Source organism: candidate division KSB1 bacterium, assembly GCA_034505495.1.
GTDB lineage: Bacteria > Zhuqueibacterota > Zhuqueibacteria > Residuimicrobiales > Krinioviventaceae > Fontimicrobium_A.
In genome coordinates this window covers 3,434-59,523 of record JAPDQV010000019.1, presented here as the reverse complement: position 1 = coordinate 59,523, position 56,090 = coordinate 3,434, and the positions used below count along the sequence as shown (strand labels likewise).

The window sequence follows — 56,090 nt, the reverse complement described above, 5'->3', positions numbered from 1 at the left end:
CCGCGCACAAGATAGAGTCCCCCTTTGATGCCGCTGTCGAACTGCAATGCGCGACGAAAACCTCCCTCGGCGGCTTCATAAACCGACACCATACCCGCAGCATCCGCCGCGATCAGCCGATCGGCGAAAGCCAGCAGAGCCGTAATCTCCTGCTCGGAAACATAAAGTTCGACCGCAAGCTGCAGCCTGCCGTCGACCGAGCGCAGGCCGAGGGCTCGGCCGTCTCGGCTCCCTACCCAAAGCAATGGTACCGGTCCGTTATTGAAAACCAATGGACCGGCCGTCGGCAGGCAGTCTAGTCGGAAGCGGTCGCAGACATCGGCGGCTCCGTCGTGATCCGCATCGGCGGCCGACCAAATGATCACCTCGCCTTGCCGGTCTACGGTTATCAACTCCTCGCCCGGCGTCGCGGCAGTCCAGTCGAACGCTGCAGGCGGCCGGTCGACAGCTGCCGCCGTGCGGCCGATCAGCGCAAGCGGATAGGCGACTTGACGGCCCAGCGGGCTTTCATAAAAAGCCGTTGTCGAATTGGCTATCACCTTGGTGCCGTCGAGATTCCAGGCGAACAGACTGCCGCTTGTCGACACGGCAGCCAATGCTTTTTCATTCGTCGGTAAGCTAAACATTACGAGAGAGCCGTCGAAGAAGCGTTCGCCGGTATACCGGGGAAATCCCGGACGATGGTAATCAGAATAGATCGACAGCGTCATGACGCTGTCCTGATTGCTGAAATGGGTCATGCGGATGTGCGAATCCGCTCGGCCGTAGGCGGCGCTGGAGGGAATGCTTTGGGGCGAAAACTCTACCGGTCTGTCTTTGTTGACGTATCGGTGAGATAAATTATCCTGCCAATAAGGATCCCAATAGTCCCCGGACTCTGTTCCGGCGCCGGCGGAGAACATCGAATAAATCTGGCCGATATCCTGGGGTCCGTCGCATTCGATCAAATCGACGCCGCGCCGCGTCGGGTCGTTGTTGATCGTATTGGAGGCCAATCGTTCGGCAATGACGCGTTCATCGATGTGCCAGATGAGAATGCCCGATCCCGGCAGGCCAAAGTCATATTCATCGACACGGGTAACGACCCCTAAACCCTCCTCCGCCACCAGTCTGCCGGCCTCATCAATTTTCAGCCTTCGACCGTTTTCATCGCGACCGAAAGTGACGCCGTCGCGATTGGGATCCCGCTGACGGTTTTCCAGCAAAAAATATTCTTTTTCATGGATCGGCACTTTAATAAGGCGCGGTGCCGATTGGGTTCCAAAAGCACCGACGGCAGCGTTTTCGAGCGTATTGACGACGATCGGCTCTTCCCAGCCCATAAACATCTTTTCCCAAGCCGACGGATGCGCCGGCACCAGTCCGGACAGGTTATAGGAACCTTGATCCATCAACCCCCATCTGCCGATGCCCGGCCGGCCGGTTTCGGTCTGAAACAGCGCCGGCATGCCCAGCCTGCTGCCCATCAGCAGCGCGGCAGTGCCCAGGAGGCCGAGCGTGTAACCTTTCTGGCACTGCGTCTCGGGCAGAATGATGCCGTCGGTGATTACGACCGATCCGAGCTCTATGCCGCGGTAGGCAGCCGAACCTGACCCCAGCGTCTCACGCAGCGTTTCCAAGTCAATGTAAGCCGATTGAATGTCAAAGGGGGTTTCCGTAAAATCAAAGGCAAAGTCTCTGCCGACTCCGGCGTGAAAAAGAACCAAGGCATCGAAACGGCGGAAGGCATCGGCATCGGCGGCATAAGCGATCGTGACCGCATCGCGCAGCAGTTCCGCCCATCGCTGCTTCTGCAGCTGCTCGTCTTCTTCGCCGCTGTAATAGACCATGTCGTGAGGCAGGGCGTAGCTGTCGTTCAGCCCGTTCGGCAGCACCGTAGATTCTATGACCAACTTGCCGTTGCTGACGGTGTAAAAATAGTTGCGCAGCGCCAGCAGCTGATGCTCAAAATAGATGCGATCGTGCGGCGGACGGTCGATTAGGTATTCGTCGGAGTGGGAAAGATCGAAGGTGCCGTCGCCGGTGGTCGTTTTCAGGGAGTCCCGTATAAATTGCACTCGCAGCGCCAAGACTTTGAGAGTGTCGGGCAAATGAGGCCGTCTGCCTTCTGAAAGCAAACGCCCGACACGCTCGTTCGACCGGTTCAAGCTTTTGATCATCGCGGCACTGGGACGCAAAAGCTCAGCGCGCGAAGGAATTGAAAAAAAGAGAAATAAAAGTGCTGCGGCAGCAACCTCGAGAGGTTTTACTTTCGGCAAGCGCATCTCATGTCCTTTTGTGTCATAATGGCAGGTGAGATGGTGAGGATATTCCGCTGATCAAAAAAATGAGCAAAAGGAAGTATAAACTTTCCTTTTGCTCATCATCGTTTTGACGACTCGATTAAAAACCGATGGTCAGCGAAAATCTCATGGTGTTGGCAAGAGGGTGTCCTTCAGGCGCAGCGACGTAGCCGAAATCAAAACGGTAAAGATGGTACTGAATGCCGCCGCCGAAGGAGGTATATTTCACCTTGCCGGGCTCGTCCCAATAATAGCCGGCACGCAACGCAAAGATGTTGCTGTACCAGTACTCGACCCCGCCGCTGACGGTGCCGTTAAAGATCGTCTTTTTCGAGAGCACTTCTTTATTTTCGCCGTAAGTGACCTCTTCGGTCGTCCAGGGGGAGGTAAACAGCGCCTTGTAGAACGGGTCGGTGCTGCCGTCGCGATTGCGGGTGACCATCAGCTTGTTGACGTCCATGACCAGGCTAAGCTTGTTAAATTCGCTTTCGACCAGTTTGTAGGCAAAGCCGAAGCGCAGATTGGTCGGCAGAGGATCCGCCTGCGCCACGTCAATGTAGGAAATCTTGGGGCCCATGTTGGAAAGATTGACGCCGAAAGAAAGCTTGGGCGCAAAGGGGAACTTATAGAGGGTGGCTACGTCGAAGGCAAAGCCGTTGGCCACGCCTTCACCCTGTTCGGCGCCGACCTTGATGCCGCCGGCCAAATTCGAACGGATATAGCGCATGCCCAGACCGACAGACCAGTTTTCCGACATCTTGGTGCCGTAAGTAAGCGCGATCGAATACTCGTTGCTGCCGAACTTGCCCAATTCCGCGCCGGTCTCATCGGTGTGAATTTGTTCTCCCAAATTCAAATAGGTGACGTTCAGTCCGAAAGTACCGATTCCCTCCACATGATGAATATAGGTGGCGAAATCGTAAAACATATCGTTACCGAACTCCGGCAGCCAGTTAACATGCATGAAATGCAGTTCTTTGCCGTATTGAAAAGCCAGACCGGCAGGATTCCAATAGGTAGCCGTTGCATCGTCGGCCAAGGCAACGAACGCCTCCCCCATACCGGCAGCGCGGGCCCCCGGAGAGATCATCAGCGATAACACTGCCGCTTCACTTACGGCGTAGGCGGATGAAACCCATCCCGTTACACCCATCGCAGCGACGATCAGGAAAAGAAAAACCTTCCTCATTGTTTCCTCCAAATTATGTTGCTGAAATCAATTTCAAAAAAAATAGCCGAACACATGACGACCCGCTCTCCACCATAAGTAAGCCGTCATCCATTCGGCTGCAGAGAGGGATCCTTTGAACCTTTTCGCTTAACAATCAGAAAAAACCAGTACTAATATACAAAGATTTTCGAACTTGAAAAACTTTAATCTGTAGCGAAGGGTCTAAAAGGATCTCCTCTTTTTTGTTGTTAGAAACTCTGATAACCCGAAAAAGTTCCTTTCTTTTCCTGACAAATAGATCTAAACAATAATAATGCCGGCAATCGATAAAATTCACATTAAAATCGGGCGCATGTACCTCGCCCTGAAACATGCACTCAACATTTATAATAACAATGTGTTGGATAAATACTCACCATGAGAATGCCGAAACCCTATTCGTACGCGCTGCCCCTTACATGCCACACCCGCACGAAAAAAATGCACGCTAATGGTCTGTTGTTCGCAAAAAGATCAAAAATTTGCGCGCTTAGGCAGGGTCAAGAAATCATCGATTTGTACTTTTCCGCGTCCAAGAGACGGTCCAATTCGGACGGATCCGACATCTTGACCTTGATGATCCAGCCGGCGCCGTAAGGGTCTTTATTGACAAGATCGGGCCGATCCTGCAGATCGGTGTTCACCTCCACGACTGTGCCGCTGACCGGTGCATACAGATCACTCGCTGCTTTTACCGCTTCGACCGTACCGAACGATTCCATTTGCGTCACCGTGTCGCCTACCTGGGGCAGTTCGATGTGCACCAGGTCACCCAGTTCGCTCTGAGCGTAATCGGTGATGCCGATGACGGCAATGTCGCCCTCGACTTCCACCCATTCATGCTCTTCGGTGTACTTTAATTTTGCCGGTATCTGCATGTTGACCTCTTGTTGTAAGTTAGAAAAATCATTCGCAGTCAATTTTAATATTTCAAATCGACAGTTTCCAAGAACTTGGTATTGAAATTTCCGGAGCGGAATTCCGGCGTATTGATGATCGCTTTATGCAACGGGATCGTCGTGGCGATGCCTTCGATAACAAACTCTTCGAGCGCCCGCACCATACGTTCAATGGCCTCATCGCGATCGCGGCCGTGAGTGATCAGCTTGGCAATCAATGAATCGTAATACGGCGGAATAGCGTATTGAGCGTAAGCATGGGTGTCCACCCGAACGCCGACGCCGCCCGGCGTGTGCAGCGTGGTGATGACGCCCGGAGAAGGCCTAAAACCGGCGCGCGGATCCTCGGCATTGATTCGGCATTCGATGGCATGGCCGCGCATTCGGTAGCCCTTTAGCTTTTCAGGGATATGCTTTCCTGCAGCAACGGCGATCTGCTCCTTCACCAAGTCTATGTCAAACACCTCCTCGGTAACCGGATGTTCCACCTGAATGCGGGTGTTCATTTCCATAAAATAAAAATTCTTGTTTTCATCCATGAGAAACTCGATGGTGCCGGCGCTGTTATATCCGACCTGCATCGCTCCCCGCACCGCTGCGGCGTTCAGCTTTTCGCGTGTCTCCTGATCGACTGCCGGGGAGGGTGACTCTTCGATCAACTTTTGGTGCTTGCGCTGGATCGAACACTCTCTTTCGCCCAGAGAAACGACATTGCCGTGCAGATCGCCCAAAAGCTGAACCTCGATATGGCGAGGTTGTTCGAAAAACTTTTCGATGTAAATTCCAGGATTGCCGAAAGCAGCTTCGGCTTCGCTGCGGGCCGAGTTGTATGCGTTTTCGAGTTCGCTTATGCTTCTAACGACCCGCATGCCGCGACCGCCGCCGCCCGCCACCGCCTTGATGATGATCGGGAAACCGATCTCTTTGGCTACCTTTTCGGCTTCTTTGAGGGAGGAGACGACGCCGTCGGAACCTGGAATGGTCGGCACACCCGCCTTTTTCATGGCGGCTTTGGCAAAGGCTTTATCCCCCATCTGAGCGATTACTGTCGGCGAGGGGCCGATAAAACGCAGACCGCAGGATTCGCAGATTTCGGCAAAATGGGCATTTTCCGATAAAAATCCGTACCCCGGATGAACCGCATCGGCATTAGTTATTTCTGCGGCGCTGATGAGACTGGGGATAAACAGATAGCTTTTGGCGCTGGGACCCGGCCCGATGCAGACTGCCTCGTCGGCAAAACGGACGTGAAGACTGTCGCGATCCGCTTCGCTGTAAACGGCGACGGTGGCAATGCCCAACTCCTTGCAGGCGCGAATGACGCGCAGGGCTATCTCTCCCCGATTAGCGATAAGAATCTTGTTGAACACGGCAGCTCTACCCTTACGAAGGATCGATGAGGAAAAGCACCTGATTATATTCAATCGGCTGCGCGTTCGCCGCCAATATCTTGACGATTCTTCCGGCTACTTCGGATTCGATTTCGTTCATCAGCTTCATGGCCTCGATGATGCAGAGCGTCTGGCCTTTCGCCACGATGTCACCTTCTTTAACAAACGGTTCGGCATCCGGCGCCGGAGCGCGGTAAAATGTGCCGACCATCGGGGCACGGACTTGGAAGTAACGGGATTCATCTTCCTGTTTGGCCGCATGCGGTTCGGGGCCTTTCTGAGCAGGCGCTTCAGCGGGAGGCGTCGGCATGACGGGCGCCGCGGGCACAGCGGCAGGCGCAACGGAAACCGCTGAGCCGATATTCTTGCGGATGCGGATGCGTTGTCCGAACCACTCCCGAACCTCGATCTCATCGATGGAGCTCTGTTCGATCAGCTTGACGAGCTCATAAAGCTGCTTGACTTTCATGGGCTTCTCCTAATCCCTCCTCCTATCGGTTCACTCGTTCCAAGTAAGTAGATGAACGGGTGTCGATCTTGATCACATCTCCGACCTCGACGAAAAGCGGCACCATCACGCGACCGCCAGTCTCCACCACAGCCGGCTTGACGGCGCCCGAAACCGTATCGCCTTTAAAGCCGGGCTCGGTCTCAATAACCTCCAACTCGACAAAATTGGGCATTTCCGCAGCGATCGGCGTTTCGCCGTTCAGCAAAAGCGTCACCTGCTGCCCTTCCTTTAGAAATTCCGTGGAGGGTGTCATCATCGTTTCTGCAATGGTGATTTGTTCAAAGGTCACGTTGTCCATGCAGATGAGCAGATTGCCGTCGCGATAGAGAAACTGCATTTGCCGTCGCTCGACGTTCGGGGCTTCGAATTTATCACTGCCGCGAAAGGTGCGCTCGAGAACGCGGCCGCTTTGCAGGGATTTGATCTTTGTTCGTGTAAAAGCGCTGCCGCGCGCCATTTTAACGTGTTGAAACTCGACGATGGAATAAAGTTCGTCTTCGACTTTAATAATCAGACCGGTCTTAAAGTCAGCAGTCGTAACCATTAAAAGAAATTTCCCTATTTTCCACGTTTACATTCGACAATTTAAGAATATTTTGTAAATGTCAAAAAGTATTCTTTTCAATTTTCCGCTTTAAAAAAGCAGAAAACTTGACAGACTGGGAACAAGCAACTCTGCTGACGCAAGGGTTAGGCAGTTCCCGATTTGATCTCCTGCAGTCGTGTTCGCAGCGTCTGAGCAACAACCTGAGGAGCCGCCTTTCCGGCCGTAACGCGCATGACTTGTCCCATAAGGTAAGCAAAGACTTTTTCGTTACCTCGAATGTAAGAATCGACCTCGGCAGGGAAATCTGAAAGAACCTGAGCTATCGCTTGGTCGATGAAATTCGTATCTTCGACTTGCCGTAGGCCGAGCTCGTTCATGACAACAACGGGCATTTTGCCCGTCGCAACGCACACTTCAAAAATCTGCTTGGCCGCCGTTGAGCTGATCTGTCGTTCTTCAAGCAGGCGCAGCAGCTCGGCCAGATGTGCAGGCGTAAACGGCAATCGATCCGGCGGATTGCCGGTGTCCTTGATCGCCCTCATGACCATGCCCGTCACCCAGTTGGCCGCAGCTTTTTTGTCGCCGACGCTTTTGGCTGCTGCTTCAAAGTAATCGGCCAGCTCGGGCGATTCGGTGAGCACCATGGCATCATATTCCGAAAGGCGGTAGTGGGCGACGAAGCGTTTGCGCTTTTCATCCGGCAGTTCCGGCATGCAGCGACGGATCTCTTCGATCTGCTCGACCGAAAAGGTAAGCGGCACCAGATCGGGATCGGGGAAATAGCGGTAGTCGTGCGACTCTTCTTTGGTCCGCATAACCGAAGCGACGTTGCGGCCGGCATCCCAAAGCAGAGTCTGCTGTTCGATCTGACCGCCGCTGTCCAATACCAGCTCCTGGCGATGGATCTCGTATTCAAGTGCCTTTTCCACGGCGCGAAAGGAATTCATATTCTTTAGCTCGGTTTTGACGCCAAAGACCGCCTCTCCTTTCGGCCTGATGGATACGTTTGCGTCGCAGCGCAGGCTGCCCTCTTCCATGTTTCCGTCGCAGATCCCGAGAAAGACGACCAATTCGCGCAGGCGTACCAGGAATTCAACGGCTTCCTGAGGAGAACAAAAGTCCGGCTCGGTGACCACTTCGCACAACGGCATGCCGCTGCGGTTGAGGTCTATCAGCGTTTCGTTTCGATCGACAAATGATTCGGCGTGCAGCGATTTGCCCGCATCTTCTTCCAAATGGATGCGCGCAATGCCGATGCGCCGAGTCGTGCCGGCCACGTAAATGTCAAAATAGCCGTTTTGGCAAAAAGGCAGCTCGTATTGCGAAATCTGATACCCCTTCGGCATGTCGGGATAGAAAAAGTTTTTGCGCGCAAAGACGGAATAGGGATTGATCCGGCAGTTCAGCGCCAACGCCAGACGGGCGGCGTATTCAACTGCTCGGCGATTGAGCACCGGCAAAGATCCGGGCAGCCCCAGGCAGACCGGACAGACCTGCGTGTTGGGCAGAGAGCCGAAGCGGGTGGAGCATCCGCAAAAAATTTTCGAGGCGGTTTTGAGCTGGATATGAATTTCCAGGCCGATGACGGGCTCGTAGATCATAGGCTGATCCGAATAGATGAGTTGTTCGATTCGATGTAATTGCCGACAGCAATCAATTTGCCCTCGTCAAAGGGTTTGGCTAAAAGCTGCAGGCCGATGGGCATCCCGTTACGATCCCTGCCGCACGGCACGCTCAGCCCCGGCAAACCGGCAAGATTGCAGGAGACGGTAAAGACATCGGAGAGGTACATTTGCAGCGGGTCGCCGGTCTTTTCACCAATCTTGAAGGCGGTCGTCGGCGAGACAGGGGTCAACAAACAATCGACCTGCTGAAAGGCCTGCTCGAAATCGCGCTTGATCAGCGTGCGCACCTGCTGGGCTTTGCGATAATAGGCGTCGTAATAGCCCGCAGAGAGCACGTAGGTGCCGAGCATAATCCGGCGCTTGACTTCGGCGCCGAAGCCGTCGCTTCTGCTTTTGATGTACATCTCCTGCATTGTTTTTGCCTCGGGATGTCGGAATCCGTAGCGGGCGCCGTCATAGCGCGCTAAATTTGACGACGCCTCGGCAGAAGCGATCAGATAATAGGCGGCGACAGCATATTCGGTATGCGGCAGGGAAACCTCGACAATTTCTGCGCCGCCCGACTTGAGCAGATCGACTTGCCGTTCGATAGCGTTTATAATCTCTTGTTCGACTCCGGGGCCGAAATATTCTTTCGGCAGGCCGATCTTTAGCTTGTCCACGCCGCGGTCGAGGTACGAAAGATAATCATCGACAGGGACATCGACCGATGTCGAATCGCGGGGGTCATGCCCGGCAATAATGCTGAGCAGCAGCGCTGCATCATCGACGGAACGCGTGATGGGGCCGATTTGATCGAGCGATGAGGCATATGCCACAAGTCCAAAGCGCGAGACTCGACCGTATGTGGGTTTGAGGCCGACGACACCGCACATTGCCGCAGGTTGACGAATTGAACCGCCCGTATCCGTGCCCAGGGCTGCAGTACATAGATTTGCAGCCACGGCTGCCGCCGAGCCTCCCGAAGAACCTCCGGGGACTCTTTGCGGATCGTGAGGATTACGCACCGGTCCAAAAAAGGAAGTTTCATTGGATGAACCCATGCCGAATTCGTCGAGGTTCGTCTTGCCGATGAAAATAACATCCTCTGCCGCCAGTTTTTCGATGACGGCGGCATCGTAAGGCGAGTAATAGTTGGACAAAATCTTCGATCCGCAGGTGGTCGGGGCGCCGCGCATGGCGATCAGATCTTTTACCGCCAGCACCATGCCCGCCAGCTTGCCGGCGTTTCCGGCCTGGATCTTGGCGTCCACTTTTTCCGCCTGTGCTATTGCGGCATCCCCAAGGATGGTGATGAACGCATTCAGCTCCGCATTTTCAGCAATCCGAGTCAAATATGCCGAAACTGTTTCCCGACAAGAAATTTTTCCTGCCTGAAACTGCATGGACTGGGACGAATAATCGCTCGACAAATTGAACATGGAGGTCATCCCTGACTTCTTTCAACATCCGCACAAACTAAAAAAAGGAAAAGCAGCGAAAAGCTTTTCCTTAACTTTGATTAAATGCTGCAGTAAATAGAAAATCGAAGAATGAATGGCAGAAACAAACAGAGGCTGAACGGTTCATTCGTCCGAAGATTTCTTTTTCTCCTCCGGCTCGTCGAACTCGCCTTGCTGCGCTCTCTTGAACTCGCGAATGCCTTTCCCCAGACCTTTTGCCAATTCAGGCAGCTTCTTGCCGCCGAAAAGGAGAATAATGACAAAAAAGATAACTAAAAGTTCCGAAGGTCCCAATCCGCCGAACATCTTTAACTCCTATGATTAAAGGTTTATTTATCGTAAAGGTCTATCTCTCGTTTGACATCCTCGGCCGCTTTTCGTAATTCACGCATGGCCTTGCCGATGCCGCGTGCCACCTCAGGCAGGCGCTTGGAACCGAAAAGCAGCAAAGTCACCAGCATAATGACGGCTATTTCTGACATGCCGACTGCCGGAAACATAGACACCTCCAAACAACGACCATTAGCAAATCAGTTTAATTTATTCTAAAAACAATTCATTTGCAAGCAATAACTTGTGCTTCAGCGGCAAGCCGAGTGAACGACGCCTGAAAGCGCTTAATAATGGAAAACCCGCCGTCACTCTTTGGCGGCCCGCTCGCGGGGCGTTCGAAACACTTTCCAGATGGCCGCACAGGGACCGGAGAGCAGAAAAAGCATGGCGAAAATGAACATGGTCAGCTCCGTCTTGATCGCCACCCCGACGAGCGTAATCATGATGACAATTAACTTGAGGCGATTTTTGCCTTTTTCCCTGAGGTTAAAGCTGGGAAGTCCTTCATAGCGAATTTCACTGGCCATGGCAATGGAAACGATGGGAACCAGGATGACAAGGAGCCGCAGCAGAAACGGCCAACCGCTCTGGATGTACAGCAGAACCACGGCGCTTATCGTGGAGGCGGCCGTGGGGGCAGGCAGCCCCATGTAATCCGAAGAGTGACCCTCGCTCATCGACACGACATTATAACGTGCAAGCCGAAAAGAGGCGAACAGCAAAGGTAGAAACGAAACCATGATGCCGAGAGCAACATGGCTTCCCAATTGGCGAAAATGGAACTGGTAAACGAGGACCGAGGGCGCTACTCCGGCTGAAACGACATCCGAGAGCGAGTCCATCTGCAGGCCGAATTCGGAGCTTACCCCCGTCATGCGGGCGATGCGGCCGTCCATGGCGTCAAAAAAAGCGGCCATAATGATCAGCCAGGCGGCGGCAACGTAGTTGCCGCCTAACGTCATCAAAACCGAGAGAAAACCGCTGAATAGATTGACAGCGGTGAAAAGGTTAGGGACGTTCAGGTACTGTCTATTTTTCTTTTTCATCGATTCTTGCGATCACGCTCTCACCAGCCGTGACCTTGTCTCCTATTTTGACGTTCACTTTTGCACACGCAGGAAGATAGACCTCCATGCGCGACCCGAATTTGATGATGCCGAATTTTTGACCGGTCTGCACCTGGTCGCCGATCTTGAGATGATTGACCAATCTTCGGGCGATGGCTCCCGTGGATTGCTTAAAAACCATTTTGCCGTAGGGCGTCAGAACGCCGGTAAGGATATGAACGTTGTGCTTCGACGCCTGCGGCAGATCGGCGCGATAATACCGCCCATGAACATAGCGCATAAACTCCACCACACCGCGGTAAGGCACATAGTTGACGTGCACGTTAAAAACCGACATAAAGATCGATATGCGCTCCGCTTTGGCCTGCATGTACTCCGGTTCCTCGACTTTTTCGATCTCGATGACGGTTCCGTCGCAAGGCGATACTATAGCAAAAGGATCGTTCGGCGGCGTCCGTAATGGATCGCGGAAAAAGTAGATCGAAAAAAGTCCTGCGCCGGCAAACAGTCCGGCAATGACCAGCATCAGCACGTTTCCGTACTTCCAACCGAGAAAAGCCAGAAAAGCAGCAAATCCCAACAACCCCAAGACGGTCGGTATGCCTTCTCTGCTCATAATATCTCCCAATTTTACCTGGTTATCCAACAGGGTACGGACACGTTAACCCTCCAATCCCACGCGGCGAAAGATCGTATCCACATGCCGAACCGCCCGCCGTTCGTCGAAACAGGCTTCGATCTGCTCTCTCGTCAGGCGTGCCGTCACTTCCGCATCGTTAAGCAGCAGAGCTTTAAAGTCGCCGCCGCTTTCCCAGCATTCCATGGATCGATTCTGGACTATACGGTAGGCGTCTTCGCGGCTCATGCCGCTTTCCGTCAACGCCAACAGCACCGCCTGCGAAAAGATCAGTCCGTTGGTCAGAGACAGGTTTTTGCGCATGTTTTCGGGATAGATCACCAAATTGTCGAGCACCCGCGTCAGTCGAGCCAGCGCATAATCGGCGAGGATGGTGCTGTCCGGCAGGATAACCCGCTCAACCGAGGAATGGCTGATGTCCCGCTCATGCCAAAGGGCGACGTTTTCGAGGGCGGCACCGGCGTTGGCGCGCAGCAGTCGTGCAAGTCCGGTCAAATTCTCGCTGGCAATCGGATTGCGTTTGTGCGGCATCGCCGAGGAACCTTTTTGTCCCTTGCTAAACGGCTCTTCTGCCTCCCTGACCTCCGTCCGCTGCAGGTGGCGAATTTCGAGGGCAATCTTTTCGATCGTGCAGCCGATCAGCGCCAGCATCATCAGGTACTCTGCATGGACGTCGCGTTGGATGACCTGCGTGGAGATGGGCGTGGAATCGAGTCCCAATTTGGCGCAGGCGATCTCCTGCACTTGCGGATCGATGTAAGCAAAGGTGCCTACTGCGCCGGAAAACATGCCGCGGGCGGCGTTTTTGGCGGCGCGTTCAAAACGCTCCCGATTGCGGCGCATCTCATCGAACCAGAGCGCCGCCTTGAGTCCGAACGTCGTGGGTTCCGCATGAACGCCATGGCTCCGCCCGATGCAGACCGTATACTTGTGCTCCAAAGCCAGGCGTTTCAGCACCGTCAGCAGCGCGTCGATATCCTGGAGAATGATGCGGGCCGCCTCACGCATCTGCAGCGCCAAGGCGGTATCCAAAAGATCGGAGGAGGTCATGCCCAAATGTATATAGCGGGCCTCCGGTCCCACGAACTCGGCCACATTGGTCAAAAACGCTATGACGTCGTGCTTGACGGTCTCCTCAATCTCGAGAATACGATTAACATCGAACGAGGCCTTTTGTTTGATGACCTCGACCGCTTCAGCCGGTATATGGCCCAGCTCGGCCTGCGCCTCGCAGGCGGCGATCTCTACCGCCAACCAGGTACGGTACTTGTTTTCATCGCTCCAAACAGCAGCCATTTCAGGACGAGTATAGCGGGCGATCATGGGCTTTCCCTCTTAAAACTTTACTTCAGCCCGATAAATGCGTCGGTTGCGGTAGACCTTCAACGTAATGACTTCACCTCTTTTCGGCTTGAGGGAAGCCTTTAGTTTTTCGACATCCTTTTTGGAACGGATTGCCTTCCCTTCGATCTCGAGGATGACGTCCTCCGCCTCCAAACCCGCCTCCTGCCAGGGGCTGTTGCGTTCGACATTGGTGACGATGACGCCGTCGGTCGAGGGGAGGCGGAGATAATAGGCGACCATGGGAGTAATATCGTCGAACTGGATCTGCGTCCAGATGTCGCGCTGTACCGAGCCGTATTTGATCAGATCCGCTGCGATCAGCCTGACGCGATTGATGGGAATGGCAAAGCCGACGCCGACGCTGCCGGTGGAACCGCTGGTGTAGATAAAGGTGTTGATGCCGATGACCTCTCCGGCGGCGTTGATCAACGGCCCGCCGCTGTTGCCGGAGTTGATCGAGGCGTCGGTCTGAATCATATCCTCGTAAACGCGATCCTGCACGATGCCGCCAAAGTCCATGTCTACCGCACTGACTACACCGACCGTCACCGTCGGCCTGGCGGCAATATCGAACAGGCCGAACGGATTACCCATGGCGATGACCCATTCGCCGATGATGATGTCGTCCGAGTTGCCCAATTGCACGGCGGGAAAGTCGCGGCCTTTAATCTTCAAGACGGCAATATCAGTTTTATAATCCTCTCCGACCAAATCGGCATCGAATTTTTCACCGCCGGACAGGGTGACGACGATCGAATGGGCACGATTCACCACATGTTGGTTGGTCAGTACGTATCCTTCCTTGGTGAACAGGAAACCCGAACCCAATCCGTGCACTTCGCGCATGATGCGATCGTAGCGGAAGAACTGCCGCCAGAACGGGTCGTCCAAAAAGGGGTTGCCCGTGTAGTATTCCTGTAATTGAGTGACGTTGATGCTGACGACAGCCGGACTAACTTTGGCGACGGCTCTGGTAATGGCGTTTTGCCGCGAGGCCGTAATGTCGTTCTGCAGCACAGAGCCGTCGTTTTGAGGGTTCGCCGCAGCCGCACCGAATGAAGTTCGAGGCGCGGACTTGTTCGCTTCGCAAAGCGTAAAAAAGACGGCTGCGAACAATACTCCGAGGGCAAAGCCCTTGAAAACGGAGATTTTTTTCATGGCCTAATCCTCATGTTAGGCGCGGCGTTTGGTTTTCTGCCAATCTTTCAAAAAAGCGGCAACGCCTGCGTCGGTCAGGGGATGCTTGACGATTTTTTCCAGCACCGCAAAAGGAACCGTGACTACATGCGCACCCGCCAGGGCTGAATCGAGCACATGCATAACTCCGCGCACGCTCGCGACGATCACTTGGGTTAAAAATCCATAGTTTTCGAAAATGGCGAGGATTTGACGGATGAGCTCCATACCTTCATGGGCGGCGTCATCCAGACGGCCGACAAAGGGGCAAACATAGGTTGCGCCGGCTTTGGCGGCAAGCAGCGCCTGCAGAGGCGTAAAGATCAGCGTGACGTTTGTATGGATGTTTTCCTGCTCCAGCACGCGAACGGCAGCCAGGCCGTCGAGCGTACAGGGAATCTTGACCACGATATTTTCATGAATGGATTTGAGCTTTCTTCCTTCGGTAATGATCTCATCTTTCGTCTGGCCGATCGTTTCAGCGCACACCGGGCCGTTGACCATTTCACAAATAGTGCGATAAATCTCTTCAGGCGATTCCTTTTCTTTGGCTAATAGAGTCGGATTGGTAGTTACGCCGTCGCAAAGGCCCAATTCCACCGCCTTGCGAATTTCGTCAAGATTTGCAGAGTCGATGAACAGTTGCATGATGCATCCTCTTTAGTTGGGTTACAGATCGTTTGGATAAAAAACTCGAACTAAAAAAAGGCCGCAAGCCGGAGCGGTAGGCCCCGCTGCCCGCCGGTCGTGCGCCTCTAAAATGCGAAGCAATTCAGCCGGACCTTTTTCCTCTTTGACCAGATCTACCATGGTACCGACCAAAATTCTCACCATGGCATGAAGAAATCGGTTGGCGCAGATTTCAAATACAAGACCGGTTTCACTGCGTTTCCACCACGCCCATCGGACATCGCAGATAAAGTGATCGACATCGGCGCCGCTTTGGCAGAACGATTTAAACTCATGTTCGCCTAATATGATCGGACAGAATTCGCGTAGTTTTTCCAGCGACAAAGGCCGCCAATAATGCCAGGCGTATTGTCTGCCGACTGCCGACGCCCGATCCGAAATATAGTAGCGATACACTCGGGCAACAGCCGAATATCTGGCGCTGAATTCGAGCGGCACTTCTTCAGCCTTTAGGATCCTAACGTCCTTCGGCAGCCGCGAATTGCCGCCGCGTACAAAGGCTTCGAGGGGCAGTGGGCTATCGGTCTTGAAATTGATCACCTGTCCGATCGCATGCACGCCGGAATCGGTGCGGCCGGCTGCCGTCACTCTTATGGTCTCTTCGGTCAAGAGAGACAAAGAACGTTCGACCGCCTCCTGCACGGTGCGGTCGCCCGCCTGTCGTTGCCATCCGCAAAAATCGGTGCCGTCGTATTCCAAAGTCAGCTTGATGTTGCGCAAGCATCCTCCGGCAACTAGAAGAAAAATGCCGGCAGCAACAGAGCGGCGGAAAAGAGCAGAACCGCATAGTCGGCAAAGCGAAAAGCAAGCCGCGTATAGCTGGTACGGCCGTCTCCGCCGGTATAGCAGCGGGCATCCATGGCCATCGCCAATTCATCTGCCCTGCGGAAAGCCGAGAAAAAAAGCGGCAGAATTAACGGCAGCGTGTTGCGGATGCGCTGCACCAGGCTGCCTTCGAAAGAGACGCCGCGCGACATTTGGGCATTGCGGATCCTCTGAGCTTCTTCGAGCAGCGTTGGGATAAAACGCAGAGCGAGCGTCAACATCATGACGATCTCATGAACCGGTACGCGGAATCGTTTCAGCGGCTTGAACAGCCGCTCCAGTCCGTCGGTCAGCTCAACTGGAGAGGTCGTCAGCGTCAATAAGGCGGCCGCAACAATGAGAAGCGCCAGTCGAATCGTGTAAAACAGTCCGGTACGCAGCCCTTCCTCGCTGATTTTCGCCTGGATAATCGGCAGGCGCGCAATAACTCGCCCAGGCGTCCAGAACAAATGTACGGCAATGGTGAGCAAAAAAAGCCATAAAAACGGCCGCAAATTACGAAGCACCAAAGCCGCCGGTAGACGCGAGCCCCAAACAGCCGCCAGGATGACGGCGAAAAAAGCCATGAGAACCGGAAAACGAAAAGAAAAGAGCAGCGCCGTCATTAGAAACAAAACAGAGAGCAGCTTGGTGCGCGGATCAAGGCGATGAATAAAAGAGTCGCGAGGACAATATTGTCCGAGGCTGATGTCGCTCAACAAAGCCATAACAATAGTAAATATAAAAAGAGATTCCATAAAATCCAATAGTTACCGCACAAGCGCCTTTTCGCTTGACCTTTTGTACATTTTTCGCTAAAATGCCGGCACTCGGAAAAGAGCATAGAGGAGGAAGATCATGGAAACTCCCACGGCAAAAAGCGGGCATACCCCCTATGTCCCTGCGACATCCGACATGAAAGAGTTGACCTGGCGCGCGTTGCTGCTCGGCGTGCTGTTGGCGGCAATTTTAGGTGCGGCCAATGCCTATTTGGGCCTCAAGGCGGGGATGACCGTAGCGGCGACATTTCCTGCCGCCGTTATCGCTATGGCGGTTCTAAAGCCGTTGAAAGGCACGATCCTGGAGGAAAACCTTGCACGAACGACCGGCGCCGTCGGCGAAGCGCTGGCGGCAGGCGCCATTTTTACCATTCCGGCGTTTGTGCTTGCCGGGGTGTGGCAGGACTTTGATTATTTGAAAAGCACTCTCTTGATGTTGGTCGGCGGCATCCTCGGCGTGCTGTTTGTGATTATCCTGCGCCGCTCACTGATCGAGGATGTCACGCTTCCCTATCCCGAAAGTAAAGCCTGCGCTGAAATCGTCAAGGCCGGACAGGGTGGGCAGTCCGGCGCCAAGTACGTATTTGGATCCATGGGCTTGGCAGCTCTCCTCGAACTCTTGAAAAACGAGAACGGCCTGCAGATCATCCGCGATTCCGTCGCCGGCTTTTTCCGTTTTCATCCGTCTGTGGTTCGTCTTTTGAACTCGAAAAGTCAGATGCTGCAGACGGCAGACGGCCTCAAAGCAGAGTTCAGCCGCTCCGGCGGCATGATGCTGATGAGCCCTTCTGCTTCGCCCGCATTTCTCGGCGTCGGTTACATCATCGGTTTTCGCCTGTCGGCCATTACCTTTTCCGGAGGCGTATTCGGCTGGATGTTCCTTATGCCGATCGTTCTCTTTCTCATGGGCGACTCCCTCTCGCCTTTTGCCGAAGGCGGCGATTGGCTTTCGGTCGCCAAAGCCGCATACGGATCGACGGTCAAACAAATCGCCGTGGGCGGCATGCTGGTGGGCGCCTTTTACACGCTCTTCCGTATGCGAAAAAATCTTGCCGGCGGCTTGAGCCGCGGTCTTCAGGATATTAAATCGGCCGGCAAAAGCGGCGAGACCGTCTCCCGCATCGACAAGGATGCTCCCTTTGGCCTTGTGCTTCTTGCGATCGTCGTGCTGGTCATCTGCATGGTCGTGCTTTACCATAGTTTTAGCCGCCATTGGGGTTCGGCGGTTTTGGCGGCGGTTGTCATGGCTTTTGCCGGTTTCGTTTTTGCCGCCGTCGCCGGCTATCTGGTGGGCATTATAGGCAGCTCCTCCAACCCGATTTCCGGCCTGACGCTTTCCACCCTGCTGATCGCCGCCTTGTTGATGGTTCTGGTCGGCATGAAGGGCGATCCGGGAGTCGCCGCGGTACTGGGCGTCGCTTCGGTTGTCTGCTGCGTGGCCGGTGTGGCCGGCGACATGATGCAGGACTGGAAGGTCGGCTATATGTTGGGCGGAACGCCTTGGAGGATGCAGATCGGAGGTCTCATCGGCGTGACGGCCGCCTCGTTGGTGTTGGTCATCCCGATCATGCTTTTGCACAAAGCCAACGGCATCGGCAGCGACGCTCTGCCCGCGCCGCAGGCAGGCCTCATGGCGATGATGAGCCGAGGTATCGTAGCGGGCGAAATGGCCTGGCCTCTGGTTATCGCCGGAATGCTCTTTGCCGCAGCGCTGATTCTCCTCGAGGCGCCTTCCCCTATGTTGATTTCAGTCGGCATGTATCTGCCCTTTAACACGACCTTTGCCATTTTCATCGGCGGTATCATCAAATGGCTGCTTGATCGGGCGGCCGCCAAGCGCATCCGCAATGAGGAGGATGCGGCGGTGGTCGAAAATACCGGCCTGTTGACTGCTTCGGGATTGGTTGCAGGCGAGGCGTTGGTCGGTATCCTTTTAGCCGCATTGGTCGTTTCAAACGTCAATTTGAAAAAACTCGTCGGCCTCGAAGGATTCGAAGGGTTTTGGTGGTTGGGATTGGCGACATTTGTTTTGCTCGGCTATGTCTTGATTCATTATCCGCTCAAGCGCCTGGCCGAAGAAAGCAAGCAAAAATAGCATGAAGAAAAGTCGTGCCCAACAGCCGCCGAACGTTCTGGAAATGATCCCCAGCCGTTCGGCGGCTTTTGAAGAGCAGGAAGGCAAAATCGTTCTGCTCCTTCCCAGACAGCCGATCCCCTTACTCGGCAGGTTTTTCCGTCGTTTTCGGGAGCCGCTTCCGGTGCGTCTGCATTTGGATGAATACGGCGGCTTTATTTGGCGGCAGATCGACGGCCGAACGCCGGTCAAAGAGATCGCCGTCGCCTTGCGGAATCGATACGGTGAAGCGGTCGAACCGGTTTATGAACGTGTAGGCTTATTCATCAATAAATTGGCGCATCAACAATTGATCGCGCTGCACCTCTGAACAGCTTTCGCAGGTCAGGCGGGGAATATGAACAAAGCACAAAAGGCCGCGCAGGTTGTAGTCGGAAGTTGTCTGAATATTCAATCGGATGAAACCGTCCTGATCGTAACGACGGAAGACCTCACCGAGCTGGCCAGGCTTGTTTACGAAGCGAGCCTTCGCCGCTCCAAGCAGACCCTCATGATGGAGATTTCCAAGACCACGGTAACATCGGTTCCTTTACCGCTCGCGGAGTTTATGAAGACAGTCGATGTGATCATAGCGCTGACCTCTCCCTCGTTCTCCCACACTGACGCGCGGCGCAATGCCTGTCGAGCCGGTGCACGCATCGCTTCTCTTCCCAACATTACCCATGCCGCCTTTTCCCGTTTGGCGGATGCAGATTTTAAACAAATCGCGCGGCGCAGCCGCAAACTCGCCGATATCCTCAGCATCGGCAAGAACGTCCGCGTATGGGCGCCCAACGGCACCGATCTGAGACTCTCCATCGATCGCCGACGCGGCTATGCGGACACCGGTCTGATCCATCAAAAAGGCGCTTTTTCAAATCTGCCGGCCGGAGAAGCCTCGGTTGCACCTCTGGAAGGCCGATGCGAAGGAATTTTGATCGCCGACAGCCTTTTGGGTACAGCGGCAGGAGACGGTGAAAAAACCAAGGTCATCATCAAAAATGGCCGCGCAGTACGGGTAAGCGGCGGTCCGGAGGCGAAACGCCTGAGCCGGATGTTGACGGAAGCCGGACCGGCTTCGCGCGTGATTGCCGAATTCGGCATCGGCACCAACGAAGCCGCGGTTCTCAGCGGTTGTACGCTTGAGGATGAAAAGGTGCTCGGTTCGGTTCACATCGGTTTGGGGAACAATTTATCCTTCGGCGGCAACAACACCTGCCGGCTCCACATCGATCTTATTGTAGCCAATGCAGGCGTCGAAATCGACGGCAAAATCATCCTCGAAAACGCTTCACTTTATATTTGAGCGGGACTTTAACCCGTCTACCTGCGAAGCGTTAATCAGCAGCGCTTGCGTTTTGTTCTTTATCGAATGATGTCATCCGCCACATCGAGCGGCAGGGTTTGCCGTTTTACATTTGCACGCGGCAGATGGACGCTAAACACTGAGCCCTTACCCACCTGACTTTCCACTTCCAAATGGCCGCCGTGCAGATCGACAATTTGTTTAACCAGCGCCAAACCCAAACCCGTTCCGACAACTTCGCGCACCTTTTCGTTCTCGGTTACGCGAAAAAATTTATCGAAAATGCGGGGCAGAGCATCGCGCGGGATGCCGTAACCCTGATCGTGAAATTCGACAATGACGCTGGAGTCGGTGCTGCGCAGCACAATATCGATGCGCGTGTTCGGCGGGCTGTATTTAACGGCGTTGGAGAACAGGTTGAGGAAAACCTGCTCCATCATGCCCGCGTCGGCCCGCACCTTGGGCAGGTTTGGAGCCTCGTGAATCTCGACTTTGATTTCCTTTTGCGCAGCCAGGAAAGAGTTGTTGCCGATGACCATCTGCACCGTGTCGTTGAGATCGATGTCGGACTTTTTCGGTTGAATGCGTCCGGATTCAATGCGCGAAATGTCGAGGAACTTGTTGATCAGCTCGCTCAAGCGCGTAGCTTCGGTCAAGATGATGCGGGCATACTCTTCGGCCTGCTCGCGTGAAAGATCTTCGTCCAACAGCAGCTCGCTGAAACCGGTGATGCTGGTCAGCGGCGAGCGCAGCTCGTGCGCCACCATGGAGACCAACTCGGTCTTCATCCGGTCGATCTCTTTCTGTTGGGTAATGTCGCGCAAAATGGTGACCACTCCAATGAGCACCCCGTCATCCTGAAGCACACGCGCGGCTCGGGCCTGCAGAACGCGTTCTTTCCATTCCCCTGCAGGCTTGATGGAGAACTCGACCGCCGGCAAAACCGCCTTTTCCTTAAAAGTTGCCTCCTCTATCAATTGCTGCAGCTTTTTTTCGTTGATCACATCGGAATAAGGGTGCCCTGTCGGTTCAGTCGATTTAAGGCCGTACCATTTTCGAAAGGTCTCATTGACGACCGTGATATTTAACTGCGGATCGGTGATAATAACGCCGTCGGCGATGTTGCGGATTATTGTCTCGAATTTCCGCCGCTCTTCGATGATTTTAGCCAAATTCATCCGATCGAGCCGTCGGAGCTCGAGGGTCATGTAATTAAAAAGCTTAGCCAGCCTGCCGATCTCATCGTCGTTAAAAACCTTGATTTCGTGGCTAAAATCACCGCGGGCGATTTTGGTGGCGCTTTTTTCGAATTCAGAAATCGGCCGGGTAATGATGCGCGAAAGATAAAAGGCAATCAATCCGGCGACAAAGGCGGCCATCGGCGGCAGAAACAGAACTTTCCAAAGGATTCGCCCGCCGACCGGGTGAAGAATTTCCAAAAAAAGCACGGCAAAAATCGGCATTTCGGCAGCCGCCAGCGTTGCCCAGAACAAGCGGCGGAAGATGCGGCTCCTAAGCTGCTCTCGAATCCATTCCGCCATAATCAACAACCTCCCTCAAAAACGACAATATTCTTACCCCTTGCTTTCGCCATATAAAGTCGTTTGTCGGCGCAGTCGACCAACGCTTCGAACGTATTCAACGCTGGAGAGTAGGAAGCCACACCGACGCTGATGGTAATCCTGCCGTTCGGCTGAGTCTCCCGATGCGGAAAGGGATGGTTCTCGACCAACCCGCGCAATTTTTCGGCGACAAAGCAGGCGTTTTCCGCCGTCGTACCGGGAAGAATAACGGCAAACTCTTCACCGCCGTAGCGCACCGCCACATCGATACGACGAATATTTTTCATCACCAAACTCGCCAATTGCTGCAATACTTTGTCGCCTGCCAAATGTCCGTGACGATCGTTGTAGAGTTTGAAATCGTCAATGTCGAACATGATCAGCGAGAGGGGCGTCTTGTGGCGTTCTGAACGGCGTATTTCCATGGTCAGCGCTTCTCTGAAAAAGCGATAATTGTACAATGAAGTCAAGCCGTCGGTGACGGCCAGTTCTTTTAATCTTTCCTTTGCCCGCTCGAGCTGAACGATCTTTTCCTGCAGCTGATCGTGCAGCATCTTTACCCGCAATAGCGAGCGGACCCGCGTTAAAAGCTCAATTTTGTTAAAAGGTTTGCCGACAAAATCATCTGCGCCCGCTTCAAGGCCCAAAATCTTGCTTTCGGATTCGTTCGTTCCGGTCACCATAATGATCGGCGTATATTTGGCCCGATCCACCGCCTTGATTTGTCTGCAAGTTTCGACGCTGCCTGCATTCGACATCGTCACGTCCAAGATGATCAGGTCAGGTTCGTTTTCATCCACCACCTTCAGCGCTTCCTCGCAATTACGGGCGGAAAATATTCGATAGTTTTCCGAATCTAAAAACGACCTCAGCAACTCAAGGTTCGGCGGAACATCGTCGACAATCAAAATTTTTGCCTGGCGTTCGGCGCTCATCAATTCCCAAAGGCCAATAGGTCAGGGTACTATAACAATGATCAGCAATTTTTCATCCTGCGTTTCAAACGGCGTCACTTTGCCAAAAGTCGAGCTGCTTCATCAAAAAAGTTTAAACTGTTAGTGACTTCTTCATCCCTTCTCGCCGAGGCGGCAATTCTTCCCTCTTCACCGAACAAACGATGCGCCACAGCGATAAACAACTCGTCCGCCGCCTCCTTTTTATTCTGCTCGAACTCTACCGTTCCAATCGACAGGCGTCGAGACACCGAATATTCGAAAAATTTTCGCAACAATTGCTCAGTTACGACGAACTGATTGAGAAAAGTCTGGATATCCGTATAGGACATCGAGCCGTTCTGCAGCACCCAGAAATCAGCAAAATCGTAAAACGGATCCACTGCAGAACTTTTTAGTCTTTTCATTAACGGAGAAACTACCCCCGTTTTTGTTATTTCGTGATCCGGTGCAATGCCGCCTCCGGCCGTAAGCGTACGACCTTTCGGCGTTCGAAAAACTTGATCAGAAACATTACTTCCTTCTTTTTGAATCAAACGACCCAAGGGAGTATAAAAGCGGGCCGTCGTCAACAATAGAAGCGAGCCGTCCTGAAAAGGATACTCGGTCTGCACCATTGCTTTGCCGTAGGTTCTACGACCGACGATAAGCCCGCGATCCCAGTCCTGAACGGCCCCGGCAACAATTTCGGCATCGCTGGCGCTTTTTTCGTTGACCAAAACAATCAGCGGCAGGGTCGGCAATCGGCGCGGCGGTGATGAGACGTATTGCTCTTCGGACTCGGGCGTACGACCTTTGGTGTATGCAATTAGTCTGCCAGGCGGAATCAGGCGTTCGGCAAGGCGAATGCCGGCAGACAAATCACCGCCGGGATTGTTGCGCAGATCAAGCAGCAGCCGCTTCATTCCGATCTGCATGAGTTGATCAAAGACGCGGTCGAACTCTTCAGCAACCGTTATTCCAAAATGATAAACGGGAATGTATCCGATCGAGTCGCTGAGCAGACAAGCGGAGGGAATACAGGGAAGATCGACCTGCCGCTTGGCCGGCCTGACGGTGACCGTGATATTCTCCGGCGGTCGTATCAGCTCAATCTCAACCTCTTCCCCTCTACGACTCGAAATGAACTGTTCCAACTGCTGAAGCGAATGATTGGCAATGGTGCGGCCGTCGATCTTGAGCACAGCGTCGCCGATGCGCACATCCGCTGCCGCGGCTGGACTTTTGGGCTGAATCGAGCTGACAATGTAGCCTCGAGTGGTCAGTCGAAAGCTCAGTCCGACGCCATAGTAGCCTTGGTAACGCTTTGCATATTCTTTTGCCTCTTCCGGCGACAAATACTGCGAATATTGATCCAGATGCGCCATCACGCCGTCGATGGCATAGTCAAGGAGCTCTTCAGGATTTCTGTCTTCCACATAAAAGCGCTGTATTCGGTCAAGAATAATGGTTAGAATCATCCATTTGCTGACGGCCTGCTGAACCCGCGGCCAGACCACAGCCGGCGCAGTTACAAGGATTACGACGGCCAAACTCAAAAATAAAAGGCGAATTTTCGACGGTTTTTTCACTCTCGGTCCATTATGTTTAAAAAATTTGTTTAGGCGACATGTCCATTCAAAAGAAATTAGAAAAAACGTTGCAAATATCCTGCAAAAGTTAATGATTTCCGCCATCAAAAGCTAATTGTTAAAAATAGCCGAATTGATAATATCGGGAAATTAGACATAGGGTTATTTATGCTGCATCACCATAATTTGAATTTAATCAGTAAGTAATCCGATAAAAACTTCTTGACATTTAAGATGATTCAAACTATTTTAATAGACTTTAAATCGGTTATCGGAGAATAGTTGTCTACGCTTCATTCACAAATTATACAGTCTGCCGAGCAAAGGTCGGAGGCGCCGGCGCTGAAATTTAGCGATGCGACGGTGAGTTACAGCCGTTTCGTCGAAGCGCTTAAAAGGCTTGCCGAAGCGCTGCAACATCTCGGCATTCAGAAAGGAGATCGGGCGGCTCTTTTGCTGCCCAATGTTCCACATTTTCCCATCAGCTATTACGCGATCCTCTCTCTCGGCGGGATCGCTGTCCCGCTCAATTTTATGAATGATCCTCGTGATTTAGCCCGCCAATTGGACGATTCCGGTGCCAAACTGCTTATCTCGTGGCAAGGATTCGAACCGCAGACGGCCGCAGCGGTCGCCGCCGCAAAACAATGTCGAACGATCATTTATTTGGGTGAAGAAATTCCCGCCGGTACTTATTCATTGACCCAACTGATTGCTGCTTCCAAACCTCTCGAAAAATTCGTTCAGGTATCACCCGACGATCCGGCAATTATCAATTACACCTCCGGCATTTCGGACGTTGCTTTAGGGGCGGAATTGACGCACGAAGCCGTCCTGGCGAATGCCGAGACCATCATCGAGATGTTTCATCTTACGCCGCAGGATCGCCTCCTTGCCGTTATTCCGCTCTTTCACCCGTTCGGCCAGACTTTTATCATGCAGGCCGGTTTAACGGCCGGCGCCTCTTTGGTCCTGTTGCCTCGATTTAAAGCAAATGAAGTCGTGGAGGCTGTCTCCAAGCACTCAATTTCCGTTTTCCCTGCTGTGCCGGGCATGCTGCGGGCAATCTGCAATCTCGAGAATATCGCTCCTTCTCCTTCTCTCAAATATGTGATCAGTTACGGCGGCTATTTGCCGCAGAATTTGATCGAAGAATTCGAAAGCCGGTTTCAAGTGCCGATCCTCAAGGCCTACGGCCTTACCGAGGCCGGACCGCTGGTTTCCTCTTCCCGGCTGGAGCGGGATCGCCGTGAAAATGCCGTCGGTCTGCCTTTGATGGGCGTGGAGGTGCAGATCCGCGATGAAGAGGGCAGGGTCAAAAAGCCCAACCAGAGCGGCGAAATCTTTGTCAAAAGTCCCTCATTGATGCGAAGCTATCACAATCAACCTGAAGAAAGCCGCAAACGACTGCAGGACGGCTGGCTGGCGACCGGCGACATCGGTTACTTAGATATGGACAACTATCTTTATATTTTAGAACGCAAGGACGAAATCATCAACAAGGGCGGCTTTGAAATTTTCCCGCGCGAAATCGAAACGATACTCTGCAATTTCCCCGGGATAGCAGAAGCGGCGGTTGTCGGAGTTCCTGACCCGCTGCACGGCTCTGAAGTCAAAGCTTGTCTCGTTCTGCATAAAGGCCACAAGTTGGACATTGAAGCTCTTAATCGATATTGTGAGGAACATCTACCGGTCTATAAGCGGCCCAAATATTACGAGTGCCTGGAAAAGTTGCCGAAAAGTCCTACCGGCAGAGTATTGAAGCGCCTTCTTCGGCAGCAAAATTCCAATTGTGCCGCAAAACGCGGCGGCGATGAGACGACAAATCAGTAAAAATTCTTACAAATTAGTTCTCCGGGCAGCGCCCGAAGCAAAAGGAGGAAAATGTGAAAGATTATGCAGCTTCTGAGATCCGAAATATAGGATTGGTCTCGCACCAATCGATCGGCAAAACGACGCTGAGTGAAGCGATGCTGTTTTCTGCCGGCGTAACGACCCGTTTCGGCTCGGTCGACGACGGCACCACTACTTCGGACTATCGTTCCGACGAAATCGAACGCAAGATCAGCATCAGCGCCTCGCTTTTGCAATTCGAGTGGAAAAAGAACAAGATCAATCTCATCGATATGCCGGGCTATGCTGATTTTATCGGCGAGGTGCGCTGCGGTCTGCGGGTTGCCGACCTCGCCGTTGTATTGGTAAATGCGGTGAACGGCGTCGAAGTGGGCACTGACGCGGCGGTCGAAATTCTTCAGGAGTACGGCGTACCGCGACTCTTTTTTGTCAATCTGCTCGATCGGGAACATTCAAAATTTGATGAAGCTTTGGCCTCATTGAAGGAAGCCTACGGCAACAACGTCGTTGCGGTTCATTATCCCGTCAATCAGGGCGACGGATTTAACGCTGTTGTTGATGTGCTGCGCAAGAAAAAGCTTACTTTTGCCGCGGACAAGAGCGGCAAGTATAAAGAAGAAGAGGTTCCGGCCGAGCTGGCAAGCCGGATCGAAGAGCTGCATACGGCATTGATCGAAAAAATTGCCGAGAGCGACGACGCGGTGCTCGAAAAGTATTTCGAGGCGGGAGAATTGAGCGAGCAGGATATCACCGTCGGACTGCGGGCGGGCATCGTGAAGCAGACTTTATTCCCGGTGCTCTGTGGGTCGGCGGTCCGCAACATGGGAGTACAGCCGCTGCTCGATTTTATCTGCGAATATGGCCCCTCGCCGGTAGACCGCTCGCCCTACAAAGCCAAAGATGAAGCAGACAACGATGTCGATATCATCTGCGATGAAAACGAGGAAATGAGCGCTTTTGTTTTCAAGACCATGTCCGAAGCGCACATCGGCGAGCTTTCGCTCATCCGCGTTTATTCCGGGGTGATCAAGCCGGGCGACGAAGTCGCCAATACGACGCGCAAATCCGCTGAAAAGATCGGGCAGATTTATTCGCTGTTGGGCAAAAACCGTAAAGAGATCGCCGCCGTCAAAGCCGGAGACATCGGCGCCCTGGTCAAGCTGAAAGACACCCATACCGGCGACACCCTGGCTTCGAAAAAGCGGCCGGTAAAATTTCCGCAGATCACCTTTGCCGAGCCGGTGGTGCAGGTGGCCGTGGTTCCAAAGAGCAAAGGCGATGAAGACAAGATTTCCAACGGCCTGCACATTTTGAACGAGATCGATCCGAGCTTTACGGTTGTCGTCGATCCGGAGCTGCATCAGACCGTCGTTTCCGGCCAGGGAGAACTGCATCTGACGGTGCTCATCCAACGGCTGAAGGAGCGGTTCGGCGTCGACGTCGAACAGAAAAAGCCGAAAATTCCTTATCGCGAAACCATTACTGCCAAGGCCGATGAAAAGTATCGGCATAAAAAGCAGTCCGGCGGCGCCGGTCAATTTGCCGAGGTGTGGATGCGGATCGAGCCGCTGCCGCGCGGCGGCGGTTTTGAATTTGCCAGCGAAGTTGTCGGCGGTGCCATTTCTTCGACTTTTATCCCGTCGATCGAAAAAGGCGTCAAGCAGGTTCTGGAGGAAGGCGTGATGGCGGGCTATAAAATCGTCGATGTAAAGGCGGTTGTGTATGACGGCAAAGAGCACCCGGTCGATTCTAAGGACATTGCCTTCCAGATTGCCGGCCGCGAAGTGTTCAAGATGGCGGTGCAGAACGCCAAGCCGATCCTGCTGGAGCCGATCTACGAAGTCACGGTCAAATGTCCCGAAGAGAACATGGGCGACATTATGGGCGATCTCTCCAGCCGGCGCGGCAAGATTCTCAGCACCGATTCGCAGGGAAAATTTCAACTGGTGAAAGCGCACGTGCCTCTAGCCGAACTGCATAACTATGCCACGACGCTTCGCTCCTTGACCAGCGGTCGGGCAGCCTATACTCGGAAATTTTCACATTACAGCCCCGTTCCCAAGGAATTGGAGGCAAAGATCATCGCCGAATCGAAAGCGGAAGCCTAAGAAAATCGAGGGGTGCAGTTTTCTCTGCACCCCTTTTTATCATCCTTTAATAAAACCGGAGCAACGGCATAATGGAATATCTTTGGGCACCTTGGCGGATGGAATACATTCTCGCGCCGAAACCCGAAGGCTGTATTTTTTGTACAAAACCGAAGGAAAATGACGACCGCCGCAATCTAATTCTCCATCGCAGCGCCTCCTGCTTTGTCATCATGAACTATTATCCCTACAACAATGGTCATTTGATGGTGGTGCCTTATCGTCATCTGTCGCGACTGGAGGATCTGTCAGACGAAGAGCGGCAGGAAATGATGTCTCTGCTGACGAAATGCTGCAGCGTGCTCACCCGCGGCATGAAACCGCACGGCATGAACATCGGCATGAATTTGGGCAAGACGGCCGGCGCCGGCATTGACGATCATCTTCACTTTCACATTGTGCCGCGGTGGGATGGCGACACCAACTATATGCCGATCACGGCACACACCAAAGTTCTTCCCCAGGGACTCTATGAAACGTGGGATGCCTTAAAACCCCTTTTCGAAGCATCGGATATATAAATCAGTTAGATTTTCGCTGCTCCGCCTTTTTAACGTTTTCCCACTCCCGATCCATTTCATCCAAAGTTGCATCGGCCAAGCTCCGGCCTTGGCTCTGCAGCTGCGCTTCGACTTGTCGAAACCGGCGTTCGAATTTTTCGATGGTCCTGCGCAGCGCCTCTTCCGGTTCGACCTTGATGAAGCGGCCCAAATTTACCAGCGTAAACAATAGGTCGCCGAACTCTTCTTCGATATGCGACTCGTTTTGTGCCGCCACGGCCTCCTTGAGTTCGCGAATTTCTTCCTCCAGCTTCTCCCATACCGGCTCGGTTTGAGGCCAGTCGAATCCTACAGCAGCAGCTTTGCTCTGCAGCCGATGCGCGCGCAGCAACGCCGGAAGATGTTTAGGGACGCCGTCGATGACCGATTTCTTGCCTTCCCTTTTTAACTTGCTTTTCTCCCAGGCCACCACTTGTTCCTGAGCGGTACGAATCACGGCCTCGCCGAAAACATGCGGATGCCGACGAATCAGCTTGTCGTTGATCGATTCAACCACCTGCTCGATGCTGAAATCGCCCGCCTCGGCCGCAAGCTGAGCGTGAAAAACCACTTGCAAAAGCAGGTCACCTAACTCAGTCTTCAGCTGCTCAGGATTTTCATTGTCGATGGCCTCGAGCACCTCATAGGTCTCTTCGAGCAGATGCCGACGCAGCGATTTGTGGGACTGCTCACGATCCCACGGGCATCCTTCATCGCTCCTCAACTTGGCCATGATCTCAACCAGTTTTTCAAACTCTTTACCGACAGACATTCAACCTCCTGATAAAGATTGGTAAAAATTAGCAATCGCCAGGCTCAAATCAAAGCGTTTCATAGAGTAAACGAATCAAATTTCTTTCCTTGTTTTAGTTTTATAGATTGTGTATTTTGCGCCGTGAAAAAACGGAATTGCGAAAATGGCTGTAAAGAAACTCCTCCTGCTGCTCATGGCGGCTTTCTGTTTAGCGCAGGCCGCCGACCTCGACCGAAACATTTCCGCCAAAGATGCGAAATCGCCGCAAAACCTTGCTGTGCGTTTGGACTCTTTATTCAACCTGCCGGCATTACGTCATTCGTTTGTGGGCGCGGCGGTTTTCTCTCCGTCTAAAAACGAACTTATCTATCGCTATAACGAGCTTAAAGCCTTTCTTCCGGCTTCGACCATGAAGCTGTTCACAACAGCGGCAGCGCTGCAGATATTAGGGCATGATTTTCGGTTTCAGACGCGAATCTTTATGCGCGGCAGAACCGGAGCAGGCGTGTTTACCGGCGATATTATTCTAAAAGGCGACGGCGATCCGACGTTGACTTGGTACGAAGGGATGTCGGATTCCGCTTCCTTTAACCGTTTTGCGGCAATGTTGAAACGCCGCGGTGTTAAAGAGATCCGCGGGCGCCTGATCGGAGACGACAGCGTTTTTGATGATCAAATTCTTGGCTGGGGCTGGGGATGGGAGAACGAGCTGCAGGCTTATTCGGCGCCAATAGGCGGCCTCACCATCAACCGAAACTGCGTGGGAGTGATTGTTACGCCGGGCAATCGAGCCGGAGAACTCTGTACGGTTCGTCTTTCTCCAGGGATTCGCAACGGCAGTATTGAGAATCGTTGTACAACAGTTGAAGACGATAAGGCGGCCGGTCTTCGCGTCGAACGCCAACGCGGCAGCGACCGCATCCTGGTGAGCGGCTCCTTGCGGGCTTCGTATCCTGCCGAGCAGCGCACTCTGCCGGTGGGTAATCCGACGCTTTACGCTCTGCAAGTTTTGCGACGAGCGTTGGAAAGCAACGGCATTCAAGTCAACTCTGAGCTGGTCGATCTGGACGATCTGCCTGGATATGCGTATCCCCTCTATGCACCGGTTTTCGTGCACGTTTCGGAACCGCTGAGGGACATTGTAAGAGATATTAACAAGAACAGCAACAATCTTGCTGCTGAGGCACTTTTCAAAGCCGTCGGTTTTGCGGTTTTCGGCATCGGTAGCGCTGAATCAGGCGCTTCGGCGATCGAAAAATGGGCAAAACAAAACAACATTCCTATGGAAGGAAACTCGATCGTCGACGGTTCCGGCTTGTCGCGCAAAAGCGCCGTAACACCGATTTCTTTCATTAAACTGCTGCATGTCATGCAGAGCGATTCCGCCTTTTATGCTTCACTGCCGATCGCCGGCCGAGACGGCACATTGGCGCACCGCATGCGCGACACCCTCTGTCGAGGCCGCATACGCGCCAAAACCGGGACGCTGGAAGGGGTAATGGCTTTGAGCGGTTATGCAGAGGCCGTCAGCGGTGACACTTTAATCTTTTGCATCACAGTCAATCAGGCACCGGCGGCAAGAGGCAGCGTTTATGACATTATGAATCGTTTCTGTTTGAATATTATCAAGCAATGAGTCCATTTATGCGGGGTATGGCCATGTCGTTTTTAAAATTACAGCAGCCGCGACAGTTCGAGTACATCCCGCGCTACTACAAACCAGAAAACGATCCGGATAGACCGCGCATTCAGTTCCGTAGAATCCGATACAGCAAGCCCCCGACAAAAACTAGTCCGTTGCGGCTTCTCTTGGCGGCGCTCATTCTCTTGTATACGATCATCTATCTCAGCAGACATGCAGGCAACCCGACGCCGGAGCTGAAAAAAGAAGCGACGTTTCAAGTGGAAGAAATCATCGTAGTGGAATAAGAAGCGCGCGGCAGATTCTAACGTCTGTTAAAATCAGGAGAGGCTGCGACTAAAAGTTTAATCGGCTCCTTGGGCAAAAATTCGGCGGATTTGCAGTCATGTCCCACGCGGATAAACACGGCAGTCAAAATCGCTCTTTTCCTGGCAACCCCGAATTGCAAGGCAATTCATTTCCTGCCCGCAAATGTCTGGACTCTCTCTCCTTGCGCTCCAAATTCATCATTCTGATCGGTTTTTTGGTCATCTGCATGGAGACGGCTCTTTTCCTCATTTTTGCCCGAAACGGCCGTCGGGAACTCACCGAAGGTCTCTCGCGCACCTGCCAAGTCGCTTTGCAGCAAACCGGTCGACGCATTCGCGACGAACTGCCGGTTTACTACAAAAACATCGGTAATCCGAACGCCCGCAGCGCCCCTCTGGGAGCCATACGCGAGGCTGTTCTGGAAGTCTGCAGCCAAAAAATTACCGGCCTGCTTTATGCAAGGGTCATTGATCGCTACGGCGTCGTCATTGCACACAACATCCCAAGTAATTTGAACGCCCGTCTAGGCGAAAATGAACAGCGTTATTTTTCTTCGCTGCAAACGCAATCCCTGCGTCGGGAAGGCGATATTTTGGAGTATATCTATCCGCTCTATGCCAAAAAGACCAGCGGCGATTCTTTATATCTGGGCGTGCTGTCTATGGGGTTTTCTGCCGCTGCCATTACTGCGCCGATAGACAGAATGGTGCTGATTATGGCTTACGCCACCGGAGCCCTTGCTTTGGTCTCGATTGGTTTTGTTTTTTTTATCGTCCACAGAATGACGCGCCAAATTTCCGAGCTGGAGACCGGCGTCCTGCGTATCCGCGAGGGAAATTTGGAAGCGGAGATACCGGTGCTTTCGCAGGATGAACTGGGGAAATTGGCGGTCGAGTTCAATCTGATGCTCAAACACCTGCGCGAAAACCTGGTTCTGCAAAAGTTTGTCTCGCCTGCCACTTTGAAAATGATCCGCGAAAGAACAGCAAAAGGCAAAACACTCGAAGCGGAAATGAAGCAGGTAACTCTGCTCTTTTCGGATATTCGCAATTTTTCCAATCTTACCGAGCGACTCACGCCGGGTGAGATCGTCAAGTTGATCAACATCTATCTCGATCTTCAGGCGCAGCTGATCGTAAAGCACGGCGGCGCCGTCGACAAGTATATGGGCGACGAGGTCATGGCGCTCTTTGAAGGCGAACGTCAGGTCGATCGCGCCGTCCTTTGTGCGGTGGAGATTCAGAGAAAACTGCGCGAGCTGAACCATGAACGCGCCGCTCAAGGACTGATCACCCTTCAGGTAGGCATCGGCCTCAATACCGGCTCGGCGGTTATGGGCCACATGGGTTCTCAGGACCGCATGGACTATACGGTGATCGGCGACGTCGTTAATCTTGCATCAAGGCTCTGCGCCATCGCCAGGCCGGGGCAAATCATTGCTCCGCACAGCATCATGAATGCCTTGGAAGAAGAATTTCCTGTCTTCGAGCTCAAGCCGGTTTGGGTCAAAGGCCGCAGCCGACCGGTCGCGACTTTCGAGATCCTGTACGACCATGTTTATATCTCCTAACCACAAGCCGGTTCTCCTATTCATTTTTTCCTTTAATATTGCTCTCTCGATCAATCTGCGGGCCGAAACCTCTCCTTCCGCCGTCGGCGTTGCCACCGGCGGCAGCGCCTCACTGTTCCTAACCGACGCCGCTTCGTTGTTCTGGAATCCTGCCGCATCGGCCGTCAACCGATATTCGCAAATTGCGGCTTCCTTTTGCGAGCCTTATACGCTGAATTATTGGGCCGCAACAGCCTTTTTACCTCCGAGCGGTACGTTCGGTGTATGGTATTTCTCTGCTGAATCAATTCCTAACCCAAAGAAGCAACTCGGCGTCTCCTTGGCGCGATCACTCTCCTATGGGCTTTTTTTAGGCGGCAGCCTGGCTGCCGTACGACAATCCAAAGATGAAAGCATCGAAGGCCGTATTGGAATCCTTTATTCACTCCAACCGGCTACTCGACCAACTCCTTATTCGATCTTTTACCGCTTTTTTCTACACAGAATCTTGTTCGGTGCTTCATACTTTTCCAGAAAGAATGCCGAGGAACTCGGCGCGGGCGTTGCCTACCGCACACCGTACGAAAAAATCACACTTTTTTACAGCCGCCGTTGGCAAAACGACCGAAATAGCAATCACATCGGTTTTTCGTGGGAAATGCGGCGATTTTTGACCGCCTATGCAGGACTCGAAACAGGCCAAGGCAATATCAATTACGGGCTGTCTTGGCGCAAGGATCCGCTTGTGATCGAGGTTGCATTCGATTCACGGGCTCAACGACTGATGGTAAGCGGTTCCTTGCGGATTGGTGACGAGCCGACTACAGCCGCCGAAAGACATTACCATCGTGCCAAAGAAGCTCTGCGCCTGCGACATCGAACAGAGGCGCTGCAGCAAGCCCGCAAAGCGTTGTACTATGACAAAGATCACCTCTACGCGCGGGCACTGTATGAGGGGGTTGAGCTTCTCGTTAAGGAAGACGAGCGATTGATCGACTCGCTCAGTTCTCTGGCGCTGCAGCGCTTGGCTGAAAAGAGGACTTTGGAGGCAGCTTTCCTCCTTACGGAAGCGGCAAAAATCAACCCTTTGCATCCCAAACTCCGCAAGCACCTGGCTGCTCTTTCTGCCGCGGCCAAACCGGAAATCGAAACATGGGTCCGAAGAGCCGTCGAGCTCTACGACTCATCCGATTCGGAAGCGCGACGCATTTTTGAAGCAGTGCAGCTACTCGACCCAAAACAACAATTGGTGAAGGATTACCTGCAGCGGTTTCGGGAAAAAGATGCCGAGGAAGCCGAACGCCATTACTTAGCAGGTCTTGAATATCTGAGCCGAAAAGAACTCTATGCGGCGGAGGAAGAGTTTTTGACGACCGTCAAAATCCAGCCGACGCATTCTGAGGCGTTCGAGCAGTTGTCCAATGTGCGTCTACAGAAAAAGCTGAATCGCCGTACTGTGTCCGCCCTTCTGGATGAAGCAGCAGAAAAAGAAAGCCGAGGTGATTGGAAAGGCGCCCTTTCAGCCTATCAGCAGGTATCGGCGTTGGAAAAAGACCATCCGATTGCTGCAGAAAAGGCGGATGAAATTCAGCGCATGGTTGAGGAACAGATCGAAGATCACCTGCAACGCGGAGAGTCTGCGCTGCAAAAGGGAGATTCCCTCGAGGCCAGGACGGCCTTCGAAACGGTTTTGACATACGATCCAAACCATGTCAAGGCCAGAAATTTCCTGGCCCGACTCAATGCCCCGACGAGCGACCGGGGCCAGTCTCTTTTACGACAGGCGCAGGCAGCCTTTGCGGCAAAAAAATTCGAGATCGCCGTCATTCTGGCAGATTCCCTGCAAAGAACCGGCCTCCGGCCAAAAGAGACGGCAATTTTATTGGAACGCATTCGGCGCCAGGTAGACGCTGAAACGCTGCTAAGCAATGCGAGGCGTAAATTGCAGCAACACGATTTACTTGCCGCTCTGCAAAGCGCTCAAGCTGCGAGGATTCTCAATCCCGATGCCGCCGCAGAGGAAGTAATAAAGTCATGCCGAAACGCTCTGCGCCGCGACGTGGATGAATTTTTTAATCGGGGCATGACCTACTACACGGCCGGAGATTATCTGGAAGCGATCAAATGGTGGAATGAGGTGCTGCGCCTCAATCCAGATCACAAGGGCGCACGTGAATATCGCGCCCGTGCGACGGAGCGCCTCGAAGCTCTGGAAAGCATCCGTTAATCAACTCTGCGCCGCAGGCCGAGGATTTCTCCGACATAAAGGCGGTGATAGTCTTGGCGCGGGTAAAAAGCTTCGATCTCTTTATCGAGAAAACCTTTCGGCTCAATATCCTGGCGGAAAATCGTACGGCATTCTGCCGTCCATTCGGCTTCTGCAAAAGAGGGAGCGGCGATGCGTCCGCTCGGAATGACGGTAAGAGAGGCGGCGGCAAACTTGTCGCCGTCTCTGCCTGAGCGGGTTCCCATAATGTGCAGCGCCGATGCGTAGTCTTTGGAAAAAGCAGAGATGGAAAAAGTAGGGTATTGCTCCATAAATTGAAATGTGAATCGCGTCGGCCGGACAAACACAAAGGCTGCCGGTTTTCCCCAAAGAATACCGAATGCTCCCCAGCCGATGGTCATGGCGTTGTAATGCCTTTGCGCATAATCGCCGCTCGCCAACAGCAGCCCTTGGCCTTGCCAAATTTCGAACGCGTTGAAATCAAGATTTCGCAAATCTATCCAGTCCCATTGCATGTTCGATTCCTCCTTTTGCGCCAATTTAAATTTTCTTAGCCGGAGTTACAAGCAGGAAAAGGATTTTGCCGCTTGCTTTTGTGGTGCAAATTAAAGAAATTGACGATACGCATACACCGCATCGAAGGAGATGAACATGATCGATCTGTCCACGTCTTACCTCGGACTTCAATTGCGCAATCCGTTGATCGTTGCGTCGAGCGGACTGACCAAATCGGCAGCCAAGATTGCCGATTGCGAGAAATTCGGCGCCGGAGCCGTAGTCGTAAAAAGCATTTTTGAAGAAGTGTTGGCGCAAAAGGATTTTCAGATCGATGCCTCGGCTGCGCTGCATACAGAAGCGTACGATTATCTTCGGGCGCAATTGGAGCTGCAGTATGGCCCGCAGGAATATTGCGAAATGCTCAGCGAAGCTAAACGCTTGGTTTCCATTCCGGTCATTGCGAGCGTCAACTGCGTGACGGCCAAATGGTGGATCTCGTATGCACGGCAGCTTCAGGAAGCAGGCGCCGACGCTTTGGAGCTCAACATCTTTAAAACGGCGATCGACAAAAAGGAAGACGCGGCAACGATCGAAAAAATGTACCTGGACATCCTGCGGGAAGTGACTAAACAGGTTTCCATTCCGGTCGCGGTCAAGATTGGGCCTTATTTCAGTTCATTGCCGCACTTTGTCTCACGGTTGGCCGACAGCGGCGCCCGCGGGGTTGTCATCTTTAACCGCTTCACCGAGCCGGACATCGACATCGATCGGCTGACCCTCACCACGACCTTTTCCTTCAGCAGTTCTTATGACCTGTTCAAAACTTTGCGATGGACGGCGGTGCTTTATGGACAAGTCGGTTGCGACATCTCCGCCGTCACAGGTGTAAAGAGCGGTGCCGACGTGATCAAGTTGATATTGGCGGGCGCTCAAACCGTTCAGATCGCTTCTCTATTTTATCAGCAAGGCTTGGATCGATTGCGCGATCTTTTGGACGAAGTTTCGGTATGGATGAAGGCGCACGGCTTTGCCAAATTGAACGACTTTCGCGGCAAGCTTGCCTTCTGCAATACGGACTCTGCTGAAATGTGGCTGAGGGCGCAGTTTATGGAAAAGATTCGCGGTATCGAATAAAAAAGGCGGCTTTTGTGAGCCGCCTTTCAACTCTTCTCTTTCCTACTTTAGCAGAACCATCCGTCTGGTGATCTTTTGTCCTTCTACTTCCAAAGCATAGAGATAAATCCCGGTGCTCAGTCCCTCGCCGCTAAAGCTTACGGTATGACTTCCGGCTTCCACGGTTCCATCGAGCAGAATGGATACGGTCCGGCCGGAAAGATCATAAACCGCCAGCCTTGCGTTAGAGGTTTTCGGTAGAGTGAACTTGATATCCGTGTATGGATTGAACGGATTGGGGTAATTTTGTTCGAGGATGCACTCTATCGGAGTTTGCTCTTTTTGTTCAACGACTTGAGCGGATGTCTCGCTCAAAAGCACAAGGCTTACATCGTCGATCGTAACTTCGAAAGCGGCTACGGCTTTGCTGCATCCGGTTTTGAATCCCAAATAAGCTGTCACTTCTTGTCCCGGTGCTCCGAAAGCGGTAAAGCGTCCGAAACCGCCGCAGCCGTCGCGCCGAAACGTACCGTTTGCTCCGTTGCCGCTGCAGCCGGCAGCCGAATTGAAAAACGCGACAGGTGTGACCGACGGTTTCCATTCCTGGCCTTCGACGGGGGCCTCGGGAGCAACATAAACGATACAATAAAATCCGGCCGTCAAATCACCGGAGATATGCCGAAAACCGGCGTTAAATCCGTATTCGGCGCCGCCGATCAGCTTAACCGGCTGCCAGATCACTCCCTCGCAATTTCCGGTATTTGCCGCTCCTTTAATCGATAAAAATTTTCCTTTGCCCAGCGCCGGACCATTATTGCCGCTTTGAGAAAGCACGACATCAAGTTTATCCGCAGCTGCACCGCCGGTAACAGACCAGTCGGCGGCATCCTCGAAATCGCCGTTAAGGACTTTATTTTCTCTAAACGTAATGTCGTCAACAAGGATTTCGAAATAGGTACCACCCCAGCCGGCTCCAGTCTTCAGCCCGAGGTAAACCTCTACTTGCTCTCCGGGAGCGGCAGGGGCCCGGTAGAGCGCATTGTGATTGGGATCACAGGCTTCATCCATAAACATGCCGTCAATATCCAGTCCGGAGCAACCGGACCAAGAATTGAAACCGTACATGCGGTCGGAGTGGCTGCTGCCGATCGGCGTCCAATCTTGTCCATCGACGGGCTCTTCTTGGCTGACGTAGATCTGGAACCAGGAACCGGCATCGACGTTTCCGTCAAGATATTTCCAGGCGGCATCGAGGATATAGGTCTTCCCTCCCTGCAAAGTAACGGGCTGCCAAATCAGGCCGTTGATCCAAGAACTGCCGGAAACGATCTCGCCGTAAAAGTGCAGGCAGGCGTTGCCGCTGCCGAGCGTCGGCTTGTCGGCCGTATACGGGAAGGTGTACTCGACAATATCATTGGGCGTTCCGCCGTTATAGACCGTCCAGCCGCTGTCATCCTCAAAGCTGCTGTTGACCACGACGTTTTGCGCTGTACCCCAAATCGGCGTCAACACCAGAATCAAAAAGATTCCGGCAAGCAGAGTTTGACGCGCTTTCTGCATGTTCATCTCCAAGGGTTTATGGCCTTTGCTCGATGCCCTGACGATTTTGTTTAAAAGATACGGCAGCGCACAGCTTGCGCATAATAGATATTTTTTTCTTCATTCACCAAACATTTTTATTGGAGCAAAGGAAGCAAAAGCCGGAAAATCCTTGGTCAGCCGCGTTCAATAACGAAAACGGCCAGTTCAGCGAACAGATTGGGGCGGAGGTTGGGCAGGAGTTGTCCTCGTTTGCGGTTGGCGATGTTGATCTGCTTGGCGAGGCGAATATTCAACTGTCGGCAGAGTCGTTCAAAGTCTTTGAGGGTGGAGAGGTGAATGTTCGGCGTATCGTACCATTCATAAGGAAGAGCGGGCGATTTGGGCATGGCGCCGCGCAAAAGCAGATATCCTCGCACTTTCCAATAGCCAAAATTGATCAGACCGACGATGCCGCGTCTGCCCACACGCAGGAGATCTGCCAAGATGTAATCGGGCCGACGAATCTGCTGCAGCGTTTGGCTGAGCACGACATAGTCGAAAGAGTTGTCCGGAAAATCGCCCAGACCGGCATTCAAATCCGAATGCAGCGTCGGAATACCTTTGGCGATACACTCGCTGACCAGATCAGCGTTGATTTCCACGCCGTGGGCGTCGATCTGCTTTTCCTTCATTAATTTGAGCAACAGCTCGCCGTCACCGCAGCCCAAGTCGAGAACAGAGCTGTGAGGTTCTATCAGCTCGAAAATCGTCTCCAAGTCGACGCGCGAATAAAAAGTTCGATGATGAGGCATGCTTGACTCCGCTGGTGTCGAAATATCAGTCGTAAACATGTGCTAAAAAGTCGGCGACGACCTTTTCCTGTTGCGGATTTTCGATCAGAAACGAATCATGGCCGAAAGGCGATTGGAACTCGATAAAGCTGACCGGCTTGCGGTGCGCCTGCAAAGCGCGCACAATTTCCAGGTTTTGCACGGTCGGAAAGAGCCAGTCCGAAGTAAACGAAAAAACGAGCACCTTGGCCTTGACTTTGGCAAAAGCATCCTCTAGCGTGCCATAATCCTGCTTCAGGTCAAAATAGTCGATGGCCTTGGTGATATAAAGGTAAGAGTTGGCATCGAAACGCTGTACAAAGGATTCTCCCTGATAGTGGAGATAGCTTTCCACTTCGAAATCGGTGCTGAAATCGTAACCGTACCGTTCCTTTTCGCGCAGCCTTCTGCCGAATTTTTGGTGCATTGACTCTTCGCTGAGATAGGTAATATGCGCAAGCATTCTGGCAACGGCCAAGCCTTTACGCGGGACAACGCCGTACTCCAGATAATCGCCGCCGCGCCAGTCGGGATCGGCGTAAATAGCCTGTCTTCCGACCTCGTGGAAAGCGATGCCTTGCGCCGTCAAACGTGTGGTGGTGGCGTGTGGAATCGCTGAAGCGACGCGATCGGGGTACTCCACTATCCATTCGAGCACCTGCATGCCGCCCATGGAACCGCCTAGGACGCACATCAGCTTTTCGATACCGAGATGATCTATAAGCTTCGTCTGCGCGCGCACCATGTCGCCGATAGTCACCACCGGGAAACTGAGGTTATAATGGCCCTTTCCATCCGGTTTTAGGGATGATGGTCCTGTCGATCCTTGGCAGCCGGCAATCACGTTCGAACAGATGACGAAATATTTATCCGTGTCGATGGCGCGGCCGGAGCCGACCATGAATTCCCACCATCCCGGCTTGCGGTCCTTTTCCGAGTAATAGCCGGCGACATGTGAATCTCCCGACAGAGCATGGCAGATGAGAATCGCGTTGTCGCGCCGATCGTTCAACCTGCCGTAAGTCTCGTAAGCCAGCGTAATCGGGCCAAGCCGTTCGCCGCTCTCCAGCGGCATCTCGTTGGGCGGTTCAGCAAAGGTGAAATATTTCTTTTCGACGATTCCGACGGATGCGTTGGGGTTCATAAGCAGATCAGCTTTCCGTTTCCTCTCTCGATAAATGATTTTGCAGGCTGTGGAGCACCTTCAGAGACCTGCAGCTTTTCATCTCCTCCAAATGTACGGCCAAATAATCGAACAAAAACGCGTCCAACTCTTCACCTAGAGCGGCAGAGACCGGCCGTCGCGTTGCTGTCGAAAGCGACGAGACGGCAAGGCTGCGGAGCGTCTGCAGCGCTGCGGCGGAGAGTCTTTTGCCGAAGCCCTCAGCCGCGCATGCCCCGCACAAATAAGAGCCGTCCCGTAGGAGAAACGAAACGTCCGAGTCAGCCGCCTCTGCGCCGCAGTCGCGGCAACGATACAATTGCGGAGCGAATCCCGCCAGCGAAGCAAAATGCAAAATAAAGGCTCTTACGATGTTGCGCAGGCCTCTTTCAGCAGTATCGAGCGCTGAAAGCGCTTCGAGCAATAGGTCGAACAATTGGACGTGCGGTCGCGATTCAACCTCCGTCCGCTCGACGATCTCACAGGGAATGGCCGCCAAAACCGTACGACCCAATTGGCTGCGCAGATTCATAAAAGGATTCAGAATGGTCGCCTGGCTGAGATACTGAAGACTGCGCTCTTCTTTTTGGTAGAAAACAATCGACAGGTGATTAAAGCTCTCGAGTGCGCCAAGATATTTGGACTGTAGACCGCGGGATCCTTTGGCCATCAGTGACAGCTTGCCGAACTCGCGCGTATAGAGCGTGATGATTTTGCTCGTCTCGCCCTGCGGTCGGCTGTGTAGAACCACGGCTTCAGCCTTTTGAATCGACAATACTCACCTCGTGGTTGTCGATTGGACTTTTTCAAACAGCTCGTTAGCCAAATCGATCCACTCTTCGACGCTCAGCTGTTCCGGTCGACGGGTAAAATCAAAACGCGTCAGGTCGGCAAAATCTTTCAGCGAGTTGCGCAGCATTTTGCGGCGTTGGTTGAAAGCGCGCCGTACGATCTGCCGAAAAAACTTCTCATCACGGATGCGGCGCGCCCGTTCTTCGTTGAATCGCCAGCGCACGAGAACCGAATCCACTTTGGGGCGGGGACGAAAAACGGTCGGCGGTACTTTCATCAGCAGCTCGACATCGGCCAAAGCCTGACCCAAGACCGACAACACGCCATAGTCCTTACAATTCTCTTCTGCCGCCGCACGTACGCCGACCTCCTTCTGCATGAGAAGGGTGACATCTCTAATCTGCTTCCGGTACTCAAACGTGTGAAAAAGGATCGGGCTGGTAATGTTGTAGGGAATATTACCGACGACGCGCACTTGATCAGCCGCAGTGGCGGAAAAATCAAAGTCCAGGATGTCGCTTTCCACCAGCACAAAGTTGTCGCAACCGGCAAATTTTGCCCGCAGTTCTTCGTAAAATCGTTGGTCGATTTCCACGGCGTAGAGTTTGCGTACGCGGGGCTGCAGCAGTCGAGTCAGAATGCCGTGGCCCGGACCGATCTCAACCATAATATCGTCCGGTTGCGGGCCGATTGCCTCGACCATCTTGAGCGCCATGTTGAGGTCGACGAGGAAATTCTGACCCAGACTCTTTTTCGGCTTCATCGGATCGAATCGGACAGCTTTTCAAGGGGCAGGCCGAACAGTACGGCGGCGTTTTGCGTCGTCAGGTCGGCGAGCGTGTCAAAGGGGACGCCTTTCAGTTCAGCCATTTTGCGCGCCACATAGACGACAAAAGCCGGCTCGTTGCGTTTGCCGCGAAACGGCTCCGGCGTGAGATAGGGACAATCTGTTTCCACCAAAAGCCTGTCCAAGGGAACCCGGCGCGCGACCTGGGCGGCTCTTGCGTTGCGGAACGTAACGACGCCGGTAAAAGAAATATGAAAACCCATCTCTAAGACCCGCTCCGCTTCGCTCTCGTCGCCGGAAAAACAGTGAAATACGCCGCGCCAGCCGTGTCGTTTCCTCTCGTGCAGCAACGATCGCGTGTCTTCAGCCGCCTCGCGCGTGTGAATGATCAACGGCTTTTCCGAACGCAGCGCCAAATCGATAAAACGGCGAAAGACGCGGCGCTGCACCTCGGGAGCCGAGTAATTGTAGTGATAGTCAAGTCCTACTTCGCCCACGGCTACGACGCGCGGATGGTTGACCAATTCGGCCAGCTCTTCAAACTGTTCATCGCTCATTGAAGCGGCATCATGCGGATGGACGCCGACCGCGGCATAGAGCTGAGGATAGTGTTCCGCCAACTTGACCGCCGTCAGGGAGCTGCGGTGATCGACGCCGACGGTGATGACGGCCGTAACACCCTCGGCAACGGCGCGTCGTATCACATCCTCACGATCTCCATCATAGCGGTCGTAATCGAGATGGGCGTGCGTGTCGATCAGCATTTGGGCGTCCGCGTTTTCCAGCTCGAGTTTCAACGGATTTTCGCGCCGTCGGCAACCTCTCGGTCCAAGCCGAGCAGAGAAAAGCGGCCTTCCGCATCTTCGGCAGCGAGCAGCATGCCGCGCGATTCAATGCCGCGAATAACCGCTGGCTGCAGGTTGGCGACGACAATGATCTTTTTGCCGATCAATTCCTCGGGGGTATAACGCTGGGCTATGCCGGCAACGATCTGCCGTCGTTCATCGCCGATTTTGATCTGCAGTTTGAGCAGCTTGTCCGCCTTGGGAATCCTTTCAGCCTGCAGCACCGTAGCCACGCGCAGCTGTACTTGAGCAAACTGGTCGATCGATATCAGCGGCGTCTCTTCCTGAACCGGCGGTTTATTCAGCGATTCCTGGACCCGGCGCAGCCGCTCGATCTCCGGCTGAATTTCCGCCTCTTCGATTTTTCGGAAAAGAATTGCCGGTTTACCGATCTTTTTGCCGACCGGCAGAGGAAATTCACCCGCAGCGTCCCATTTTTGATCGTGCAGGTCGCCTTCGAATCCCAGCATCTTCCAAAGCTTTTCTGCGGAAAAGGGCATCACCGGCTCCATCAGTACCGCAAACAAGGCGCAGGCCTGCAGACAGATATTGATCGTGGTTGCGCATTTTGCGGGATTTTCTTTGATCGTCAGCCACGGCGCCTGATCGTTGAAATATTTGTTGGCGCTGCGGGCCGTATCCATCAGCAGAGCGACGGCGCGGCGAATTTCAAAACGCTCGACGGCTTCGCCGACGAGTTCGGGCGCGCGACGAATCGTCTCGAGCATGCTGCGGTCCAAATCATCCGTCTCCCCTCGGGCAGGGATAACGCCTTCGAAGCGTTGATCCAAGAATGCCAGCGTACGATTGATGAAATTGCCCAAAATGTCCGCCAGCTCGCTGTTGTTGCGCTGGAGGAATTCGCTCCATGTAAAATCAGAGTCCTTGGTCTCCGGCGCATTGGCGGCAAGATAATAGCGCAGCGGATCGATCTCGAATTTGGCCGCGTAATCTTCCAGCCACACCGCATAGTTGCGGCTGGTGCTGAGCTTGTTCCCTTCCAGATTGAGAAACTCATTGGCCGGCACGTTGTCGGGCAGCACATAATCTCCGTGCGCCATCAGCATGGCGGGAAACATGATGCAATGAAAGACGATGTTGTCCTTGCCGATAAAATGAACCAGCTTGGTGTCCTGGCTCTGCCAGTAGGTTTTCCAAAGTTCAGGATCGCCTTTCTGCATGGCCCATTCTTTGGTGGCGGAAATATAGCCGATCGGCGCATCGAACCAGACATAGAGCACCTTGCCCTCCGCTTCGGGCAGCGGCGTTTTGACGCCCCACGACAGGTCGCGGGTTACGGCCCGATCCGACAGCCCTTCGGCCAGCCAGCTCTTGACCTGTCCCATGACGTTGGGTTTCCAACCGCGGCGCGTCGCCAGCCAGTCTTCGAGGCGCGGCTGAAAATCGCCCAACGGAATGTACCAATGCTCGGTTTCGCGCAGCTCGGGCGTTTCGCCGGTAAGAGCGCTCTTTGGATTCTTTAGGTCGGTCGGCGACAGCGAAGAGCCGCATTTTTCACACTGATCGCCGTAAGCTTCGGCAAAGCCGCAAATCGGACATTCTCCCCGCACGTAGCGGTCGGGCAAAAACATTTTGGCTTTGGGGTCATAGAGCTGCTTTTCCCGTTTCTTTTTAAAGATCCCTTTACGGTAGAGGGTCAGAAAAAATTCCTGCGACGTTTGGTGATGCACGGGCGAGCTGGTGCGGCCGTAATAGTCGAACGACATCCCGAACTTGGCAAAGGCTGCTTTGTTGCGCTCGTGATATTCGTCCACGATGGCCTGCGGAGAAACGCCGCGTTTTTCGGCAGCAATGGTGATCGGCACGCCGTGCTCATCAGAGCCGCAGATGTACAACACATCGCGCTTTTTGAGTCTTTGATAACGTACATAGATATCGGCCGGCAAATAAGCGCCCGCCAAATGTCCCAGATGAATCGGGCCGTTGGCGTACGGCAAAGCGCTGGTTACTAAAATTCGTTTGAAAGAGTGGCTCAAGAGGATTTCCTTTCCAATTTACAAGTTCTCTACAATTTTACGCCCAAGCTTACGCCGGTCGCTAGGGCAGCGCGCAGCAGTTCGTTTTCCGGATCCACGGTTCGCGTTCGTCCGCCGACCTCTTCGATGGGCACGTGCGTGATGCGCCCCCCCTGCAATGCGGTCATACGGCCGAATTCACCGCGTATGATCAGCTCTGCCGCCGCGACACCGTAGCGTGTCGACAAAATACGATCGAATGCAGTGGGAGTGCCTCCGCGCTGCAGATGACCGAGAATGGTTGCCCGCGCTTCCAGGCCGGTCGCGGCTTCGATTTCATTGCATAGTTTGATGCTGACGCCGCCGAGACGAATCTTTTCAGGACTGTCTTCGACGATTCGCTGCACCGTCAGTTGGCCGCCGCGCGGTTTGGCGCCCTCGGAAACGGCGATGAGGCTGAAACGTCGGCCGCGTTTACTGCGCTGCTCAACGACTTCGATGATTGCCTCGAGATCATATTCGATCTCCGGAATAATGATCACATCCGCACCGGAAGCCAAACCGGCACCCAAAGTCAACCAACCGGCATAGCGTCCCATGATCTCGACCAGCATGATGCGGTGGTGCGACTCGGCGGTGGTGTGAATGCGGTCGATGGCCTCGGCTGCAATCGATACGGCCGTATCATAGCCGAAGGTGTAATCGGTGCCGTAAAGATCATTGTCGATCGTCTTGGGCACACCGACGATCGGCACGCCTTTCTGCATCAGCTTGCGGGCAATGGTCATACTGCCGTCGCCGCCGATAACCACCAGTGCTTCGAGTCCCAGAGCTTCGATGTTGCGCAGCACCTCGTCGGATTTATCCACCAACCGCCGCTGACCGTTTTCGTAAACAATATAGCCGAACGGATCGGCTTTATTCGAGGTCCCCAAAATGGTTCCGCCGCGCTGCAGAATACCCGAAACGGCGTTCCAGTCGAGAATTTTGTAACGGTTCTCGATCAGCCCCTCAAAGCCGTCTTCAAAACCGATCACTTCCGTATTTTGGGCGCGCATCAAAGCCTTAGAGACGGCACGAATGACGGCGTTTAGACCCGGACAATCTCCGCCGCCCGTCAACAAGCCGACACGGTGAATCCTCTGTCTCATTCCCCTACCCTCTCATCGAGTTCTTCACTTTGCATTTGCTCTGCTGCTAGCCGCTTTTCATAGTCCGGCGGCAGTTCGAATTCCAACGGCAGCAGTTCCTCAAGCGTCATAACCTCCAGCCGGTTGTCCTCGTACTGCAGGGTTACGATTTCCTTAAAGACATCATAATGAGTAACGATGCCGATTCCTTTGGCAGTTTTGTATTTGGTACCGACCGGCGGCAGTTTTTCCGCCTGTTGGCGGTAGAACTCTCGTTCGTACATCAGACAGCACAACAAGCGGCTGCACAGACCGGAGAGCTTTTGCGGGTTGAGCGGCAGATTCTGCTCCTTGGCGCACTGGGTGGTAATGGGGTCGAATTCTTTCAGCCACGTCGTGCAGCAGAGCTTTCTACCGCAGGCACCGTATCCGCCGATGCGCTTGGCTTCGTCGCGCACGCCGATTTGCCGCAGCTCTATGCGCACTTTATAGATCGACGCCAGATCTTTGACCAACGCTCGAAAGTCGATCCGCTTTTCGGCCGTAAAGTAAAAAGTAATTTTTTGGCCGTCGAACTGATACTCGACGTCGACCACCTTCATATCCAGGCCGTGTTCGGCCACTTTTTTCCGACAGAGCTGATAGGCTTCGAATTCTTTACGGCGATTTTCACGATAACGCGCCATATCTTGCACCGTCGGCTTGCGGATGATGTTGCGGATCGGTGTATCGCGCCGTTTTCGCTCCAACAGCGATCCGATCTGGTTGACAATCCCCAGATCTTCACCCTTTTCCGCCTCGACAATGGCGTAATCACCGACCTGAAATGGAAACTGCTGCGGGTTATGGTAGATTTCCCGACGTTCACCTTTGAACAATATCTCTATCATCATATGCTTCGACCTTTCAGTTTTACAGCGGCACGCATTCGACTCAGCAGCACCAGCAAAACCAGCTGCTGATAAACGCTGCGCTCGATCATTTGTATGGATGTTTCGATGTCTTGAAAAATGCGATCATAGTCGATCGTCTCAAACGCATCGACAAATCGTTTCAGCTGCTCGAGTCGATCGAGGTTGACGACAAATCTTTCGGCATCACCGGCAAAAAGCTGCAGCAATTGAGCGTCGCGGAACCAAATCATCACAAGATCGAGGAGATCGGCGAGTTCACGGCGATCGTATTGCTGAGCGAGTTTTTCGACTGTTTCCAATCGCGCTCTGTGGGTGCGCAGCGACGCGCGCAGCAGATCGAGCACATCGTCGCGCAGCCTGCCGAAATCTTCATCCGCCCATTCCAAAGCGCGGCGGTAGCTGCCCTGGCTGATGCGGCTCAGCAGCCTGGCCTGCTCTTCGTCCATTCCCTCCCGTTCGATCAACGCCGTCATGATCTCTTTTTCGCTCAGCGGATGCAGTCGAATCTGTTGGCAGCGCGAGACGATCGTCGGCAGCAGGGCCTCCGGTTGCGACGAGGTCAGCAAAAAGTACAACTCGGCCGGCGGCTCTTCGAGAAGCTTGAGCAGGGCATTAGCCGCTTCGGCCTTGATGCGGTCGGCCTCGCCGATGACGACCACCTGACGCCCTTCCAGCGGCTTGAGCGCCGCCCACCGCCTCACCTCTCGGATGCGTTCGATCGAAATCGTCACAGCCGAAAGCCGCTGCCTTCGATACGGCTGGGCTGCAAAACTGTCCAACACCTTACGAAGTTGATCCGCATCGGTTTCTTTGGCCGCCGGAAAAAGAAACATGAGATCGGGATGCTGAAACTGCTCAACGCGCCGGCAGTTGAGGCATTGCAGGCATGGAGGATTCTCCTTGCCGGTGCAGAGCAGGGCCTTGGCAAATTCCACTGCCAAGGCTTCCTTGCCGACGCCCTCCGGTCCGATGAAAAGATAAGCGTGCGCCATCCTGCCGCTTTGCAGGGCCTGCCGCAGAATATCCTTTGCATGCTGCTGACCGATGACGCGTTCAAAACCCATTCCGAATCGATTACCTTTCCGATGCCAATCCGGCTGCGGCTGGCAGCCTTTTCTTGGACAGCCATTTTTCCGGATCAAGATTCTCCGAATTCCGCCAGATTTGAAAGTGGAGAAGCGGCCCGCTCAGCGACCCCGAATCGCCGACCACGCCGAGGAGATCGCCCGCTTTAATCGTATCGCCGACATTGACGCGAATCTCGGCCACATGGGTGTAAACGGTATAATATCCGTCGCCGTGGCTGAGAATGATGATGCTGCCGCTGCCGCGCTGCCAGGAGATGGTCTCGACCTTACCATCCAAAACAGCCCTTACCGGTGCTCCGAGCGAGGCGCGGATGTCGACGCCCAAATTTTCCGTAATGGTATTGAAAATGGGATGGCGCTGTTTGCCGAAGCGTGTGACGACGGTTCCCTCGGTCGGCCATGGCAGTCGCCCTTCTAAGGCGTCGAACCGGCTCGGCGCCGCACTGCGCCGCACCGTCCGCGGAGCCGATGGCTGCGGTTTGGATGCCGCAGGTGCGGTTTCGGTCTTTTGCTGCTCGCGCCGGCGAGTTTCCAAATCGGCAATCGTTTTTTCGATCTGACGCTGCGCTGCCTGAAGTTCATTGAGGCGGGCGCGCAAAAAATCCGCATCCTTTTGCAGCGACTTGAGATGTTCGCTTCGCCTTGCCCGAGTATTCTTTAGTTCCGCAGCCGTCAGTTCATATTGCCGCGTCAGGACCTCTTTTCTGCTTTGCTGCTGCTGCAGCGCTAAAAGTTCCTGCTCCAAACGCTCTTTGCGCGATGCCAACGCCTTAAAATTGCGCCGGTCGTTATCGGCGACGATTTTTTGATAGCGCAGCCAGGCATCGACATGCTGAATGCCTTTGGCGCTCAAAAGCAGTTCGTATTCAGGCCGCCGCCCATATTTATAAAAAGCAATTAGCCGCTTTTTGATAATCTCCTTCAAAGCGGCAATTTCGGCTTCCAGCTCGGCAATCTCTTTTTGGTGCAGCTCGATCTGACGTTTGACCGACTCGAGTTCCTTTCGCTGACGATATAGATTCGAGCTCGTCAAATCGATCTGGCGATCCAAACCGGCGATCAGCTCTGCTGCCGCTTTTTGCTTTTCGCTCTTTTGCTTGAGCTGCTGTTCATACCTGCGAATTTCCTCTTGCAGCGACTGCAGCTCCGACTTTTCTGCCGAACTTTGGGCACTGGAAACGAAGAAAATACTGTTAACAAAAAAGAGAATTGCGTATATTGAAAAACGCCGCATGCAATTGCCTGGTTAACTTTAAATAAAGTTAAGATTTTGAGAGGCTAAAAGCAATAGAAATGATGCCGCCGTTCGTTGCACGCGGCATCGCGACAACGGATTGGGGTGGTTATGGGTTATCGACTCTTGGACCGCTTGGAAAGCATAGTAAGCGGCGATTTCTACGAAGAGGGCGAAAAGTGGGAACTCATCAATTCCTGCCCCTTATTTTCCGGTTTTGGAAAACGTTCGCTCAAAGCGCTTGCCCGTCATACCTATTTGCGCCGCTTGAGCGCCGATGAGGTTGTTTATCCCATCGGCAGTCCGGCAGGCGCCCTCTATTTTGTCCTCAAAGGGTCGGTCAGCCTCTTTCAACAAAAAAACGGCACTATGCAGCCCATGAGAACAGTCCGGCAAGGGAGCTATTTCGGCGAGTCCGCGCTTTTTACCACCCGAGATCGCCGTCACGGCGCCGTCACGCTGGAGGAATCGGTTCTATTGGCTCTGCCGAAATCAGATTACAATCGTCTGGCGGTCTCCAGCCCCGAAACCGCTCTCAAAATTATGACGATCCTTGCCGGCAAGTTTTACCAAACTTTGTCTGATTTCCTCAATGAATTCCGGCAGCTTTCCCGTGAAGGAGCGCCGGATGAGGTGCTGTCGTAGCCATGCGCAGGAGCTCACCGGTGCTGTTGTTCATCCTCTCGCCGCTTTTAACGCTTGCCGTCGGCGCTATAGCCGCCGGTATCCGTCTGCTTGACGCCGATCTTTTCGCCGGCGTTTGGTGGACCGCTTCCCTGCTTTCCATATTTGCTCACCCCAACCTGCCGACACAAAAGAGTGCAGTCCTAAAAAGAACGATCGGGCTCTTTACCCTTTTTCTCCTCTGGATCCTGATAAACGATCCGATTTTACAAACAGTGCAGGAAGCTTTGCTTACTCATCCGAACGACCGTTTCTTATTGGATTTTTTCGTCGGCAGACTGCAGTTGTCCTTAGCAGTTCTGAAAATCATCGATGCCTTGTGGCCGAGCGATCTGCGCTCGATATTCGCCCTTCTGCTGAGCGCGGCGACGCTGTTCGGGCTGTTCCCTTTACTTCGTCACTCTGCAGCGCGGCTGCCGCAGAAATGGTTCGAAAGCGCGGTAAACGGATGGTATGAGTCTGCAACGGCCGTCGCGGACTATTTTCGATCCTCCCTGGCGGGCGCCCTGTTGGCTATGTTAGTGGTCGGCACCGGAACGGCCGCTCTCGGATTTCTGGAAACGGGTATGATCACTGCTTTTACCGCCTTGTGCTTGTTTCTTCCTTACGGCGGCTGGATCATCGGTCCGGCTGGAAGCCTGTTGTTCGTCGAGGATCTGGCCGGCATTCCGCAAATCCTTGCTCTCATCGGCCTGGGGCTAGTGCTGAGCCAACTGCGGCGGCTGTTGCCGAAATCCTCGCTCAACGAGGCGAATACCATTTTGCCCGCCATGCTTTGGATCGTCGTAGCCGGCGGACTCTATCCATTCCTCGGCGCACTTGTCGCCGCACCGGCGGCTTCGATCGGCGTAATAACGGCAAAAACAATCTGCAACTATTTCCAACCCGATGCCCAGAGCGCATCGATTTCGAACTTGAGCACAAACAGAAACAGAAAAGGAGGAAAATGAGTCACTCTATCGGACCGGTTGCCTTTCAGGGCGCCCGCTATGCATTCAGCGAAATTGCTGCACGCAAATTTTTTGCTCAGGAGATGGACCTCCTGCCCTGCCGCTCTTTCGACGAGGCGTTCGAGGCCGTCGAAAGCGAAAAGGCGGAATTTGCGGTTGTGCCGATAGAAAATTCTCTAACCGGCAGTATTCATCGTGTCTATGATCTGCTGCTGCAACACGATCTCCTTATCGTCGGCGAGACATCGCTGCGCATTGAACAGCACCTCATTGCCCATCCCGGCGCCAAGCTTGAGGACATCCGCATCATCTATTCACATCCTCAGGCATTAGAACAATGTCGCGAATTCCTTGCCTCACTGCCGAACGTGGAGGCAGTGGCCGCCTACGATACGGCCGGAAGCGTCAAAATGATCCGCGACCAGGGTTTGCGCCATGCGGCGGCCATCGGCAGTCGTTGGGCAGCTGAAGACTATGGGATGGTTATCCTTTGCGAGGAAGTTGAGGACATCCCCGAAAATTTTACCCGCTTTATCGTGCTGGCGCGCGAGGAGCACGATTTCGGCCCAGCCGACAAAACCTCGATCGTCTTTTCGATGAAAAACATCCCCGGCGCGCTCTTTAAAAGTCTCAGTGTTTTTGCTCTGCGCGATATTGATCTGTTGAAAATCGAGTCGCGCCCCATGCGCGGCAGACCATGGGATTACATTTTCTATCTCGACTTTGCCGGTTCCCTCCATGAGGAATTGTGCCGCAACGCCCTGCGCCATCTGGAAGAAATCACCGATATGCTCAAAGTTCTTGGGTCCTATCCCTCAGCCGTAGGCCGCAGCAGTAAGGAAGAAAAAACCATCGAAGTATAGCTCTTTCCCAAAGGGAAATATCGGCCGCCGCATATCTGTTATAACTCAGCCGTAATGAATCAAAGAAATAAAAATGAGGATAAACCGATGCTTAAAAGAATGACGTTTCTGTTTGCGGCGGCGGCCTCAGCCCTGGCGGGCGAGGTCAAAAGCCCCCTGGATTTCAAGATGGTCAGCATCGACGGCGATACCGTCGATCTGGCGCAATATAAAGGCAAGGTGGTTATGATCGTGAACGTGGCGAGCAAATGCGGCAACACGCCTCAATACGCCGATCTGCAGAAATTATACGAAAAATATCGCGATGCCGGATTTGTCGTCCTCGGATTCCCGGCGAACAATTTTTTGGGACAAGAACCCGGAACGAACCAGGAAATCAAAGAGTTCTGTACGGTAAATTACGGTGTCACTTTCCCCATGTTCGCCAAGATTTCCGTCAAAGGTAAGGATATCCATCCGCTTTACCGATATTTGACCGACAAGACAAAGCATCCTTTCGGCGGCGACATCGATTGGAATTTCGCCAAATTTCTCGTCGGCCGCGACGGGCACCTAAAGGCGCGATTCTCGGCGCGCACCAGGCCGACGGACGAGTCGGTCGTGACGGCAATCGAAAGGGAGCTTGGGCAGTAAGATGTCAAGGCTCGTGCAGCTCAAAGATCGCACGAGCCTTGATTTTAAAATTGCATCCCTGCGTTTTATTTTCTAATTTTATGTTAGGAAAATGAGCGGCATAGGTTTGATTTTGTATCATAGATAATGAGTCGTCCACGGTTCGAAAAGATGGCGCCATCTCGGATGCAAAAACACAGTTTGTTGAAAAAAACATGCACTGCCTTGCTGCTGGTCCTCTCTGCGGCTTTGCCCGTTAAAGCGGGTATGTCCGAGCTGGAGGAGGTCCTCGCGCAGGATATCGAGGATCTGAGCCTCGATCAGTTCAGCCTCGTCGAGGCGGCGTTTGTGTTGTCCGGTGCAGACGACCCCGATTCGCTGGACGCCTATCTGGAATGGTACCGCGGCCTGATCCGAACGCTCGACAACTATCATCTCGACCGCCACAATCGCCTTGATGCAGCCGCCAAAATTTTTGCCTACCTTCATGCCGTTTGGCTGCTGAATTATAAAGAAGAAGCCACAACCCTCGTTCATGTAGTCAGGGAAAAACGCTTTAACTGCGTGGCCGGCACTCTGCTCTACAATCTGGTCTGCCAGGATTTGGGTCTGCCGACCGAAGCCTTTGAAACGCCCTCGCACGTCTACACCATTTTTCCGGATTTCGGCGCCGATATTGCTGTGGAGAATACATCGCCGGCCGGATTCAACATCATGCGCAATCTGCAAGAGTACTCGCGGTACCTTTTGCAATTCTATCCGCGCAACGAAGCGCTCAGGATCGGCCTGGATCGTCTTTACGCTTACGAAAACAGCCGCGGCCGCCGCATCAACAATACGGAGCTGTTGGGGCTCCTCGCCTATAACCGCGCCTATTTCGCAGAAAAAGCCGGCGACTATGCCAAGGCCTACGAATATGTGCGCTTGGCGCAAAAATTCAATCGCGATTCACGCTCGAACGTCAATTTTGAGCAGAGTCTCTATTACCGTTGGGGTAAACAGCTCGTCGAGGGGCAAAAATATACTGAAGCATTTCGATTGTTTTCTCAAGCCTATACCCGCTATTGGGAAAACAAGGACTTTGCCGCCAACTGTAAATACGCGTTTCAATTGGCGCAAAGAGAACATTGGCTGAAAAAAGAGTGGGCGTCTTTTCGCGAACTGACCGATGAGATTCTCGCTCTTGATCTGCTTAGCGATCAGGAAGTCGCCTCACTCAAAACCTACATGTTCAATTGGATCCAATTCTACCAACAAAACCGATCGGAAAGCGAATACAAAGCGGTTGCCGATTATTGGAAAAACCTCTTCCCGGAAGACACCTTTTTAAAATCCCTGCCGTAATGCTTTTTCTAAAATTAGTTTGACTCAGTACGCGGATTGCCACCGGAGGGGAATATTAAGCTGGATCGTTAGGATTATATTTCAACAAAATTTTGGAAAAAGGACACTAACATGGCGAGATGGAAAGCGCGCAAAGTCGTCATTATCGGCGCAGGGGCGGTAGGCTCTACCTTTGCTTATGCGCTGGCGCAAAACGGTGCTGCAGATGAGATCGTCTTGACGGATAAGGACGAGCGATTGGCGGAAGGGCAGACGTTAGACCTTGCCCATGGTCTCCCGTTTTATCCAAACGTGCAAATCCGCACCGGTAACAAGCATGACTATCGCGACGCGCACGTGATCGTCATAACGGCGGGAGCCAAGCAGCAGAGCGGAGAGACGCGTCTGCAGCTGCTGCAGCGCAACGTCCGGATTATACAGGGGATTATGGATGAAATTCGCGAGGATTCGGATGCCGTCGTCGTGATGGTCACCAATCCGGTCGATGTGCTGACATTTGCAGCACAACGCTATGCTCAATGGCCGCGAGGCAGAATCATCGGCTCTGGGACCGTCCTTGACAGCGCCCGCTTTCGCTATTTGCTCAGCCGTCACTGCGAAATCGACGTCCACAATATCCACGCGTATATCCTCGGCGAGCACGGCGACAGCCAGTTTGCCGCCTGGTCGATTTCTCACATAGCCGGCATGCCTTTTAACGATTATTGCTGCATCTGCGGCAAGTGTCAAGATTGGCGGGAAGAGAGGCGCAAAATCGAGGAAAGGGTTCGGCGGTCGGCTTACCATATCATCGATTACAAAGGCGCCACCTATTTCGGCGTGGGACAAGCGTTGGTGCGTATTGTCAGCGCAATTATTCGGAATGAAAAGAGCGTATTACCTATTTCAGTCGTTCTTGAAGGTGAATACGGCCTGCGGGATGTTTGTTTGAGTGTTCCGGCCGTTGTCGGCGAGGCGGGTGCCGAACGAATATTGGAATGGAAGCTCTCAACCGAAGAAAATGCGTATCTGCACCGCTCGGCCGCCATCCTGCGGGAAGCCATCCGCCAAGCTTTGGAATAAACGGCGCTTTTTTTAACAAAGCTTGAGAACGATTGTCGGTTGAGCCAATAAAATTCAACCTTTGCTTGAAAAAATTTGCAGCAGAAATAAATAGACTTTTTGTGGTTTTGACAATTATTAAAAGAGGAGATCAGCTATGGGCTTTTTTTCATGGATTTTGATGGGTTTGATCGTCGGGGCGCTGGCAAAAGTGATCATGCCCGGTAAAGATCCCGGCGGCATCATCATCACGATTCTTCTCGGCATCGGCGGGGCGTTCGTAGGCGGTTTTATCGCTTCTCTGTTGGGCATCGGCAGTGTGACCGGATTTAACCTGGGCAGCATTCTGATCGCCACGGGCGGCGCCGTTCTGATCCTGTGGCTGCACCGGAGATTAAAAAAGTAAAGTTGGGGGCAACCATACTTCCGATAAGCGGAAAAGTTGCTAAAAGCCCCAAGAGTCTATGACCTTGGACGCGGTCAACCGGCATGCAACCATTGGCCGCGTCCCTATTTTAACGCCGTCTCACCCACCACAAAAAAATCAAGTACAAAAACCACACAATAACAAACAACTGCATGCCCTGCCAGAGCGTTTTAAGGCTCTCCTTTACGGATTCTCTAAACGCCCCGCGCTGAAACAGCCTGCCCGTCAATGCCAGGTTGATGATTTTTGAGACGGCAAAAAGAATCAGAAGGATAAAAAAGAGGCGAAAGAGGCCGCGCATAGCCCTCAGCTCTCCCGCATGCGGATAAACTCCACCAGTTGCTCCAGGGCAAGCTTTGGCTTTTCTTCGTTCAGACATTGCAGCGAGATTCGGGCGTGATCGAGGGCGGAATTTACCTCGCGCAGTGCGGCATCGACGGCTCCCGTTTCCCGCAATACGCAAACCGCTTCCTGAATGTCTGCAGCAGTGAGATGCGGTTTATTTTGCAGCGCACGCAGACGTGCGATTTGGGCTTCGTTGCCGTTTTCTCGTGCATATAAAAGCAAAAAGGAATTCTTGTCGCGGCGCAGATCGCTGCCTATATCCTTACCGAGAACCGATTGGTCAGCCGTAAAATCGAGCATATCGTCTTGAATTTGAAAAGCTCGGCCCACCGCAGCGCCGAACTCGGACATAGAGCGAACTTGCTCCCTAGACCCGCCGCCCAGCAAGGCGCCGAGTGCACAGGCCGCCGAGAAAAGCCGGCCGGTTTTGCGTTCGATCATGGAAAAATAGTCCTGCACCGTCACGTCGCTGCGATGCTCGAACTCCATGTCCAATGCCTGACCCTCGCACACTTCCAGAATCGCCTGCGAAAACATCTGCAGCACTTGGGGCAAGAGCACTGCAGAGACACCGCCCAACGCTTGGTAGGCTTTGACGAGAATCGCATCGCCCGCAAGGATGGCGGTGTTGACGTCCCATTTTTTGTGCACGGTGGCGCGGCCGCGCCGCA

General features: G+C 53.4%; 53 protein-coding genes. 18 read left to right on the top strand and 35 right to left on the bottom strand.

Features of this window, described 5'->3' with window-relative positions; genetic code table 11:
* The 17 genes from ONB24_09235 to ONB24_09155 form a co-directional block, all read right to left on the bottom strand.
* Positions 1-2,264, bottom strand: a 2,264-nt coding sequence (locus ONB24_09235) for a hypothetical protein (protein ID MDZ7316291.1), incomplete at its 3' end; no start/stop codon positions are given.
* 118 nt (positions 2,265-2,382) lie between these two features.
* Complete coding sequence (locus ONB24_09230) at positions 2,383-3,471, bottom strand: PorV/PorQ family protein (protein ID MDZ7316290.1); 1,089 nt, start codon at positions 3,469-3,471, stop codon at positions 2,383-2,385.
* Positions 3,472-3,992: 521 nt separating this feature from the next.
* Complete coding sequence (gene gcvH, locus ONB24_09225; GenBank protein ID MDZ7316289.1) at positions 3,993-4,370, bottom strand: glycine cleavage system protein GcvH; 378 nt, start codon at positions 4,368-4,370, stop codon at positions 3,993-3,995.
* A 44-nt stretch (positions 4,371-4,414) separates the two neighbouring features.
* Complete coding sequence (gene accC, locus ONB24_09220; GenBank protein MDZ7316288.1) at positions 4,415-5,761, bottom strand: acetyl-CoA carboxylase biotin carboxylase subunit; 1,347 nt, start codon at positions 5,759-5,761, stop codon at positions 4,415-4,417.
* Between the two features lie 13 nt (positions 5,762-5,774).
* Positions 5,775-6,251 (bottom strand): acetyl-CoA carboxylase biotin carboxyl carrier protein, encoded by a 477-nt coding sequence (accB, locus tag ONB24_09215; protein MDZ7316287.1) that lies wholly within the window; start codon positions 6,249-6,251, stop codon positions 5,775-5,777.
* A 22-nt stretch (positions 6,252-6,273) separates the two neighbouring features.
* A complete protein-coding gene (efp, locus tag ONB24_09210) occupies positions 6,274-6,837 on the bottom strand; it encodes an elongation factor P (protein ID MDZ7316286.1) in 564 nt (187 codons plus the stop codon).
* Positions 6,838-6,983: 146 nt separating this feature from the next.
* Complete coding sequence (gatB, locus tag ONB24_09205) at positions 6,984-8,441, bottom strand: Asp-tRNA(Asn)/Glu-tRNA(Gln) amidotransferase subunit GatB (protein ID MDZ7316285.1); 1,458 nt, start codon at positions 8,439-8,441, stop codon at positions 6,984-6,986.
* Positions 8,438-9,886: an Asp-tRNA(Asn)/Glu-tRNA(Gln) amidotransferase subunit GatA gene (gene gatA, locus ONB24_09200; GenBank protein MDZ7316284.1), complete on the bottom strand. Its 1,449-nt coding sequence runs from the start codon at positions 9,884-9,886 to the stop codon at positions 8,438-8,440. Before gatA ends, gatB begins: the two co-directional genes overlap by 4 nt.
* Positions 9,887-10,030: 144 nt before the next feature.
* Complete coding sequence (locus ONB24_09195) at positions 10,031-10,213, bottom strand: twin-arginine translocase TatA/TatE family subunit (protein MDZ7316283.1); 183 nt, start codon at positions 10,211-10,213, stop codon at positions 10,031-10,033.
* Positions 10,214-10,236: 23 nt separating this feature from the next.
* Complete coding sequence (gene tatA, locus ONB24_09190) at positions 10,237-10,407, bottom strand: twin-arginine translocase TatA/TatE family subunit (protein ID MDZ7316282.1); 171 nt, start codon at positions 10,405-10,407, stop codon at positions 10,237-10,239.
* Between the two features lie 138 nt (positions 10,408-10,545).
* Positions 10,546-11,286: a CDP-diacylglycerol--serine O-phosphatidyltransferase gene (gene pssA / locus ONB24_09185; protein ID MDZ7316281.1), complete on the bottom strand. Its 741-nt coding sequence runs from the start codon at positions 11,284-11,286 to the stop codon at positions 10,546-10,548.
* Entirely contained in the window at positions 11,270-11,923 is a 654-nt protein-coding gene (locus tag ONB24_09180; GenBank protein MDZ7316280.1) for a phosphatidylserine decarboxylase, read from the bottom strand. Before ONB24_09180 ends, pssA begins: the two co-directional genes overlap by 17 nt.
* Before the next feature lie 45 nt (positions 11,924-11,968).
* Positions 11,969-13,267, bottom strand: a complete 1,299-nt coding sequence (gene purB, locus ONB24_09175; protein MDZ7316279.1) for an adenylosuccinate lyase — start codon at positions 13,265-13,267, stop codon at positions 11,969-11,971.
* 12 nt (positions 13,268-13,279) lie between these two features.
* On the bottom strand, positions 13,280-14,446 hold the full coding sequence (locus ONB24_09170) for a trypsin-like peptidase domain-containing protein (GenBank protein ID MDZ7316278.1): 1,167 nt from the start codon (positions 14,444-14,446) through the stop codon (positions 13,280-13,282).
* A gap of 15 nt (positions 14,447-14,461) precedes the next feature.
* A complete protein-coding gene (fsa, locus tag ONB24_09165) occupies positions 14,462-15,112 on the bottom strand; it encodes a fructose-6-phosphate aldolase (protein MDZ7316277.1) in 651 nt (216 codons plus the stop codon).
* Between the two features lie 21 nt (positions 15,113-15,133).
* Entirely contained in the window at positions 15,134-15,874 is a 741-nt protein-coding gene (gene truA / locus ONB24_09160; GenBank protein ID MDZ7316276.1) for a tRNA pseudouridine(38-40) synthase TruA, read from the bottom strand.
* 14 nt (positions 15,875-15,888) lie between these two features.
* Positions 15,889-16,716: an energy-coupling factor transporter transmembrane protein EcfT gene (locus tag ONB24_09155; GenBank protein MDZ7316275.1), complete on the bottom strand. Its 828-nt coding sequence runs from the start codon at positions 16,714-16,716 to the stop codon at positions 15,889-15,891.
* 100 nt (positions 16,717-16,816) lie between these two features.
* On the opposite strand from ONB24_09155, the gene ONB24_09150 reads away from it, so the two are divergent.
* Genes ONB24_09150 through ONB24_09140 form a run of 3 tightly spaced genes read left to right on the top strand, consistent with a single transcriptional unit; the run spans position 16,817 to position 20,156 of the window.
* Positions 16,817-18,832 (top strand): oligopeptide transporter, OPT family, encoded by a 2,016-nt coding sequence (locus ONB24_09150; protein ID MDZ7316274.1) that lies wholly within the window; start codon positions 16,817-16,819, stop codon positions 18,830-18,832.
* Position 18,833: 1 nt separating this feature from the next.
* Positions 18,834-19,181 carry a PqqD family protein gene (locus ONB24_09145; protein MDZ7316273.1) on the top strand — a complete coding sequence of 116 codons (348 nt, stop codon included), beginning with the start codon at positions 18,834-18,836 and terminating at the stop codon, positions 19,179-19,181.
* Between the two features lie 27 nt (positions 19,182-19,208).
* A complete protein-coding gene (locus tag ONB24_09140) occupies positions 19,209-20,156 on the top strand; it encodes an aminopeptidase (GenBank protein MDZ7316272.1) in 948 nt (315 codons plus the stop codon).
* 59 nt (positions 20,157-20,215) lie between these two features.
* Here the strand turns inward: ONB24_09140 and ONB24_09135 are convergent, their stop codons facing one another.
* From ONB24_09135 to ONB24_09125, 3 genes are all read right to left on the bottom strand, one after another.
* Positions 20,216-21,697: a cell wall metabolism sensor histidine kinase WalK gene (locus tag ONB24_09135; protein MDZ7316271.1), complete on the bottom strand. Its 1,482-nt coding sequence runs from the start codon at positions 21,695-21,697 to the stop codon at positions 20,216-20,218.
* Between the two features lie 2 nt (positions 21,698-21,699).
* Positions 21,700-22,653, bottom strand: coding sequence for a diguanylate cyclase (locus ONB24_09130; GenBank protein MDZ7316270.1), 954 nt, complete (start codon positions 22,651-22,653; stop codon positions 21,700-21,702).
* A 74-nt stretch (positions 22,654-22,727) separates the two neighbouring features.
* The gene (locus ONB24_09125; protein MDZ7316269.1) at positions 22,728-24,242 is read right to left on the bottom strand and encodes a S41 family peptidase; all 1,515 of its coding nucleotides are present in this window, start codon (positions 24,240-24,242) and stop codon (positions 22,728-22,730) included.
* A 282-nt stretch (positions 24,243-24,524) separates the two neighbouring features.
* On the opposite strand from ONB24_09125, the gene ONB24_09120 reads away from it, so the two are divergent.
* From ONB24_09120 to ONB24_09110, 3 genes are all read left to right on the top strand, one after another.
* Positions 24,525-26,075 carry an AMP-binding protein gene (locus ONB24_09120; protein ID MDZ7316268.1) on the top strand — a complete coding sequence of 517 codons (1,551 nt, stop codon included), beginning with the start codon at positions 24,525-24,527 and terminating at the stop codon, positions 26,073-26,075.
* 53 nt (positions 26,076-26,128) lie between these two features.
* Entirely contained in the window at positions 26,129-28,204 is a 2,076-nt protein-coding gene (fusA, locus tag ONB24_09115) for an elongation factor G (GenBank protein ID MDZ7316267.1), read from the top strand.
* Between the two features lie 71 nt (positions 28,205-28,275).
* Positions 28,276-28,764 (top strand): HIT domain-containing protein, encoded by a 489-nt coding sequence (locus ONB24_09110; GenBank protein ID MDZ7316266.1) that lies wholly within the window; start codon positions 28,276-28,278, stop codon positions 28,762-28,764.
* A 1-nt stretch (position 28,765) separates the two neighbouring features.
* Here ONB24_09110 and mazG read toward each other — a convergent pair whose 3' ends face one another.
* Positions 28,766-29,554, bottom strand: a complete 789-nt coding sequence (gene mazG, locus ONB24_09105) for a nucleoside triphosphate pyrophosphohydrolase (GenBank protein MDZ7316265.1) — start codon at positions 29,552-29,554, stop codon at positions 28,766-28,768.
* 145 nt (positions 29,555-29,699) lie between these two features.
* Here mazG and dacB point away from each other — a divergent pair, with 145 nt between their 5' ends.
* The 4 genes from dacB to ONB24_09085 all read left to right on the top strand — a co-directional run bounded on the left by dacB (position 29,700) and on the right by ONB24_09085 (position 35,263).
* Positions 29,700-31,172 carry a D-alanyl-D-alanine carboxypeptidase/D-alanyl-D-alanine-endopeptidase gene (gene dacB / locus ONB24_09100; protein MDZ7316264.1) on the top strand — a complete coding sequence of 491 codons (1,473 nt, stop codon included), beginning with the start codon at positions 29,700-29,702 and terminating at the stop codon, positions 31,170-31,172.
* A 23-nt stretch (positions 31,173-31,195) separates the two neighbouring features.
* A complete protein-coding gene (locus tag ONB24_09095) occupies positions 31,196-31,465 on the top strand; it encodes a hypothetical protein (GenBank protein MDZ7316263.1) in 270 nt (89 codons plus the stop codon).
* Between the two features lie 203 nt (positions 31,466-31,668).
* Positions 31,669-33,057 (top strand): HAMP domain-containing protein, encoded by a 1,389-nt coding sequence (locus ONB24_09090; protein ID MDZ7316262.1) that lies wholly within the window; start codon positions 31,669-31,671, stop codon positions 33,055-33,057.
* Entirely contained in the window at positions 33,041-35,263 is a 2,223-nt protein-coding gene (locus tag ONB24_09085; GenBank protein MDZ7316261.1) for a tetratricopeptide repeat protein, read from the top strand. Before ONB24_09090 ends, ONB24_09085 begins: the two co-directional genes overlap by 17 nt.
* On the opposite strand, the gene ONB24_09080 is transcribed toward ONB24_09085, so the two are convergent.
* Entirely contained in the window at positions 35,260-35,778 is a 519-nt protein-coding gene (locus ONB24_09080) for a flavin reductase (GenBank protein MDZ7316260.1), read from the bottom strand. The genes ONB24_09085 and ONB24_09080 overlap by 4 nt on opposite strands.
* A 136-nt stretch (positions 35,779-35,914) precedes the next feature.
* On the opposite strand from ONB24_09080, the gene ONB24_09075 reads away from it, so the two are divergent.
* Positions 35,915-36,895 carry a dihydroorotate dehydrogenase-like protein gene (locus ONB24_09075; protein MDZ7316259.1) on the top strand — a complete coding sequence of 327 codons (981 nt, stop codon included), beginning with the start codon at positions 35,915-35,917 and terminating at the stop codon, positions 36,893-36,895.
* Positions 36,896-36,937: 42 nt separating this feature from the next.
* Here ONB24_09075 and ONB24_09070 read toward each other — a convergent pair whose 3' ends face one another.
* From ONB24_09070 to ONB24_09020, 11 genes are all read right to left on the bottom strand, one after another.
* Positions 36,938-38,434: a T9SS type A sorting domain-containing protein gene (locus tag ONB24_09070; GenBank protein ID MDZ7316258.1), complete on the bottom strand. Its 1,497-nt coding sequence runs from the start codon at positions 38,432-38,434 to the stop codon at positions 36,938-36,940.
* Between the two features lie 155 nt (positions 38,435-38,589).
* Complete coding sequence (gene metW, locus ONB24_09065; GenBank protein MDZ7316257.1) at positions 38,590-39,207, bottom strand: methionine biosynthesis protein MetW; 618 nt, start codon at positions 39,205-39,207, stop codon at positions 38,590-38,592.
* A gap of 25 nt (positions 39,208-39,232) precedes the next feature.
* Entirely contained in the window at positions 39,233-40,369 is a 1,137-nt protein-coding gene (locus ONB24_09060) for a homoserine O-acetyltransferase (protein ID MDZ7316256.1), read from the bottom strand.
* Between the two features lie 7 nt (positions 40,370-40,376).
* On the bottom strand, positions 40,377-41,162 hold the full coding sequence (gene recO / locus ONB24_09055) for a DNA repair protein RecO (GenBank protein MDZ7316255.1): 786 nt from the start codon (positions 41,160-41,162) through the stop codon (positions 40,377-40,379).
* 3 nt (positions 41,163-41,165) lie between these two features.
* A complete protein-coding gene (rsmA, locus tag ONB24_09050) occupies positions 41,166-41,942 on the bottom strand; it encodes a 16S rRNA (adenine(1518)-N(6)/adenine(1519)-N(6))-dimethyltransferase RsmA (protein MDZ7316254.1) in 777 nt (258 codons plus the stop codon).
* Positions 41,939-42,730, bottom strand: a complete 792-nt coding sequence (locus ONB24_09045; GenBank protein ID MDZ7316253.1) for a TatD family hydrolase — start codon at positions 42,728-42,730, stop codon at positions 41,939-41,941. Before ONB24_09045 ends, rsmA begins: the two co-directional genes overlap by 4 nt.
* A gap of 29 nt (positions 42,731-42,759) precedes the next feature.
* On the bottom strand, positions 42,760-44,808 hold the full coding sequence (metG, locus tag ONB24_09040; protein ID MDZ7316252.1) for a methionine--tRNA ligase: 2,049 nt from the start codon (positions 44,806-44,808) through the stop codon (positions 42,760-42,762).
* 29 nt (positions 44,809-44,837) lie between these two features.
* A complete protein-coding gene (locus ONB24_09035) occupies positions 44,838-45,938 on the bottom strand; it encodes an ATP-dependent 6-phosphofructokinase (GenBank protein MDZ7316251.1) in 1,101 nt (366 codons plus the stop codon).
* Positions 45,935-46,810 carry a regulatory iron-sulfur-containing complex subunit RicT gene (gene ricT, locus ONB24_09030; GenBank protein MDZ7316250.1) on the bottom strand — a complete coding sequence of 292 codons (876 nt, stop codon included), beginning with the start codon at positions 46,808-46,810 and terminating at the stop codon, positions 45,935-45,937. The genes ONB24_09035 and ricT overlap by 4 nt, the downstream gene beginning before the upstream one ends.
* The gene (holB, locus tag ONB24_09025; protein ID MDZ7316249.1) at positions 46,807-47,895 is read right to left on the bottom strand and encodes a DNA polymerase III subunit delta'; all 1,089 of its coding nucleotides are present in this window, start codon (positions 47,893-47,895) and stop codon (positions 46,807-46,809) included. Before holB ends, ricT begins: the two co-directional genes overlap by 4 nt.
* Before the next feature lie 10 nt (positions 47,896-47,905).
* A complete protein-coding gene (locus ONB24_09020; protein MDZ7316248.1) occupies positions 47,906-49,153 on the bottom strand; it encodes a peptidoglycan DD-metalloendopeptidase family protein in 1,248 nt (415 codons plus the stop codon).
* A gap of 111 nt (positions 49,154-49,264) precedes the next feature.
* Here ONB24_09020 and ONB24_09015 point away from each other — a divergent pair, with 111 nt between their 5' ends.
* From ONB24_09015 to ONB24_08985, 7 genes are all read left to right on the top strand, one after another.
* Complete coding sequence (locus tag ONB24_09015) at positions 49,265-49,798, top strand: cyclic nucleotide-binding domain-containing protein (protein MDZ7316247.1); 534 nt, start codon at positions 49,265-49,267, stop codon at positions 49,796-49,798.
* 2 nt (positions 49,799-49,800) lie between these two features.
* Positions 49,801-50,787, top strand: a complete 987-nt coding sequence (locus tag ONB24_09010; protein MDZ7316246.1) for a hypothetical protein — start codon at positions 49,801-49,803, stop codon at positions 50,785-50,787.
* On the top strand, positions 50,784-51,650 hold the full coding sequence (gene pheA / locus ONB24_09005) for a prephenate dehydratase (protein MDZ7316245.1): 867 nt from the start codon (positions 50,784-50,786) through the stop codon (positions 51,648-51,650). The genes ONB24_09010 and pheA overlap by 4 nt, the downstream gene beginning before the upstream one ends.
* 168 nt (positions 51,651-51,818) lie before the next feature.
* Complete coding sequence (locus tag ONB24_09000) at positions 51,819-52,283, top strand: glutathione peroxidase (GenBank protein ID MDZ7316244.1); 465 nt, start codon at positions 51,819-51,821, stop codon at positions 52,281-52,283.
* A gap of 246 nt (positions 52,284-52,529) precedes the next feature.
* Positions 52,530-53,606 (top strand): hypothetical protein, encoded by a 1,077-nt coding sequence (locus ONB24_08995; GenBank protein ID MDZ7316243.1) that lies wholly within the window; start codon positions 52,530-52,532, stop codon positions 53,604-53,606.
* A 111-nt stretch (positions 53,607-53,717) separates the two neighbouring features.
* Positions 53,718-54,668, top strand: a complete 951-nt coding sequence (locus ONB24_08990) for an L-lactate dehydrogenase (GenBank protein MDZ7316242.1) — start codon at positions 53,718-53,720, stop codon at positions 54,666-54,668.
* Positions 54,669-54,804: 136 nt separating this feature from the next.
* Positions 54,805-55,053 carry a GlsB/YeaQ/YmgE family stress response membrane protein gene (locus ONB24_08985; GenBank protein MDZ7316241.1) on the top strand — a complete coding sequence of 83 codons (249 nt, stop codon included), beginning with the start codon at positions 54,805-54,807 and terminating at the stop codon, positions 55,051-55,053.
* 109 nt (positions 55,054-55,162) lie between these two features.
* Here the strand turns inward: ONB24_08985 and ONB24_08980 are convergent, their stop codons facing one another.
* A complete protein-coding gene (locus ONB24_08980) occupies positions 55,163-55,375 on the bottom strand; it encodes a hypothetical protein (GenBank protein MDZ7316240.1) in 213 nt (70 codons plus the stop codon).
* Between the two features lie 5 nt (positions 55,376-55,380).
* Positions 55,381-56,090 (bottom strand): polyprenyl synthetase family protein (locus ONB24_08975; protein MDZ7316239.1); only part of this gene is annotated, 710 nt, incomplete at its 5' end.

What these genes read in the sequence shown, in the direction of transcription:
- ONB24_09230 (MDZ7316290.1), bottom strand. Translation starts at nt 3,471, where the DNA reads ATGAGGAAGGTTTTTCTTTTCCTGATCGTCGCTGCGATGGGTGTAACG.
- gcvH (MDZ7316289.1), bottom strand. Translation starts at nt 4,370, where the DNA reads ATGCAGATACCGGCAAAATTAAAGTACACCGAAGAGCATGAATGGGTG.
- accB (MDZ7316287.1), bottom strand. Translation starts at nt 6,251, where the DNA reads ATGAAAGTCAAGCAGCTTTATGAGCTCGTCAAGCTGATCGAACAGAGC.
- efp (MDZ7316286.1), bottom strand. Translation starts at nt 6,837, where the DNA reads ATGGTTACGACTGCTGACTTTAAGACCGGTCTGATTATTAAAGTCGAA.
- gatB (MDZ7316285.1), bottom strand. Translation starts at nt 8,441, where the DNA reads ATGATCTACGAGCCCGTCATCGGCCTGGAAATTCATATCCAGCTCAAA.
- gatA (MDZ7316284.1), bottom strand. Translation starts at nt 9,886, where the DNA reads ATGTTCAATTTGTCGAGCGATTATTCGTCCCAGTCCATGCAGTTTCAG.
- ONB24_09195 (MDZ7316283.1), bottom strand. Translation starts at nt 10,213, where the DNA reads ATGTTCGGCGGATTGGGACCTTCGGAACTTTTAGTTATCTTTTTTGTC.
- tatA (MDZ7316282.1), bottom strand. Translation starts at nt 10,407, where the DNA reads ATGTTTCCGGCAGTCGGCATGTCAGAAATAGCCGTCATTATGCTGGTG.
- pssA (MDZ7316281.1), bottom strand. Translation starts at nt 11,286, where the DNA reads ATGAAAAAGAAAAATAGACAGTACCTGAACGTCCCTAACCTTTTCACC.
- ONB24_09180 (MDZ7316280.1), bottom strand. Translation starts at nt 11,923, where the DNA reads ATGAGCAGAGAAGGCATACCGACCGTCTTGGGGTTGTTGGGATTTGCT.
- purB (MDZ7316279.1), bottom strand. Translation starts at nt 13,267, where the DNA reads ATGATCGCCCGCTATACTCGTCCTGAAATGGCTGCTGTTTGGAGCGAT.
- ONB24_09170 (MDZ7316278.1), bottom strand. Translation starts at nt 14,446, where the DNA reads ATGAAAAAAATCTCCGTTTTCAAGGGCTTTGCCCTCGGAGTATTGTTC.
- fsa (MDZ7316277.1), bottom strand. Translation starts at nt 15,112, where the DNA reads ATGCAACTGTTCATCGACTCTGCAAATCTTGACGAAATTCGCAAGGCG.
- ONB24_09155 (MDZ7316275.1), bottom strand. Translation starts at nt 16,716, where the DNA reads ATGGAATCTCTTTTTATATTTACTATTGTTATGGCTTTGTTGAGCGAC.
- ONB24_09150 (MDZ7316274.1), top strand. Translation starts at nt 16,817, where the DNA reads ATGGAAACTCCCACGGCAAAAAGCGGGCATACCCCCTATGTCCCTGCG.
- ONB24_09145 (MDZ7316273.1), top strand. Translation starts at nt 18,834, where the DNA reads ATGAAGAAAAGTCGTGCCCAACAGCCGCCGAACGTTCTGGAAATGATC.
- ONB24_09140 (MDZ7316272.1), top strand. Translation starts at nt 19,209, where the DNA reads ATGAACAAAGCACAAAAGGCCGCGCAGGTTGTAGTCGGAAGTTGTCTG.
- ONB24_09135 (MDZ7316271.1), bottom strand. Translation starts at nt 21,697, where the DNA reads ATGGCGGAATGGATTCGAGAGCAGCTTAGGAGCCGCATCTTCCGCCGC.
- ONB24_09130 (MDZ7316270.1), bottom strand. Translation starts at nt 22,653, where the DNA reads ATGAGCGCCGAACGCCAGGCAAAAATTTTGATTGTCGACGATGTTCCG.
- ONB24_09110 (MDZ7316266.1), top strand. Translation starts at nt 28,276, where the DNA reads ATGGAATATCTTTGGGCACCTTGGCGGATGGAATACATTCTCGCGCCG.
- mazG (MDZ7316265.1), bottom strand. Translation starts at nt 29,554, where the DNA reads ATGTCTGTCGGTAAAGAGTTTGAAAAACTGGTTGAGATCATGGCCAAG.
- dacB (MDZ7316264.1), top strand. Translation starts at nt 29,700, where the DNA reads ATGGCTGTAAAGAAACTCCTCCTGCTGCTCATGGCGGCTTTCTGTTTA.
- ONB24_09095 (MDZ7316263.1), top strand. Translation starts at nt 31,196, where the DNA reads ATGTCGTTTTTAAAATTACAGCAGCCGCGACAGTTCGAGTACATCCCG.
- ONB24_09085 (MDZ7316261.1), top strand. Translation starts at nt 33,041, where the DNA reads ATGTTTATATCTCCTAACCACAAGCCGGTTCTCCTATTCATTTTTTCC.
- ONB24_09080 (MDZ7316260.1), bottom strand. Translation starts at nt 35,778, where the DNA reads ATGCAATGGGACTGGATAGATTTGCGAAATCTTGATTTCAACGCGTTC.
- ONB24_09075 (MDZ7316259.1), top strand. Translation starts at nt 35,915, where the DNA reads ATGATCGATCTGTCCACGTCTTACCTCGGACTTCAATTGCGCAATCCG.
- ONB24_09070 (MDZ7316258.1), bottom strand. Translation starts at nt 38,434, where the DNA reads ATGCAGAAAGCGCGTCAAACTCTGCTTGCCGGAATCTTTTTGATTCTG.
- metW (MDZ7316257.1), bottom strand. Translation starts at nt 39,207, where the DNA reads ATGCCTCATCATCGAACTTTTTATTCGCGCGTCGACTTGGAGACGATT.
- ONB24_09060 (MDZ7316256.1), bottom strand. Translation starts at nt 40,369, where the DNA reads ATGAACCCCAACGCATCCGTCGGAATCGTCGAAAAGAAATATTTCACC.
- rsmA (MDZ7316254.1), bottom strand. Translation starts at nt 41,942, where the DNA reads ATGAAGCCGAAAAAGAGTCTGGGTCAGAATTTCCTCGTCGACCTCAAC.
- ONB24_09045 (MDZ7316253.1), bottom strand. Translation starts at nt 42,730, where the DNA reads ATGCTGATCGACACGCACGCCCATCTCGATTACGACCGCTATGATGGA.
- ONB24_09035 (MDZ7316251.1), bottom strand. Translation starts at nt 45,938, where the DNA reads ATGAGACAGAGGATTCACCGTGTCGGCTTGTTGACGGGCGGCGGAGAT.
- ricT (MDZ7316250.1), bottom strand. Translation starts at nt 46,810, where the DNA reads ATGATGATAGAGATATTGTTCAAAGGTGAACGTCGGGAAATCTACCAT.
- holB (MDZ7316249.1), bottom strand. Translation starts at nt 47,895, where the DNA reads ATGGGTTTTGAACGCGTCATCGGTCAGCAGCATGCAAAGGATATTCTG.
- ONB24_09020 (MDZ7316248.1), bottom strand. Translation starts at nt 49,153, where the DNA reads ATGCGGCGTTTTTCAATATACGCAATTCTCTTTTTTGTTAACAGTATT.
- ONB24_09015 (MDZ7316247.1), top strand. Translation starts at nt 49,265, where the DNA reads ATGGGTTATCGACTCTTGGACCGCTTGGAAAGCATAGTAAGCGGCGAT.
- ONB24_09010 (MDZ7316246.1), top strand. Translation starts at nt 49,801, where the DNA reads ATGCGCAGGAGCTCACCGGTGCTGTTGTTCATCCTCTCGCCGCTTTTA.
- pheA (MDZ7316245.1), top strand. Translation starts at nt 50,784, where the DNA reads ATGAGTCACTCTATCGGACCGGTTGCCTTTCAGGGCGCCCGCTATGCA.
- ONB24_09000 (MDZ7316244.1), top strand. Translation starts at nt 51,819, where the DNA reads ATGGTCAGCATCGACGGCGATACCGTCGATCTGGCGCAATATAAAGGC.
- ONB24_08995 (MDZ7316243.1), top strand. Translation starts at nt 52,530, where the DNA reads ATGTCCGAGCTGGAGGAGGTCCTCGCGCAGGATATCGAGGATCTGAGC.
- ONB24_08990 (MDZ7316242.1), top strand. Translation starts at nt 53,718, where the DNA reads ATGGCGAGATGGAAAGCGCGCAAAGTCGTCATTATCGGCGCAGGGGCG.
- ONB24_08985 (MDZ7316241.1), top strand. Translation starts at nt 54,805, where the DNA reads ATGGGCTTTTTTTCATGGATTTTGATGGGTTTGATCGTCGGGGCGCTG.
- ONB24_08980 (MDZ7316240.1), bottom strand. Translation starts at nt 55,375, where the DNA reads ATGCGCGGCCTCTTTCGCCTCTTTTTTATCCTTCTGATTCTTTTTGCC.